Source organism: Gluconacetobacter tumulisoli, from assembly GCF_014174155.1.
GTDB lineage: Bacteria > Pseudomonadota > Alphaproteobacteria > Acetobacterales > Acetobacteraceae > Gluconacetobacter > Gluconacetobacter tumulisoli.
Genome location: NZ_JABEQM010000014.1, coordinates 1 through 57,671, shown reverse-complemented (window position 1 = coordinate 57,671; position 57,671 = coordinate 1). Strand labels below are relative to the sequence as shown.

Sequence of the window (57,671 nt, the reverse complement as noted above, 5' to 3'; positions counted from 1 at the left end):
ATAGACCGGGTCGAGGTCCAGCGGCGTCGGTGCGAAGATATGCGATGCGATGATGCTGACGGTCGCGTCGGCCAGCGCCTGGGTGCCGAACAGCACGTAGCCGTCCCCGCCCTGGAAGGCCGTTTCCTCGCGAATCCGCAGGCCCGCGCCGGCGAACACCGCGCGCGCATGCAGGGGCGACAGGTAGTCGAACCGGTCGGCGAGGCGGAAGGGATGCGCGCCGCGCCCGATGCTTTCGCCGTGGGTGTCGAACAGGATGACCTCGACATCGGTCAGGTCCCAGCGCCGCAGCAGGTCGCAGATCTTCAGCCGCAGCCGTTCGATCAGGTAGGTCGCGGCCAGCTGCCCGACGTAACGGCCCGAATCGGAGTAGCCGAACTGCAGGCTCAGCTTGCCGGTCCGGCGCAGATAGTCGCGCCAATGGGGGGAATGCAGCGCTTCCTCGACGATATGCGCGCCGTTTTCCAAGGCTTCCTGCGTCTCGAAGAGCGGCGATATCTCGATGTGATCCTCGATTCCGAAGGTCCGGGCCAGCCACAGGGCGGTCAGCAGGGTGTACCCGCTCTCGGTCTCGGCGATCAGGAAACGGACGGGGCTTTCGCGGTCGATATGCCGGACGATCTGCCGCACCGTCATCATCAGGCGCGCCGCCGTCGCCTGCTCCACCAGCAGCGAACCGAAATCGACCTCGACCGGTTCGACCCGGTCCAGCGCGTCATTGATCCGGGTCAGCAGGCCACGGCGCTGCGAGGGTATTTCGGGGCTGTCCTCGATGCCCAGCCGCTGCCGCGCGACATTGTGGATCTGCGTCGAATTCAGGCGGACATGCGTATGTGCCGCGGCCATGCCGTGCGCCATGAAACCCGCCCGTGCGACGGCCAGGGCCATCCGGTGTTCCGGGGCGGCGGTGTCGATGGCCTCCTGGAACGACGAGGCCAGGTCGCTGGCCCGCGCGATCGCTTCGTCCCGGCGGCCGATCAGCACGGCGGCGAAGGCGGCGACCTCCTCCGGATCGGGTCCGGCCGGACAGGCATCGATCTGGGCGGCGACGGCGTCCAGCGCGCGGGCGATGCGTTCATGCAGCCCGTCCGCGACCGGGCGCAGCGGCGCCACCTGGTCCTGCAGCCGCGCCAGCTGCAGGTGCTTCATGCGCAGGCGCAGGCGGATCGTATCCCACCAGCCGATATCCGTGCGCCCGTCGGTGTCGTAGCCGACCCAGCTGGTCAGGATCACCGGACGGGGGCTGAGCACGGACCATTCGCGCGGCCAGCGGGCCTGGGCCTCGTCCAGCAGGGTGCGGGCCAGTTGGTCCAGCGCGTTGCGTCCCCGCAGGATCGCCGCCGTGGCCAGGGCGAATTCCTCGTCCAGGGTCGGCGGCGCGGCGCGGCGATGCGTCGCCAGGACCGGGAGTTCGACATCCTGGCCCGCTTCGGCCGAGGCCATGGCGGCCAGCCGTTCGTAGACCGGGTTGGCGAGCGCGAAGGTCGGATGCGCGGTAAAGACGGCGGCGAAGCGGCTGCGTTCCACCGTCGTGCGGAAATGGCCGAAACCGGTGGGCGTGCCGTCGGAGGCGGGATCTTCCGCGATGGTGCGCGCGACGGCGCGCATGCGTTCCGCCACGATGGTGTCGTCGGTACCTTCGACATAGGCATGCAGGCGGGCCGCGCGCTCGCGAAACGCATCGTCGCGAAGGCACCGCACGACGTCTTCCAGGATTTCGATCGAAAGGGTGCCCGACGTGATCTGCCGGGCGATCCGGCGGGCCAGCGTAATGACCGGGTTGCCCGAGGAGGAATCATGCCCATCCGCAGCGGCCTGCCGTGCGAGGTCGAGCAGCATTTCCGCTGCGTCGCGGGAAGTTGTTTCGGTCATCGCGCGGGTCCCAATCGTCCAATCCGTACCTGCGCGGCAAGGTTCCATGTTCGCGTTCACATCGCAATGTCTGCCAGCCCGACATCACAGTGAATTTGGGCCGTTCGGCGGGTCATGCCACGGGACATGACGCCGGGGTACGAACCCTTGGGTCCGCGCGCGCGGGGTGGTATCGACAAGGGGATGAATACGATTCCCGAAGCGGACAGGCCCGCGTGGCTTGCATTGCGACGCTATCGCCGCGCGGCGACGGGTCTGCTGGCCGGGATGGGCGTCCTGACGGTCGCAGGCTATGGCGCGCCGGCCGCAGGGCTGGTGGCGGACGGCCCGTGGCTGGATATCCTGCGGTCGGGCGCCAAGGCCGGGGTGGTCGGCGGCCTGGCGGACTGGTTCGCGGTGACGGCCCTGTTCCGCCGGCCGATGGGCCTGCCGATTCCCCATACCGCGATCCTGCCGGCGCAGAAGGCGCGGTTGGGCGAGGCCCTGGGCCGCTTCGTGGCGACTCACGTCTTTACCGAGGCCGACGTCAACGCGGCCCTGGACCGGATCGACCTGCCCGGCATGCTGGCGGGGGTCCTGGCCGACCCGGCGACGGCCGATACCGTCAGCCGCGCGCTGGCCGGGGCCGCGCCGTCGGTCATGGACCGGCTGGAAGACGGGCGCGCCGGGTCGGCCGTGGGCCGGATCCTGCCGGTGATCCTGGGGGGCGAGGACGTGGCGCCAGTGGTCGCGCGCACCCTGCGCGCCCTGGTGGAAGGTGATCGCCACCAGGAGGTCCTGTCTTTCCTGCTGGCGCGCCTGAAGGATGGGCTGAAGGCCAAGGAAGCGGCCCTGCGCGCGATCATCGAGGATCGGGTGCGCGAACAGGGCGGCCGGATCCTGGGCTGGGCCATCGGCGGGTCGATCGCGACCAAGGTCCTGATTTCGGTGAACCACGAACTGGACCGCGTCGATCCCCAGAATTCGGAACTGCGCGAAGGCTTCACGACCTGGGTCCGGGCCGAGATCGACCGGATCGAGACCGATCCCGAACGGCGGCGCGAGATCACGAACGCGATCATGGGCGTGATGGCCCATGACAGCATCCGGGGCTGGAGCGGGGATGTCTGGCGCCGGATGCGCCGGATGATCGAGGCCGACATGGCCCAGCCCGACGGCTGGTCGGCGTCGATCGTGCGCGATGCGCTGCTACGCCTGGCCGAGCAGATGCGCGACGACCAGCTGCTGCGACAGCGGGTGACGTCGGGCGCCCGCGGCATGATCCTGCGCGGCCTGCCTTTCGTCTGCGACCGGCTGTCGCGCTTCATCGCCTCGGTCGTCGCGGGCTGGGATGCCGACATGCTGGCGTCGCGGCTGGAACTGCGGGTTGGCAAGGATCTGCAGTTCGTGCGGCTGAACGGCACGCTGGTCGGGTTCCTGGCCGGGGCAGTCCTGTCGCTGGTCCTGCGCCTGGCGTTCGGGTCGGGGGCGGGCTAGGCGCGTTGCGATGCGGGCAGGATTGTGCCGATTGCACTTGACGATGACGGCGCATCGTCTCATCTGGTGGCTAAATCAGTACTGATTTGGTCCGCTATGGTCGCGGGACCGGCCAGGGGATGGTACGGATGCTGAAACTGTCGAAGCTGACCGACTACGCCGTGGTGGCCCTGGTGCGCCTGGGGCAGCAGGATGACGTGATGACCTCGCCATCCCTGTCGCAGGCGACCGGCATCCCCGAACCCACGGTGGCCAAGGTGCTGAAGATCCTCGCGGCCCATGACCTGGTGGTATCGCTGCGTGGTGCGCGCGGAGGCTACCGGCTGGCCCGGCCATTGAACGATATATCGGTTGCGCGGGTCATCACCGCCGTGGATGGCCCGATCTCGCTGACGGCATGCGTCGATGGCGGGGGATGCGACACGCGGTCGCTGTGCGGCGTCTGCGGCCAGTGGGATGCGGTCAACGACGCGATCCGGGGCGCCTTGTCTTCGATCTCGCTCGCTGACATGCAAGGCCACGGCCAGCGGGGCCATGGGCCGTGCGAACAGGAACATGACGACCGCCGCGACCACCGTACGGGGGCCACGGGTGGCGGGGTCCACGAAACATCCGTCGCCGGCCCCGCCGCCGCGGTCTGAGGGAGCAGGAAGACATGCCAGCTATTGCCGAAACCCGCGACGCAGTCGAAAGCCTCGGCCAGTCCACCTATAAATGGGGTTTCGAGACCGATATCGAGATGGACCTCGCGCCCAAGGGGCTGAACGAGGACACGATTCGGCTGATTTCCCGCCGAAAGGAGGAGCCTGAATGGCTGCTGGGCTGGCGGCTGAAGGCGTTCCAGGCCTGGCAGGCGATGGCGGAACCGACGTGGGCGAAGGTCAGCCATCCCCCGATCGATTTCCAGGACGCGCATTATTATGCCGCGCCGAAGAAGAAGGCCGGTCCGAAATCGCTGGACGAGGTCGATCCGGAATTGCTGCGCACCTACGAAAAGCTGGGGATCCCCCTGCACGAGCAGGCGCTGCTTGCCGGCGTCGAACTGCCCGAGGGCCAGGAGGCGCGTGCGCCCATCGCCGTCGACGCGGTGTTCGACAGCGTGTCGGTCGTCACCACCTTCCGCGAGACGCTGGCCAAGGCGGGCGTGATCTTCTGCCCGATTTCCGAGGCGGTGCGCGACCATCCGGAACTGGTGCGCCGCTATCTGGGCAGCGTGGTGCCGGTTTCCGATAATTTCTATGCCGCGCTGAATTCCGCCGTCTTCACCGACGGATCGTTCGTCTACGTCCCCCGGGGCGTGCGCTGTCCGATGGAACTGTCGACCTATTTCCGCATCAATGCCCGCAATACCGGCCAGTTCGAGCGCACGCTGATCGTGGTCGAGGACGGGGCTTCGGTCTCGTACCTGGAAGGCTGCACGGCCCCGATGCGCGACGAGAACCAGCTGCATGCAGCGGTGGTCGAACTGGTGGCGATGGACGACGCGTCGATCAAATATTCGACAGTCCAGAACTGGTATCCGGGCGACGAGAACGGCCGGGGGGGCATCTATAATTTCGTGACCAAGCGCGGGGCGTGCCGCGGCGCGCGGTCCAAGATCTCATGGACGCAGGTGGAAACCGGGTCGGCGATCACCTGGAAATATCCGTCCTGCATCCTGCAGGGCGACGGCGCGGTCGGCGAATTCTATTCCGTCGCGGTGACCAACAACCACCAGCAGGCGGATACCGGCACCAAGATGATCCATCTGGGGCGCAATACCCGCTCGACGATCATCGCGAAGACCATCAGCGCGGGACAGTCGGACAGCACCTATCGCGGACTGGTACGGATGATGCCCAAGGCGTCGGGGGCGCGGAATTTCACCCAGTGCGACAGCCTGCTGATCGGCGATCGCTGCGGCGCGCACACGGTGCCCTATATCGAAAGCCGCAACATGACCGCGAAGGTGGAGCATGAGGCGACGACGTCCAAGATCTCGGAAGACCAGCTGTTCTATTGCCGCCAGCGTGGCCTGTCCGAAGAGGACGCGGTGGGACTGATCGTCAACGGGTTCTGCAAGGACGTGCTGAAGGAACTGCCGATGGAATTCGCGGTCGAGGCCCAGAAACTGCTGCAGATCAGCCTTGAAGGCAGCGTGGGCTGAACGGAGATGAGTGACGTGAGCAACGAGTTTGTAAGGATCGCCGGCCTCTGCGCCAAAATCTCGGATGGCGGGACGGACAAGGAGATCCTGCGCGGCGTCGATCTGGAGATCCCGGCAGGTGAGGTCCATGCGATCATGGGGCCGAACGGCTCGGGCAAGTCCACGCTGTCCTACGTCCTGGCCGGGCGCGAGGATTACGAGGTGACGGGCGGCACCGCGACCTTCAAGGGCCAGGACCTGCTGGCGCTGGAGCCCGAGGAGCGCGCGGCGCTGGGCCTGTTCCTGGCGTTCCAGGCGCCGGTCGAGCTGCCTGGCGTGAACAATGCGAATTTCCTCCGCACGGCCGTCAACGCGGTGCGCCGGGCGCGCGGGCAGGACGAGCTGGATGCGGTCGCGTTCCTCAAGGCCGTCCGGAAAGAGACGAAGCATCTGTCGATGTCCGACGACATGCTCAAGCGCAACGTCAATGTCGGTTTCTCGGGTGGCGAGAAGAAGCGCAACGAGGTCTTGCAGATGCGCATGCTGGCCCCGTCCTTCGCCATCCTGGACGAAACGGACAGCGGACTGGACATCGACGCCCTGCGCATCGTGGCCGAGGGCGTGAATTCCCTGCGCGCGCCCGATTTCTCGGCGCTGGTCATCACCCACCATCAGCGGCTGCTGGACTATATCGTGCCCGACCGGATCCACGTCATGGCGCGGGGACGGATCATCCATAGCGGTGGTCCCGAACTGGCCAAGCAACTGGAGGCGCAGGGATATGCCCGCTTCCTGGCGGAGGCCGCGTGAACGCGATCGTCCCCGCCGGCGTCAGCGCCGCCGCGTTCCTGGACCGCTACGCGTCCCGGGCCGGGACGAATCCGGTGCGCGACCGGGCGGCGGACATGCTGCGCCGGGCGGGGTTGCCGCGCAGCGGGGTCGAGGCGTGGAAATACACCTCGCTGCGCGCGCTGGGCGACGTTCCCTTCGCCGCCGCGCCGGGAACGCCCGACGACGCGGCGGTCCACGCGATCGTGACGGGGGCAGAGCAGGCGTTCGCCCTGGATGGGGCCATGCCGCGGGCGGTGTTCGTCAACGGGCGTTTCGATCCGTCGCGCTCGTCCCTGCCGGACGGGGTTTCGGTGGGCCGGTTCCAGGCGCTCGACGAAGAGTCCGATGATGAGCCTGCGGCCGACGTCGCCAGCGCCCTGAACGCCATCCTGGCCGAGGACGGGCTGCTGCTGCGTGTCGCGCCGGGTGTCGATGCCGGACGGCTGCTGCTGCTGTCCGTCGGGGCGGGGGCCGACGGGACGCCGATCTCGTTCCATCCGCGCCACCGCATCGAACTGGGGCAGGGGGCGGCGCTCTCGGTCCTCGACCTGTCGGTCGGGCAGGGCGCGTACCTGAACAACCCGGTCTTCGACATCGCGGTCGGCGACGGCGCGCGGCTGGGGCATGCAAAGATGCAGGCCGAGGCCGCCGGTGCGCAGCATCTGGCGGTCGTCCATGCCGAAATCGGGGCGGGTGGCCTGTATGACAGTTTCACCCTGACCCTGGGCGCCGCCCTGGCACGGCACGAGGTCCATGTCCGGCTGGCCGCCCCGGGGGCCGTCGTCCACGTCAACGGGGCCCAGCTTCTGGATGGTCGGCAGCATGCCGACCTGACCAGCGTCATCACGCATGCGGCGCCGGACTGCAATTCGCGGCAGACGGTGAAGAACGTGCTGTCGGGCCATGCGCGCGGCGTGTTCCAGGGCAAGATCCTGGTGGAGCGCGTGGCGCAGAAGACCGACGGCTACCAGATGAACCAGGCCCTGCTGCTGTCCGAAACGGCCGAGATCGATGCCAAGCCCGAGCTGGAAATCTATGCCGACGACGTACGGTGCAGCCACGGCGCGACGGTCGGGGCGCTGGACCCGGATCAATTGTTCTACCTGCGCAGCCGCGGCATCGTGGAGCACGAGGCCAGGGCCATCCTGGTCAAGGCGTTCCTTCATGATGCCGTCGACCTGATCGGCGACGAGATCCTGCGCGCGACGCTGGATCGCGCCGTCGAATCCTGGTGGAACCGGAAGGACGCATAAGATGGATCTGTCGCCTGCCGCCATGGCCGACCCGATCGACGCGCTGCGTCACCTGCGCGCCGATTTCCCGATCCTGAACGAGAAGGTGCACGGCAAGCCCCTGGTCTTCCTGGACAGCGCCGCGTCGGCGCAGAAGCCCGTCCAGGTGATCGACGCGATGTCGCGGACCATGCGCACCCAGTATGCCAACGTCCATCGTGGGCTGCACTGGATGAGCGAACGGACGACCGATGCGTGCGAGGGGGTGCGCGACCAGGTGGCGGGCCTGATCGGCGCCCCGTCGCGCGAGGAAATCGTCTTCACCCGCAACAGCACGGAGGCGATCAACCTGGTCGCCCATTCCTTCGGCAGCCTGATACGGCCCGGACAGGCGGTGGTGATCTCCGAAATGGAGCATCACGCCAATCTGGTGCCCTGGCAGATGCTGCGGGACCGCGCGGGCATCGAACTGCGCGTGGCGCCGATCACCGATGCGGGCGAACTGGAACTGGACGCGCTGGAGCGCCTGCTGTCCGACGGCAAGGTCGCGCTGGTGGCGGTCACGCACATGTCCAACGTGCTGGGCACGGTGACGCCGGCGCGGCAGATCGCGGACATGGCCCACGCCGCAGGTGCGCGCGTGCTGTTCGACGGCAGCCAGATGGTGGTGCACCGCCGGGTGGACGTGCGGGAAATCGGGGCCGATTTCTACGTCTTTACCGGGCATAAGCTGTACGGTCCGACCGGCATCGGCGTCCTGTGGGGACGGCGGGAACTGCTGGACGCCATGCCGCCTTTCCTGGGCGGCGGCGAAATGATTTCCACCGTCCGGTTCGAAGGGGCGACCTGGGCCACCGTGCCCCATAAATTCGAGGCCGGGACCCCCGCGATCGTCGAGACGATCGGCCTGGGTGCCGCGATCTCCTATATCGAATCGATCGGTTTCGACGCGATCGCCGCGCATGAGGCCGCGTTGACCGACCACGCCCTGCGGCGCCTGGCCGAGGTTCCGGGCCTGCGGGTGATTGGCGCGCCTGCCGATCGGGGCGGCGTGATCTCGTTCACCATGGACGATGTGCATCCGCACGATATCGCGACCCTGCTGGACCGGAACGGCATCGCCATCCGGGCCGGGCATCATTGTGCGGAACCGCTGATGCGGCGCCTGGGTGTCAATGCCACGGCGCGGGCCAGTTTCGGCCTGTATACGACGCGCGAGGAGGTCGACACCCTGGCCACCACGCTGGAGCAGATCCGCTCCTTGTTCGTGTGAGCGGGCGATGGAACGCGACACCCTGTATCAGAGGCAGGTCATCGACAGGGCGCGTACCCCCGCGCATGCCGGGTCGCTGGACGATGCGACGCATGTCGGCGAAGGCACCAACCCGATGTGTGGCGACCGGGTTCGCGTCGGCCTGTCGATGACCGGGGACAGGGTCACCGCCATTCGGCACGAGACGCGGGGATGCGCGATCTGCATCGCGTCGGCGGACATGATGGCCGGGCTGGCCGGGGGACGGAGCGCCTTGGAGCTCGATACGCTGGGCCGCCTGTTCGGCGAGATGCTGCGGACGGGCGAAGGCGCGGAACAGGTCGGGGAACTGGAAGTGTTCGCCCCCTTGCACCGGCATCGTTCGCGGATCAGATGTGCGACATTGCCGTGGACGGCGCTGACGGAGGCCCTGGTCGGGGCCGTGGATGGGACCCCGGATGGATCGAAGGACAGGCGAGGCGTTGATGCAAGCGCAACCCGAGGAGACGGCCGACATGGGTGAACCCGACACCAGGCAGGGGCCCGAGGGCTTTTCGTTCGATCCCCCCGCCGCTGCGGAGGCCGGATCGGTCTCCGGCGCGGGAGCAGTCGAGAGCTGGACGCCCGGCGACGATTCGGCCGAGGCCGCGCCGGCCGCCGGGACCGCTGCAGGAACAGGCCATGCGGCGGACGAAGACGCGGTGATCGCGGCGATCGCCAGCGTCTATGACCCGGAAATCCCGGTGAATATCTACGAGCTGGGCCTGATCTACGCGATCGACCTGCATCAGGACGGCGGCGTGCATATCGAAATGACGCTGACCGCCCCCAATTGCCCCAGCGCGCAGGAACTGCCTGTGCAGGTGCAGGAGGCGGTGCAGAAGGTTGACGGGGTTACCCGCGCCGAGGTCGAAATCGTGTGGGACCCGCCCTGGGATATGTCGCGCATGAGTGACGACGCCCGCCTGACGCTGAACATGTTTTGAGCCAGGAGACCGCCATCATGACCCATTCGCCCACAGAAGCGACGGCCCCGGGCCGCCCGATGCGCGCCCTTCCGCCGCTGATGTCCCTGTCGGAGCGTGCGGCCGACCGGCTGCGTACGCTGTATGAAACGGCGCATGCCGGCAAGTTGCTGCGCGTCGCGGTCTCGACCAAGGGATGCTCGGGCCATGGCTACGACATGAGCTTCGTCGACGCAGCCGGTCCGGGCGACGAAACCGTGACCGACAAGGGGGTCACCCTGCTGGTGGATCGCAAGGCGACCCTCTTCCTGATCGGCACGACGATGGATTACGAGGTCCGGCAACTGGAATCGGGCTTCACCTTCGTCAACCCGAACGAAAAAGGCCGCTGCGGCTGCGGCGAGAGCTTCCACGTCTAGTCCAGGCGCCCCCTTACGCATTCGAGGGCGCAAGGGGCACTTCACCGGCGGAGGACATAGCGGACCGTCAGGCTGTAGTCCCGGGTTTCGACCGGTTGCCCGTTCCGTATGGCGGGGAAGAAACGGGCGTGCGCGACATAGGACAGTGACGAGGCGTTGAAGACGGGATCAGTGCTTCTGACGATCCGGCATGCCGATGCCATCCCGTCCGCATGAATCGTGCAATCGATGGAAACCTGTCCCGACATGTAAAGCTTCAGCGCGACCTCTGGATAGAGCAGGCGCGGGGACGCCAGGCGATTCAGGCGCGGGCCGTGGGTCGCAGGAAGCCTGGATAGAGGGAGCGCGGATGGCGGGAATGGCCGCCCGGAATCGGTCGCCATCCATGGCTTGGCCGACAGCAGCAGGAATACACCGAAACAGGCCAGGATCGCACCGGGATGGCGCCACCGGGCGGGGCGGTCGGTCGTCGATTCCGGCAGGAGTGCCGGCATCGGCTGGGGTTCGGGAGGATCGTCGTCCAGATGTCCGGGGTGCGGCATGACGATTCCCTTCTGGGGCGAAGCGGGTATGGCCGTATCGACAGGGATGGAAGGCTACCGGATGGCGTCGATCCCGACAATGCATTGCCGAGGCGCAACGATCCCGAACCGGCTATGCGGGTCCGGTCCGGCTTAACGCCGCCGCGGCGCGCGGGGCGCCGTGAAGACGCAGACGGCCTCGATTTCGGTCGACCACAGGAACTGGTCGACGACGGTCACGCGGTCCAGGCGGTATCCTGCCGCACACAAATCCGCCGCATCCCGGCCGAGCGCCTGCGGATTGCAACTGACATAGATAATTCGTTCCGGCCGGCCGGAGACGATCTGTTCCATCTGTGCGCCGGCGCCGGCATAGGGTGGATCCAGAACAAGGACGCGGGCATCGGCGATCTGGCGCGCCATGACCGGCTGCCGGTTCAGGTCGCGCTGTTCCGCCGTCACGCGGGTGCCGGTGGTGGCGCGTTTCAGGGTCGCAACCGCATCGGGATGGCCTTCATACGCCAGGACCCGGGCATGCCGGGCAAGGGCGAAGGACAGGGTGCCGCATCCCGCATAAAGCTCGATCACCACATCCTTGCGGTTCAGGCGGCCGGGCAGTCCGTCCAGGACGGACGCGACGATCGCGGCCTCGCCGTCACGGGAGGGCTGGAGGAACGCGCCCGGCGGCGGAGCGACCGCAATGCCCGACAGGTCATGGCGGATCGTGGCGGTCTGTGTCGCGGTTTCCGGCGTATCCGTCGATCCGGTGCGGCGCCATGCGATGCGCGGAACGGCGTGCTGCCGTGCGAAGGCGGCCAGCTTGGCGCGGTCGGTGGCGTCCAGCGGCGCATCCGTTGCCAGCAGCAGGTCCGGCCCGGAATCCAGCAGGTTGATCAGGGCGTCGCCCTCGCGCCGGAAGGCGGCCAGCGACAGGACCAGCGGGCGCAGGGCGGCGATCAGTGCGAACAGCGCCGGATCCAGCACCGGGCAGTCCGACAGGTCGACCACATCCCCGCGTCGCGCATGCAGGCCGATGCGAATGCCGTCATGGGTGCGGCGCAGCGCGAGGTCGATGCGCCGGCGCGCGCCAGGCGTGCTCTGGACGGATTTGGGCTGGGGGATGGAATCGAAGCCCGCCTGTTCCAGGGCATGGACGACAAGGCCGGTCTTCCAGTCCAGCGCGGCCGGCAGGGATAGATGCTGGATCGCGCAACCGCCGCACGTGCCGAACAGGGAGCAGGGAGGGATGACCCGATCCGGGCTGGGGCGGACGATGTCCACCAGCCGCGCGGAACGCGCGTCCAGCGATTCCGCCACGATCCGCTCGCCCGGCAGGGCGCCGGGAACGAACAGGCGCACGCCCTCGCCGGTGCGCGCGATGCCATCCCCGTCTCTTCCGAGGAATTCGATATCCGATTCGAATTTCATGTCGCGTACGCCTGGCCCGTCAGACTATCCGGCGATGGGGTGGCGTCACCTCATTGCCCGACATCAGGACGGTTCGCCGGCCTCGTCCTCGGCGCTCGGCGCCACGACGAACATGCGCCGGGGCAGCAGCATGAAGGCCGGGATGTCGTCGCCGAACCCCGTGACCGACGCACCATTGTCCTCGGGTCCACGATCGCGGTGCCGTACCGGCCGCTCCTGCTCCTGCGGGCGGCGAGGCTCGGCCTTTCGCGGCAGCGGCGCTTCAACCTGGGCCGCGGCGACCGGAGCCGGTTCCGACGCCTGTGCGGCCGGCGCGGCCACGGGCGGCGTGTCCTTGTGGCGCGGGGCGGGCGGCTTGGCGGGGCCACGATGGTCGTTGCCCTTGCCCTTCTTGCCGCGTCCGCCACGCGGACGTTCTTCCTCGGACCACGGCATCTGGGCGATCCCTTCTACGTCCAGCCGGGGAATGGGATGCCCGGTCAGGGATTCGATGGCCGCGGCCAGCGTCCGGTCGAACGGGGTGGCCAGGCTGTAGGCATGGCCCGAACGTCCGGCGCGACCGGTCCGGCCGATGCGGTGGACATAATCTTCGGCATGGAAGGGCAGGTCGAAATTGAAGACGTGCGACAGGCCGCCGATATCGATCCCACGTGCCGCCACGTCCGAGCAGACCAGGATCTTCAGTTCGCCGGCCTTGAATTTCTCAAGCGTGGAGAAGCGGACCGACTGCGGCAGGTCGCCATGCAGCGCGCCGGCCGAAAATCCATGCTTGACCAGAGACTTATACAGAACGTCGACATCGCGCTTGCGGTTGCAGAACACGATGGCGTTCTGCACGGCATCGTCGCGCAGCATCCTGCGCAGGGCGCGCCGCTTCTCGGCTTCTTCGACGATCACCAGGCCGGCCTCGATGGTCGTGGCGACCGAGGAGGGGCGGCTGACGGTGATTTCCTTGGGGTTTTGCAGGAACATGTCGGCCAGGCGTCGGATTTCCGGCGCCATGGTGGCCGAGAAGAACAGCGTCTGCCGCAGCGGCGACAGCATGCTGACGATCTTCTCGATATCGGGGATGAACCCCATGTCGAGCATGCGGTCGGCTTCGTCGATCACCAGCAGCCTGGTCTGCGTCAGCAGCAGGCCGCCGCGTTCGAACAGGTCGATCAGGCGCCCGGGGGTGGCGATCAGGACGTCGACGCCCCGGTTCAGGACCTCTTTCTGCTCTGCCATGCTTTCGCCGCCGATCAGCAGCGCATGGTTCAGCTTCAGGTACTTGCCGTAATTGACGAAATTCTCGGCGACCTGCAGGGCCAGTTCCCGCGTCGGCTCCAGGATCAGCGACCGCGGCATGCGGGCGCGGGCGCGCGACCCGGACAGGATTTCCAGCATCGGCAGGGTGAAGGACGCCGTCTTGCCCGTACCGGTCTGCGCCACGCCCAGGACGTCGCGGCCCATCAGCACATAGGGAATGGCCTGCGCCTGGATCGGGGTAGGGTGGCGGTACCCCATCTCGTCGATGGCGCGCTGGATCGGTTCGGCCAGGCCCAGATCGGAAAAGAGGGGTTCCGGCACTGCGTCGGAAGGGGCGTCGGCAAACGTATGCAGATCCGCGACGGGCGGGTCCATGATGGCCGGAGCGATGGCGACAGGATGGGATTCGGCGTCTTCGGCGGCCGAAGCGGAGGCATTCGTCTTGGCGCTCAAAATTCTCTCGAACGTGTCAGTGGTGTGGTCCCGTTCGTTCCGCCACGATGCGGTACGTCAGGCATTTCGGCCTGTTTTCCTGCGACGAAGCAGGGCCTTGCGAAAATGAAGGCGAATCCCCCGGTTCCGCGTGTTCGTCCCTATCGATAATTGGAACGAAAATCAAGCGTGGAGCGTTTACGTCGGGTGTTCGTCCCATGTCCGGTCGCCTGGGCCTCTGGTGTCGTGCGATGTGGGGGTATCGTGGTCACTGTCGATCCGTTGAAGATTGAAGATTACGGGCTGATCGGCGATGGCCGCAGCTGCGCATTGGTTGGGCGGAATGGGTCGATCGACTGGCTGTGCTGGCCGCGCTTCGACAGCCCGGCCTGCTTCGCCGCCCTGCTGGGTGACGGGGAAAACGGCCACTGGCTGCTGGCCCCGGACGAGGAGAGGGGCGGCGCGCCGCTGGTGATCTCGCGGTCCTACCGGCAGAACGGGATGGTGCTGGAAACGGTGTTCGAAACCGCCAGCGGCGTGATCGCCATCCTGGATTTCATGGCGATGGGCACCGAAACCCCGACCCTGATCCGCATCGTGGAAGGACGGCGCGGGGCGGTGCCGGTGCTGAACTGGCTGGTCATGCGCTTCGATTACGGCCTGTCGGTGCCCTGGGTCACGCGCCTGCCGGATAATATGGGCATCAACGCCATCGCCGGCCCGTCGCGCTGCATCCTGCGCTGCCCCGTCGCCCTGCATGGCGAGGACCGGCACACCGTGTCGCGCTTCATCGTATCGGAAGGCGATACCGTGCCGTTCGTCATGGTGCATCTGGATTCGCACGACCCGGTGCCCGATCCGATCGACGCATTGCAGGCGCTGCGCCGGACCGAACAGTTCTGGGCGGACTGGATCGCGCGCTGCACCTATCACGGTGACCATGCGCCGGCGGTGCGGCGGTCGCTGCTGACGCTCAAGGCGCTGATCTACCAGCCGACCGGCGGTATCGTCGCGGCGCCCACGACCTCGTTGCCCGAGGAACTGGGCGGCAGCCGGAACTGGGATTATCGCTATTGCTGGCTGCGCGATGCGTCGTTGACGCTGATCGCGATCATGGCCGGCGGGTATTTCGAGGAAGCCGTGCAGTGGCGCAACTGGCTTCAGGCGGCGGTGGCGGGCAGCCCCGACCAGGTGCAGATCATGTACGGCATCGGCGGCGAACGGCTGCTGAATGAATGGGAGGCCGGGTGGCTGTCGGGCTATGCGGGCTCGCGGCCTGTGCGGATCGGCAACGCGGCGGCGGGACAGTTGCAGCTCGATGTCTATGGCGAGGCGATCGCCGCCCTGCATCTGGCGCGCCAGACGCGGCTGTGCGCCATTACCGACGGCTGGCGGCTGGAGGTCGGGTTGCTGCAGCATCTGGCGACCATCTGGAAGGAACCCGACGAAGGCATGTGGGAGGTCCGGGGCGGCCGGCGTCAGTTCACGGTGTCCAAGATTTCCTGCTGGGTGGCATTCGACCGGGCGATCCGCGATGTCGAGAAATACGGGCTGGAGGCCCCGCTCGACGAATGGAAGGCGATCCGTACGGAAATCCACGATACCGTCTGCCGTGACGGCTTCAACCGGGACAAGAACTGCTTCGTCCAGTATTTCGGTGCCACCGGCCTGGATGCCGGCCTGCTGCTGATCCCCGTCGTCGGCTTCCTGCCGCCCGAGGATCCCCGCGTCGTCGGCACCATCGCCGCGATCGAGCGCGAGTTGCTGGACGGAAACGGCTTCGTCCGGCGCTATATCCCCGACCCGGAGGTGGAGGGCGTGCTGGGTGACGAGGGCGCGTTCATCGCATGCTCGTTCTGGCTGGTGAACGCCTATGTGGCCCAGGGCCGGATGGAAGAGGCGCATGCTCTGTTCAAGCGGCTGCTGGCCCTGCGCAGTGACCTGGGCCTGCTGGCCGAGGAATATGATGCGAAGGCGGGGCGGCAGGTCGGCAATTTTCCGCAGGCCTTTTCTCACCTGTCGCTGGTCAATACCGCCGCGATCCTGTCCGCCGGTCGGATTACGCCGACCGGCGCGCCGCCGCTTCCCGTTCTGTAATCTCCGCCCCCGAAGGCCGGCCCGACCTTCAGGGGGCGGCCTGCATCACAGGCCGCGCGCCATCGCGGCCGACAGGATGGTCAGGATGCCGAGGCCGATATTGGTCAGGACCAGCGAACGGATGGTGTCGAAGGTCGCGGGCTGGGGGCGGATGGCGCGGCGGGCCTTCTGGTACGGGCCGAAATAGATCCGGGCGAACAGCCCGGCCATCGCCAGGCCCAGAAGCTGCATCGCATTCACCTGCCACGGCACCACGGCGAATCCGCCTTCGTGCAGGATCATCAGCCATCCGGTGACCAGTACCATCGGCATGGTGTGCCAGACGATGCGAAAGAAGCGTCCCAGCGTCTGCAGATGCACCGACGCCCGCTGCGTCGCGTCCAGCAGCCCCAGGCTGGGGCGCAGGACGAAGACCGCATACACCATGCCGCCGACCCAGGCGGCCATTGCGGTCAGATGAATCGCGAGCACGAGGCTCCAGAGAATGGAGAGGGACATGTCTGCTCCGCTGGGAATGAAGGGTGGCCCGCGTGACGTGCCGTGCGCGCCGATGATATGCTTGATCGCCAATTCCGGACCGGCATGCAAGGGATAGCCATTCGCGTCACGAGCGAAGCTTCGGCGGCGGGCCTCAGGTCCTGGCGGTGCTGGTGGATCGTACGAACAGAACGGCAAGCGGAGTCTGATCTTCCGATGAACCTGGCCAGCACATCCCTTCTTCTTCCAGACCCCGCGCAGATGGCGCAGATCGATGCCGTCGCCAGCCGCATCGTGCCGGTGCGCGACCTGATGGAACATGCCGGGCGTGCCGTTGCACGCGCCATGCTGCGGCATGTCACGCCATGCCGGGTCCTGGTGCTGTGCGGGCCGGGCAGCAACGGGGGGGACGGCTACGTGACCGCGCGCCGCCTGGCCGAGGCCGGCTGGCCCGTCGCCGTCGCCGCCCTGTCGCCTCCGCGCCCAGGCGGCGACGCGGCTCGGGCCGCGTCGCTGTGGCGGGGGCCGGTCGTCCCCTTCGCGGCGGCCGAGGCCGCGCGGGCCGACCTGGTGGTCGATGCCGTGTTCGGCGCGGGGCTGAGCCGCGATATCGATGACGCCGTGGCGCGGGTGCTGGGCGCGGCGCGGCGCATCGTTGCGGTGGACATGCCCAGCGGCATCGACGGGGCGACCGGTGCGGTGCGCGGCTATGCCCCCCGTGCCGAGATGACGGTCACGTTCGTCCGCGCCAAGCCCGGGCATCTGCTGCTGCCAGGCCGGGATATGCTGGGCCGCCTGTTGGTGGCCGATATCGGCATGCCGGACGCGGTATGGGACGCGGTGACGGTCCGAACCTGGCGGAACGAGCCGGGCCTGTGGCACGTGCCGACGGATGCGGCCGACAGCCATAAATATACGCGCGGCGTCGTCAGCATCTGCGGGGGGGCGTCGATGCCCGGGGCCGCCCGGCTGGCGGCGGCCGGCGCCCGGGCGGCCGGGGCCGGGCTGGTGCGGCTGGCGGCGGGGGATGCTGCCGACCTGTACCGGCTGGGTGATCCCGGGCTGGTGGTGGACGGGCAGGGGCTGGAAGAGCTGCTGGCCGACCATCGGCGCGCGGTATGGGTATGTGGGCCGGGCCTGGAGGTTGGCGAGGTCGGGCGTGCGCTGCCGCTGCTGCTGGGGGCGGGGCGGACGGTCCTGGCCGATGCCGGGGCGTTCCTGCTGGCGGCGGACCGGCCGGACCTGCTGCGCGGGGCGGCGGTGATCACCCCGCACGCCGGCGAATTCGCCCGGGTCTTCGGTGCGCCCGGCCCCGACCGGCTGGCCGCCGCGCGCGCGGCGGCGGTGCGGATCGGGGGGGTGGTCGTGCTGAAAGGGCCGGATACCGTGATCGCCGCCCACGACGGACGGGCCGCCATCAACCGCCACGCATCCACCGCCCTGGCCACCGCCGGATCGGGCGACACGCTGACGGGGGTGATCGCCACGATGCTGGCGGCGGGCATGGAGGCCTGGCAGGCGGCCTGCGCCGGCGTCTGGTTGCATGGCGAGGCCGGGATGAAGGCCGGCCCCTGGCCGGTGGCCGAACAGTTCGATCGTCACCTGGGGGCGGCGCGCGAACGGGCGGCGCTGCTGGCGGGGCAGGCCCCGGCGGTGGGGGAATAGCGCCCGGGAAGCGCCGCCGGTCGCGGCATTGTCGGCTTGCCGGATCGGACGGCGTGCGCTAAAGCCGCGCGCTTGAGGCCCGGGCATCGTGCGGGCGTGGTGGAATTGGCAGACACGCCAGATTTAGGTTCTGGTGGCGCAAGTCGTGGGGGTTCAAGTCCCTCCGCCCGCACCAGCCCCGGCAATCGCCTTTTGCGTGTGGACGTCGCCGGTCCGGTGGGTCATGCACGTTTTTTACAAGAGTTCTGACCGAGAGGATGGCCTGGCAGATGCAGGTTACTGAAACGCTTTCCGATGGCCTGAAGCGCGGGTTCACCGTCACCGTGCCCTCCGGCGACCTGGAGAGCAAGCGGACGGCCCGCCTGAAGGAACTGGGCCAATCGATGAGCCTGCCGGGCTTCCGTCCCGGCAAGGTGCCGATGAGCATCGTCAAGCAGCGCTACGGCGCCGCCGTGCAGGGCGAAGTGCTGGAGCAGGCGGTCAGCGACGCCACGCGCGCGCTGCTGGACGAGCGTGGCCTGCGCCCGGCGACCCAGCCGCGCGTCGACCTGGTGTCGGACGCCGAGTCCGCCGCGGGCGATCTGGAATTCAAGGTCGAGATGGAATTGCTGCCCGAGATCGCGCAGCCGGACCTGTCCACCCTGACCCTGACCCGCCTGAAGGCGACCCCGGATGCCGAGACGGTCGACAAGGCGCTGAAGGACATCGCCAGCCGCCAGCGCAGCTTCGAGGCCATCGAGGAAGTCCGTCCCGCCGCCCAGGGTGACGTGGTCGTGGTCGATTTCGTCGGCAAGGTCGACGGCGTGGCCTTCGACGGCGGCACCGCGCAGGACGTGACCGTCGAGATCGGTGGCGCGGGCTTCATCCCCGGCTTCGCCGAGCAGATCGAGGGCATGTCCCCGGGCGAGGAGAAGGTGATCACCGTGACTTTCCCGGCCGATTATTCGGCCGAGAACCTGGCCGGCAAGGAAGCCACCTTCGACATCACGGCGAAGGAGCTGAAGCGTCCGGTCGATGTCGCGATCGACGACGACCTGGCGAAGAAGATCGGCTTCGAGGGGCTGGAGCAGGTCCGCGAGCTGATCACCAAGCAGGTCGAGCAGGAATACGAGCAGCTGTCGCGGCTGCGCATCAAGCGCGAGCTGCTGGACGCGCTGGCCGAAAAGACCGATTTCGAGGCCCCGCAGGGCATGGTCGAGGCCGAGTTCGCCCAGATCTGGCAGCGCGTCGAGTCCGATCGCAAGGCCGGCCAGATGGACGACGAGGACAAGGAGAAGGACGAGGAAACCCTGCGTTCCGACTACCGCAAGATCGCGGAACGCCGGGTGAAGCTGGGCCTTCTGCTGGCCGAGATCGGCCGCGTCAACGCCATCAGCGTGACGCAGGACGAGATGCTGCAGGCCATCCGTGCCGAGGCGATGCGCTATCCGGGCCAGGAACAGGCGGTGTTCGAGTTCTTCCGCAAGAACCCGCAGGCCGCCGAGAGCCTGCGCGGCCCGATCTTCGAGAACAAGGTCGTCGACTACGTGATCGAACTCGCGACCGTCGAGGACAAGGACGTGACGCCCGAGGAACTGGCCGAGATTCCGCCCGCGGATCTCTGATCGCCCGAACCCTGTGGACGGCTCCGGCCCGCGATTCGCGGGGTTCCGGGGCCGGGGATCGGCCGCGCGGCCCCGGAATTATCGCCGTGAAATGATGGCGGTGGGGTGGTATCCGCGCGGTTTATCTCTATCTTGTTCAGGGTAACCGGGGAACGACCCGGCCACTGCCCCCCGTCCGATGCCGTCAAATCGGCGCCCAGGATGTTACGGGGACGGTGCGTCGGGTCTTCGCGTTTCAGGAACGGGAATTGAGACTATGAGGGATCGGGATCCCGTGGAGATCTTCAGCAACGCCCTAGTACCCATGGTGGTCGAGCAGACCTCCCGCGGGGAACGGGCCTTCGATATTTATTCCCGCCTGCTGCAGGAACGGATCATCTTCCTGACCGGGCCGGTCTACGACCAGGTTGCCTCCCTGGTGTCGGCGCAGCTTTTGTATCTCGAGAGCGTGAACCCCACCAAGGAGATCTCGTTCTACATCAACAGCCCGGGCGGCGTGGTGTCGGCCGGGCTCGCGATCTACGATACCATGCAGTATATCCGCAGCCCCGTCAGCACCGTGTGCATCGGGCAGGCGGCGTCGATGGGGTCGTTGCTGCTGGCGGGCGGTGAGAAGGGGCGTCGCTTCGCCCTGCCGAACGCGCGCGTGATGGTGCACCAGCCTTCGGGCGGCGCGCAGGGGCAGGCCAGCGACATCGAGATCCAGGCGCGCGAGATCCTGACGATCCGCCAGCGCCTGAACGAGATCTACGAGACCCATACCGGCCAGTCGCTCGAGGATATCGAGCGCCGACTGGAGCGCGACAGCTACATGTCGGCCGAGGAGGCGCAGGCCTTCGGCATCGTGGACGAGGTGGTGCGCAACCACGCGGCCCCGTCCCCGGCCAAGAGTTGAGGGAAAGCGGGCGCGCTTTTTTGTCTTGGCGGCGTCCGTCTGCTTGGGCAGGGTTGAAGCAGGCCCTGACCTGAGGCAGGATTTTCGATCCCGGTCCGGGCGCGATGCGCCCTGGAACGCCGGGGGTAGGAGCGGTTATGAATAACAAGTCCAGCGATTCCAAGAACACATTATATTGCTCGTTCTGCGGCAAGTCGCAGCATGAGGTCCGGAAGCTGATCGCTGGTCCGACTGTCTTCATCTGTGACGAATGCGTCGAGCTCTGCATGGATATCATCCGTGAGGAGCACAAGACCCACCTGGTGAAGTCGCGCGACGGTGTCCCGACCCCCAAGGAGATCTGCAAGGTCCTGGACGATTACGTGATCGGGCAGTTCTACGCCAAGAAGGTGCTGTCGGTCGCGGTCCACAACCATTACAAGCGCCTGGCCCACAGCCAGAAGAACAACGACGTCGAGATCGCGAAGTCGAACATCCTGCTGGTCGGGCCGACCGGTTCGGGCAAGACGCTGCTGGCGCAGACGCTGGCGCGCATCCTCGACGTGCCCTTCACGATGGCCGACGCGACGACGCTGACCGAGGCCGGCTATGTCGGCGAGGATGTGGAAAACATCATCCTCAAGCTGCTGCAGGCTGCGGACTACAATGTCGAGCGGGCACAGCGCGGCATCGTCTATATCGACGAGATCGACAAGATTTCCCGCAAGTCCGACAACCCCTCGATCACCCGCGACGTCAGCGGCGAGGGCGTGCAGCAGGCGCTGCTGAAGATCATGGAAGGGACGGTGGCGTCCGTGCCCCCGCAGGGTGGGCGCAAGCATCCGCAGCAGGAATTCCTGCAGGTGGACACCACCAACATGCTGTTCATCTGCGGTGGCGCGTTTGCAGGGCTGGACAAGATCATCGGCGCGCGCGGCAAGGGGTCGGGTATCGGATTCGGTGCGGACGTCCAGTCGCCGGACGAACGGCGGACCGGCGCGATCCTGCGGGACGTGGAGCCCGAGGACCTGCTGAAATTCGGGCTGATCCCGGAATTCATCGGACGCCTGCCCGTCGTCGCGACGCTGGAGGATCTGGATGAGGCGGCGCTGATCGAGATCCTGACCAAGCCCAAGAACGCCCTGGTGAAACAGTATGCACGCCTGTTCCAGATGGAAGGCGTGAAGCTGACCTTCACGGAAGACGCGCTGAAGCAGGTGGCGCAGCGCGCGATCGGCCGCCGGACCGGCGCGCGCGGCCTGCGCGCGATCATGGAGAGCATCCTGCTGTCCACCATGTTCGACCTGCCGGGTCTGGAGAACGTGGACGAGGTCGTGATCAACAAGGACGTCGCCGAGAGCAAGACCAGTCCCGTCTATGTCTATGGCAAGGAAACGCCGGCCGAGCAGTCGGCCTGAGCCTTTCCGGATCGGCCCGAAATCCCGGCGGCGGCGTGCCGCCCCGGGAGGGGCCGGTTTGTCCTGTCGTCTTCCATATCGCCCCGGGACCTTGCCGTTACGGTTCCGCATGACGACATGGTGTCTTGAGTGGTCGCAAATGTGACACGCCGGGCGGAGCAGGCCTTTTGTGGATGCCGGCCCGGGATCGTCCTTCAGGAGGTCAAACTACATGCCCGATTCCGAACGGCTTGATCGCGGTCCTGCCGGTGCACAGGACGCGGAGGGTACCGCCCCCCGTCCTGAAACCGTCGACGAGGGCAACGAGGTCGCGCTCTCCGGTGCCGACACGATGGCGGTACTGCCGCTGCGCGACATCGTCGTCTTTCCCCATATGATTGTCCCCCTGTTCGTCGGACGCGAGAAATCGGTCCGCGCGCTGGAGGCGGTAACCAAGCATGACAAGCAGATCCTGCTGGTCGCGCAGAAGAACGCCTCGCAGGACGATCCGTCGGCCGAGGACATCTATCGCTACGGCACCGTCTCGACGATCCTGCAATTGCTGAAGTTGCCCGACGGCACGGTGAAGGTGCTGGTCGAAGGTGGGCGCCGGGCGCGCATCACCGCGCTGCACGATATCGACGGCCATTTCGAGGCCGAGATCGAGCCGGTCGAGGAAGACCCGGCGTCCGGCAGCGAGGGTGAGGCCCTGGGCCGCACAGTGGTGTCGCAGTTCGAACAGTATATCAAGCTGAACAAGAAGATCGCGCCCGAGGTCCTGGTCTCGCTGAACCAGATCGAGGACCTGTCGAAGCTTGCTGACACGATCGCCAGCCATCTGAACCTGAAGATCGCCGAGAAGCAGGAAATCCTGGAAATTCCCGGCGTCAATGCCAGGCTGGAACGTGTGTTCGCGCATATGGAGGCCGAAATCGGCGTCCTGCAGGTCGAAAAGCGCATCCGCAACCGCGTCAAGCGGCAGATGGAGAAGACGCAGCGCGAGTACTATCTGAACGAGCAGCTGAAGGCGATCCAGAAGGAACTGGGCGAGGGCGAGGAAGGCAAGGACGAAGCCGCCGAAATGGAAGAGCGGATCGCCAAGACCCGCCTGCCCAAGGAAGCGCGTGACAAGGCGCTGGCCGAGCTGAAGAAGCTGCGGACCATGAGCCCGATGTCGGCCGAATCGACCGTGGTGCGCAATTATCTGGACTGGATCGTCAGCATTCCGTGGAAGAAGCGCTCGAAGGTGCGGCGCGACCTGCAGGAAGCCGAGAAGGTGCTGGATACCGACCATTACGGGCTGGAGAAGGTCAAGGAGCGGATCCTGGAATATCTGGCGGTCCAGAGCCGGGCGCAGAAGATCAAGGGGCCGATTCTCTGCCTCGTGGGACCGCCCGGCGTCGGCAAGACGTCGCTGGCGCGTTCGATCGCCAAGGCAACCGGACGGCATTACGTGCGGATGTCCCTGGGCGGCGTGCGGGACGAGGCCGAGATCCGTGGCCACCGGCGTACCTATATCGGTTCGATGCCCGGCAAGATCATCCAGGGCATGAAGAAGGCCAAGTCGTCCAACCCGCTGTTCCTGCTGGACGAGATCGACAAGCTGGGCGCCGACTGGCGCGGGGACCCGTCCTCGGCGCTGCTGGAGGTCCTGGATCCCGAGCAGAATTCCACTTTCGCCGACCATTACCTGGAGGTGGATTACGACCTGTCCGACGTCATGTTCGTCACCACGGCCAACAGCCTGAACATGCCGCAGCCCCTGCTGGACCGGATGGAGGTCATCCGTCTGTCGGGCTACACCGAGGACGAGAAGGTGGAGATCGCCAAGCGGCATCTTCTGGGCAAGCAGGGCGAGGCCCACAGCCTGCGCGCGGACGAATGGTCGGTCAGCGACGACGCGTTGCGCGAACTGGTCCGCAGCTACACCCGCGAGGCCGGTGTGCGGAACCTGGAGCGCGAGATCGCGACCCTGGCCCGCAAGGCGGTACGCGAGATCGTTGCCGGCAAGGCCAAGAAGGTCGCCATCACCTCCAGCAACCTGGAGAAATATGCCGGGGTGAAGCGGTTCCGCTATGGTGAGACCGAAGCCGAGGACATGGTCGGCGTCGTGACCGGCCTGGCCTGGACCGAGGTGGGCGGCGAGATCTTGACCATCGAAAGCGTGATGGTGCCCGGCAAGGGCGCGATCAAGCAGACGGGCAAGCTGGGCGACGTCATGCAGGAAAGCGTGGCGGCAGCCCTGTCCTATGTCCGGAGCCGGTCGGTGACGTTCGGCATCAAGCCGACCCTGTTCGAGAAGCGCGACCTGCATGTCCACGTGCCCGAGGGCGCGACGCCGAAGGACGGGCCGTCGGCGGGAATCGCGATGGCGACGTCGCTGGTCAGCGTCCTGACGGGAATTCCGGTCCGACGCGACGTGGCGATGACGGGCGAGATCACGCTGCGCGGCCGGGTCCTGGCCATCGGCGGCCTGAAGGAGAAGCTGTTGGCCGCGCACCGCGCGGGCATCAAGACGGTCTTCATCCCCAAGGACAACGAAAAGGACCTGGTGGACATACCGGAGGCGGTGAAGAAAAACCTGACGATCCTGCCGGTTGCCCATGTCGATGAAGTGATCGGGCAGGCGCTGGTCACGCGCCCCGAGCCGATTGAATGGACCGAAGCGCCCGAGCCTGTCGCCCCGGCATCGGCTGCGGGAATGGCTGCCTCATCCCTGCCGCATTGAATGTGTCAAAAACGCACCAGCCCCCCCGGTTTGTCGGAGTTTACCGCCGGATCGGGGGGGAAGGTCGGTTGACGCGACGGGAAACGGCTGCATAGTGCGGCGCAATGCGGCGCAGGCGATCATCTGGTCCCGGCGCGCGCGCAGCTAAAGAAAGGCGTAAAATGGAGAAGCCACTTAACAAGCAGGAACTCGTCGCCGCTGTGGCCGACGACGCCGATCTGCCGAAGGCGAAGGCGGGCGAAGTGGTCGATGCCGTGTTCAGCGCGATCGAGAAGGCCCTGTCCAAGAAGCAGGAGGTCCGTCTGGTCGGCTTCGGAACGTTCGTCACCGCGACGCGCAAGGCTGCCAAGGGCCGCAATCCCCGCACGGGTGAGGAAATCGACATTCCGGCGTCCACCTCCGTCCGTTTCAAGCCGGGCAAGAACCTGAAGGAAGCCGTGAGCTGATCACGCGCTGATTTCGAAAAGGGGGGCCATGCCGGCCTGGCGCCGCGTCATGGTCCTCCTGTCTTGCATACCCCGTCTTGCGGGCGATTAGCTCAGCGGTAGAGCGTCTCGTTTACACCGAGAGGGTCGGCGGTTCGATCCCGTCATCGCCCACCACGATATTCAGTCCCGATGGATCCGCTCCATGGGGGGCAGCGCCAAAAACTTCCGTCGCGTCGGTTGACGTGATCGGGGGGGATGGCTAAACACCGCCTCACGCCTTCGCGGGTGTAGCTCAGTTGGTTAGAGCGCCGGCCTGTCACGCCGGAGGTCGCGGGTTCGAGCCCCGTCACTCGCGCCACGGTCGTCTTGTCGACCGTATGTTCGGAAAATTACTTTCCGCCCCAATAATCAAATGAAAACCCCGGGCCGGCGAAAGTAATTCGCGGTTAACGCGCGTATCCGTGTAACGTTTCCCCGTCATCACGGTAATGTTCCTATCCCCATGGTGCATCGCACACTGTTCGCATCGGAAGGTTGGGTCTAACCTTCCTGCATGTCGAAGCCCTGTTTCGTCATGACGCCGAATGGCGTGCCACCAGGTCAGGGGAAGCATCATGCAGTCCGTCATCGCGGATTACTTTCCGATCCTTGTCTTCGCTGTGATCGCCGTCGTCATTGCCGGCGCGATGTTGGGAAGCTCCCTGCTGTTCGGGCACCAGAAGCCCTATGCGGAGAAGGTTTCGGCCTACGAATGTGGATTCGAGGCCTTCGATGACGCGCGGCGTCGTTTCGATGTGCGCTTCTATCTTGTCGCGATCCTGTTCATCATCTTCGACCTCGAGGTCGCCTTCCTGTTTCCCTGGGCGGTCAGCCTGTCGCGGATCGGCCTGTTCGGCTTCCTGTCCATGATGGGGTTCCTGGGCATCCTGACGGTCGGGTTCATCTACGAATGGTGCAAGGGCGCACTGGACTGGGATTGAGGACGTGCGCGGAGGAGAGACACGCATGAGCACCGCCAAAGCGACGGGCGAGGGGCAGGATGCCATTGCCTGGAACCGGGAAATGCTGCCGCCGGGACCGGAACAGGACGCCGTCATCAAGGGCATCACCGGTGAGATCACCGAAAAGGGTTTCGTCGTCGCCAATCTCGACAAGCTGGTGAACTGGGGACGGACGGGCAGCCTGTGGCCGATGTCCTTCGGCCTGGCCTGCTGCGCGGTGGAGATGATCCACGCCTACATGCCGCGCTATGATCTGGACCGCATGGGCATCATTCCCCGCGGGTCGCCGCGCCAGTCGGACGTGATGATCGTCGCCGGCACGCTGACCAACAAGATGGCGCCGGCCCTGCGCCGGGTCTACGACCAGATGGCCGAGCCGCGCTGGGTCATTTCGATGGGATCCTGCGCCAATGGCGGCGGCTATTACCATTATTCCTATTCCGTGGTGCGCGGATGCGACCGGATCGTTCCGGTGGATGTCTATGTCCCCGGGTGCCCGCCGACGGCCGAGGCCCTGATCTACGGCATCCTGCAATTGCAGAAGAAAATCCGCAGGACAGGGACGATTCTCCGTGGCTGATATCGGAAACGATCTGATGTCCGGGGCGACCCGGGCACGCGGGACCCTGGGATCCCTGGCGTTCGCGTTGTCCACCGCCGTGCCGGGCATCCGCTCTGCGGCGATCGAGGGAGGGGAACTGGTGGTGCGCACCACGCGTGACCAGTTGATCGCCCTGATGACTCTGTTGCGCGACGACCCGCGCTATGCCTGCGAGCAGATGATGGATCTGTGCGGGGTGGATTTCCCCGAACGGGCCGAGCGATTCGACGTCGTCTACAATTTGCTGTCGGTGTCGCTTAACCATCGGATTCGCGTGATCGTCACGACCGACGAAACGTCGCCGGTGCCGTCGGTCCATCATCTGTGGGCCGCTGCTACGTGGTGGGAGCGCGAATGCTACGATCTGTTCGGCGTCCTGTTCTCCGGCCAGCCGGATTTGCGCCGGATCCTGACCGATTACGGGTTCGAGGGGCATCCGCTGCGCAAGGACTTCCCGCTGACCGGCTATGTCGAGGTGCGATACGACGAGGACCGGCGCCAGGTTGTCTACGAGCCCGTCAGGCTGACGCAGGATTTCCGCAATTTCGATTTCGAATCGCCCTGGGAAGGCATCCTGACCCTTCCGGGCGACGAGAAGGCGCACGAATCCCGCCAGGGACTGAAGTTGCCGCGATGATCGGGACACCCAAGCTGAAGGGAGCCGGACGATGAGCGACATTGTCCTTCACAAGGATATCCCGGACTCCCTGCTGCCGGCCGATGCGGCCGCCAGGGCCGAGACCCGCACGGTCGAGATCGATTCCCATGCCCTGAATTTCGGCCCCCAGCATCCGTCCGCCCATGGCGTGCTGCGCCTGGTGCTGGAAATGGAAGGGGAGGTCGTCGCCCGCGCCATTCCGCATATCGGCCTGCTGCATCGCGGCACGGAAAAGCTGATCGAATACAAGACCTATCCGAAGGCGCTGCCGTATTTCGACCGCCTCGATTACGTCTCGCCGATGTGCGAGGAGCAGGCGTTCGCCCTCGCCACCGAGAAGCTGCTGGGGATCGATATCCCGGACCGCGCGAAATGGATTCGCGTGATGTTCGCGGAACTGACGCGGATTCTGAACCATATCCTCAACCTGACCTCGTTCGGGCTCGATTGCGGTGCCCTGACGCCGGCGCTGTGGGGATATGAGGAACGCGAGAAGCTGATCGAATTCTACGAGGCCGCGTCGGGCGCGCGGTTCCACGCCAATTATTTCCGCCCCGGCGGCGTCGCGCGCGACCTGCCTGCTGGCCTGGAGGAGAGGATCGGCGAATGGGCGCGGCAGTTTCCGAAATGGATCGACGATCTGGAAACCCTGCTGACCAATAACCGGATCTGGAAGCAGCGGACGGTCGGCATCGGCGTGTTCACGACCGAACAGGCATTGTCCTGGGGCTTCAGCGGGCCATGCCTGCGCGCCTCTGGCGTGCCGTGGGACCTGCGCCGCGCCCAACCGTATGACAATTACGACAAGGTCGAATTCAATATCCCCGTTACGCGACAGGGCGATTGCTATGACCGCTATCTGATTCGTGTCGCCGAAATGCGCGAGAGCGTGCGGATCGTCGAGCAATGCTTGGCCCAGATGCGGCCCGGCCCGATCAAGATCCAGGATCACAAGATCACCCCGCCACCGCGGCGCGAGATGAAGCGCTCGATGGAAGCGCTGATCCATCATTTCAAGCTGTTCACCGAGGGATATCACGTTCCCCCCGGCGCCACCTACACGGCGGTCGAAAGCCCGAAGGGCGAGTTCGGCGTCTATCTGGTGGCCGATGGCAGCAACCGTCCTTACCGGTGCAAGATCCGGCCGACTGGCTTCGCCCATCTGCAGGCGATCGACGAGATGTCGCGTCGCCACATGCTGGCGGACGCGGTCGCGATCATCGGGTCGCTCGACTTGGTGTTCGGCGAGATAGACAGGTGAAAGAGATGTCCGCTCATTCCCCAATAGACCAGATCGAGCAGCCCGCGTCCTTCGCCTTCGACGAGGAAAGCGAGGCGGAGATTGCGACCATCCTGGCCAAATATCCGGCCGAACGGAAGGCCAGCGGCACGCTGCCGCTGCTGTATGTCGCGCAGAAGCAGATGGGCCGCCTGACCGGCAGCGCCTGGGTGCCCCGCGTGGCGATGGACGAGATCGCCCGGCGGCTGGAAGTGGCGCCGATCCGGGTCTACGAGGTCGCGACCTTCTACCTGATGTTCAACACCAAACCCATCGGCCGCTACCATCTGCAGGTCTGCACGACGACGTCGTGCTGGCTGCGCGGGTCGGACGACGTGGTTGCGGCCTGCAAGAAGGCGACCGGCATCGGGGCCTTCGGCCAGTCGAGCGCGGACGGACTGTTCACGCTGACCGAGGTCGAATGCCTCGGCGCGTGTTCCAATGCGCCGATCCTGCAGGTTGATGACGATTTCTACGAGGATCTTGACGGGCCGCGCACGGTCGAACTGATCGAGGCGTTGCGCCGGGGCGAACGGCCGACGCCAGGTCCGACGATCGACCGCATGGGCTCGGCCCCGGCGGGTGGGCGCAAGACGCTGACGGACAGTCCGGCGGATCAGGGCTGAGGGGGAGAGACGGGAATGCTTCAGGACAAGGACCGGATCTTCACCAACCTCTACGGCCAGCAGGACTGGCGCCTGGCCGGCGCGCGCCAGCGGGGGGACTGGGCCGACACGGCGGCGATCCTGGCCCGGGGCCGGGATGCGATCATCAATGAAATGAAGGCGTCCGGCCTGCGCGGTCGGGGCGGGGCGGGCTTTCCGACCGGCGTGAAATGGTCGTTCATGCCCAAGAATTCGGACGGTCGTCCCCATTACCTGGTGATCAACGGCGACGAATCCGAGCCGGGTACCTGCAAGGACCGCGAGATCCTGCGGCACGAACCGCACAAGCTGGTCGAAAGCGCACTGATTGCCTCGTTCGCGATGGGGGCGCATGCGGCCTATATCTATATCCGCGGCGAGTTTTTCAACGAGGCCCGGCATCTGCAGATCGCGATCGACGAGGCCTACGCGGCCGGCCTGATCGGAAAGAATGCGGCCGGGTCGGGCTGGGATTTCGATTTCTATATCCACCGCGGCGCGGGTGCCTATATCTGCGGCGAGGAAACGGCGCTGCTGGAAAGCCTGGAAGGCAAGAAGGGGCAGCCCCGGATGAAGCCGCCTTTCCCGGCGGCGATGGGGCTGTATGGATGCCCAACCACGGTGAACAACGTGGAAAGCATTTCGGTCGCCTCCACCATCCTGCGGCGCGGCGCGACATGGTTTTCCTCGCTGGGTCGCCCGAACAATGCGGGCACCAAGCTGATGGCCATCTCGGGCCACGTCAACACGCCCTGCGTATTCGAAGAGGAACTGGGCGTTCCGCTGAAGGACATCATCGAAAAGCATGGCGGCGGCGTGCGCGGTGGTTGGGACAATCTGCTGGCCGTCATTCCCGGCGGCTGCTCGGTCCCCGTCCTGCCGAAGGCGATCTGCGAAACGGTCCTGATGGATTACGACAGCCTGCGCGCCGAACGGTCGGGCCTGGGCACGGCCTGCATGATCGTCATGGACAAATCGACCGATATCGTCCGCGCCATCGCCCGGTTCTCGCAATTCTTCAAGCATGAAAGCTGCGGCCAGTGCACGCCCTGCCGCGAGGGAACGGGCTGGATGATGCGCGTCATGCAGCGGATGGTCGAGGGACGGGCCGAACTCGAGGAAATCGACATGCTCGAACAGGTCACGCGCCAGGTCGAGGGCCACACGATCTGCGCACTGGGCGATGCGGCGGCATGGCCGATCCAGGGCCTGATCCGGCATTTCCGGCCGGTGATGGAGGATCGGATCCAGGCCTACAAGGCCGCGCACGGCGGCGGACGGATCACGCAGGTACCCCAGGGCGTTCCCGTGGGCATTCCCGTGGCGGCGGAGTAAGGGCGATGGTGAAGGTTACCGTCGACGGGATCCAGGTCGAGGTTCCCAACGGGTCCAGCGCGCTGCAGGCGTGCGAGGCCGCGGGCAAGGAGATCCCGCGCTTCTGTTTCCACGAACGGCTGTCCGTCGCGGGCAATTGCCGCATGTGCCTGGTGCAGGTGGTACGCGCGCCCAAACCCGTGGCGTCCTGCGGCTTCCCGGTGGCGGAGGGGATGGAAATCCTGACCGACACCGAAATCGTGCGCAAGGCGCGGCGCGCGGTGATGGAATTCCTGTTGATCAACCACCCGCTGGATTGCCCGATCTGCGACCAGGGCGGCGAGTGCGACCTGCAGGACCAGGCGTTCGGCTATGGCGCGGACCATTCGCGCTACCGCGAAGCCAAGCGTGCGGTGACGGACAAATATCTCGGTCCGCTGGTCAAAACGGTGATGACGCGCTGCATCCAATGCACGCGCTGCGTCCGCTTCGCGACCGAGATCGCGGGCGTGCCCGAACTGGGCGCCGTGTCGCGCGGCGAGAACATGGAAATCACCAATTATGTGGAAAAGGCCCTGACGTCCGAATTGTCGGGAAACCTCATCGACATCTGCCCGGTCGGCGCACTGACGTCCAAGCCCTATGCCTTCACCGCCCGCCCGTGGGAATTGAAGAAGACCGATTCCATCGACGTGTTCGACGCCGTCGGCACCAATACCAGCCTCCAGGTTCGTGGTAGCGCCGTGCTGCGCATCGTACCCCGCGTCAATGACGAGGTGAACGAGGAATGGCTGGCCGACAAGGGCCGCTTCGCGATGGACGGGCTGAAGCACCGGCGGCTGGACCGCCCGTGGGTCCGCGTCCATGGCAAGCTGCAACCCGTATCGTGGCAGGATGCGTTCGTCGCCATCGGCCGCCGGCTTGACGGCGTGCCGGGCGAACGGATCGGCGCGATCGCCGGCGACCTGTGCGACGCCGAGAGCATGCTGGCGCTGAAGGATCTGATGACCGCGCTGGGGTCATCCAACATCGATTGCCGCCAGGACGGCGCGCAGTACGACGTGTCCCGCCGGGAATTCTATACATTCGGCAGCGGTATTGCCGGAATCGAGGACGCGGATGCCCTGCTGATCGTAGGATCCGTCCCCCGGCAGGAGGCCCCGGTCCTGAACGCCCGGATCCGCAAGCGGTTCATCGCCGGAGGACGGGGCGGCTTCCCGATCGGGATGATCGGCGCACCGAACGCCGATCCGACCTACCGGGCTGAAATCCTGGGCGACGGGCCGGCCGTTCTGGCCGAACTGCGACAGGGCGGCCATCCGTTCGCCGACGTGCTGAAGGCGGCGAAACGGCCGATGATCATCGTCGGCCATGGCGCGCTGGTGCGCGAGGACGCGCGGGCGATCCTGGCGGCATGCTGGGCGCTGGCGACGGAAGTCGGGGCCGTCGGGCCGGAGTGGAACGGCTTCAACGTCCTGCACACCGCGGCCAGCCGCGTGGCAGGCCTGGATCTGGGCCTGCTGCCCGGCCCGGGCGGACGCAGCGTCGCGGGCATGATGAGCGGCGGCGTGGACGTGCTGTGGCTGCTGGGCGCCGACGAATTCCATACGGCGCAGATCGGTGCGCAGACCTTCGTCATCTATCAGGGGCATCACGGTGACGCCGCTGCCGCGCGGGCCGACGTGATCCTGCCCGGTGCCAGTTTCGCCGAGAAATCCGGCACTTACGTGAATACCGAAGGGCGAGTGCAGCGATCGTTCCGCGCGGTCATGCCGCCGGGCGACGCGCGTGAGGACTGGCGGATCCTGCGGGCGTTTTCCGAGGTCGTCGGCAAGACCCTTCCCTATGACACGCTGGAGGCCCTGCGCGACCGCCTGGCGGCGGCGAACCCGGTCTTCCGCGTCATCGGCGGCCGCGACGTGTCGGGCATATCCGATCTCGCGGGGCCGGCCGGCGATCCGGGCGCCGTGTCGCCGGCGCCGTTCCAGCCGGTGATCGACGATTATTACCAGACCAACCCCATCTGCCGGGCCAGCCCGACGATGGGCGAATGTTCGCGGATCTATGTCCATCCCCAGACGGTGGCGGCGGAGTAAGGCGACGTGGCGCATTTCTTTCTGCACACCCTGATCGGCCAGGTCATCCTGACGGTCCTCGAGGCCCTGGCGGTGCTGGTGCCCCTGCTGCTGGGGGTGGCGTACCTGACCCTGGCCGAGCGCAAGGTCATGGCCGCGATGCAGCTTCGCAAGGGGCCGAACGTGAACGGCCCGTTCGGGGTGCTCCAGGCCTTTGCCGACGCGATCAAGATGATCACCAAGGAAACGGTGATCCCAGCCGGGGCGAACCGCGTCCTGTTCCTGTTCGCGCCGTTCCTGACCTTCTCGCTGGCGATGGTCGCGTGGGCGGTCATCCCCACCAATAATGGCTGGGCGGTGGCGAACATCAACGTGGGCATCCTGTACCTGCTGGCGATCTCGTCGCTGGGCGTTTACGGCATCCTGATCGCGGGATGGGCGTCCAATTCCAAATATGCCTTCCTCGGCGGTCTGCGCTCGGCGGCGCAGATGGTGTCGTACGAGGTCTCGATCGGGCTGGTCATCGTCTCGGTCCTGCTGGCGGTCGGCAGCCTGAACCTGAACGACATCGTGCTGGCGCAGCGCCATGTCTGGTTCTGCCTGCCGATGTTCCCGATGTTCATCGTATTTTTCATCTCGGCCTTGGCGGAAACCAACCGTGCGCCGTTCGATCTGCCCGAGGGCGAGAGCGAACTGGTGGCCGGCTTCTTCGTCGAATATTCGGCGCTGGCCTTCGGCCTCTTCTTCCTTGGCGAATATGCCAACATGTTCCTGATGTCGGGCATGGTCAGCATCCTGTTCCTCGGCGGCTGGCTGCCGCCGGTGGGGATCGTGCCATTCACCTGGATCCCGGGGCCGCTGTGGCTGATCGCGAAAATCCTGTTCTGCCTGTTCGTCTTCATCTGGGTGCGCGCGACGTTCCCGCGCTACCGCTACGACCAGCTCATGCGCCTGGGATGGAAGGTGTTCCTTCCGTTCTCGCTGGTCTGGATGGTGCTGACGGCAGGTTTCCTGCTGGCCACCGGGCTGCTGCCCCAGGGAGGAGCAAGCTGATGGGACATCTCGACCGGACGGTCCGTTCCTTCCTTCTGGCCGAACTGGTGGCCGGGATGGGGGCGACGCTGCGGGCCTTCTTCAAGCCCAAGGCGACGATCAACTATCCTTATGAAAAGGGGCCTCTGTCGCCCCGCTTCCGCGGGGAGCACGCGTTGCGCCGCTACCCCAATGGCGAGGAACGCTGCATTGCCTGCAAGCTGTGCGAGGCGACGTGCCCGGCGGAAGCCATCACCATCGAATCCGAACCCCGCGACGACGGGTCGCGGCGCACCACGCGCTACGACATCGATATGACGAAGTGCATCTATTGCGGCCTGTGCGAGGAAGCCTGCCCGGTGGATGCGATCGTCGAGGGGCCGAATTACGAGTTCGCGACCGAAACGCGGGAGGAGCTCATGTACAACAAGGACAAGCTGCTCGCCAACGGCGATCGCTGGGAGAGCGTCCTGGCGCGGCGGCTGGAGCTCGATGCGCCCTATCGTTGAGAGATCCGGCCCCCGGCCGGCACGGTCCGCGAACGGACCGGCGGCGGCCCGGCGGCGGCAGGAGGAAAGATCCATGCGGCAGGCCCGCGCCAAACAGCCCGTGGCTAAACAGCCACGATCTGAACAGCCCCGATCTGAACAGCAAGGTCAGCGACAATGACCCAAATCGTCTTCTACGTCTTCGCGACGGTCCTGGTCCTGTCGGCCGGCATGGTGGTCAGCGCCCGCAACCCGGTCCATTCCGTCCTGTTCCTGATCCTGGCCTTCTTCAACGCCGCGGGATTGTTCCTGGTCGCGGGGGCCGAGTTCCTGGCGATGATCCTGGTCATCGTCTATGTCGGCGCGGTTGCGGTCCTGTTCCTGTTCGTCGTGATGATGCTGGACGTGCGCTTTACCCAGATGCGCGAGGGATTGCAGCGCTACGCCCCCTTCGGGGCGGCGGTCGGCGGCGTGCTGTTCGCGGAACTGGCGCTGGCGTTCGGGCATTGGCGGATCGCTGAGAACATCGCCGACGTGCCCCACCTGGTGCCGTCCCCGGGCCGGACCAACACGGCGGCGCTGGGGGACGTGCTGTATACCCACTACGTCTTTCCGTTCGAGGCCTGCGGCATCGTGCTGCTGGTGGCCATGATCGGCGCGATCGTCCTGACCCTGCGCGAACGTCCCATGGGACGGCGGCAGAATATCGACCGCCAGCATGAGCGCACGGCCGCGGCATCGGTCGAGATGATGGCCCTGCCGCTGGGACAGGGCGTCACGGAACTGGGCGGTTTCCGCCGCCCGGATAAATCCTATTACGTCGCCTCGGTCCCCGGATCGTACGGGGTGACGGCCGAGGCCGTGCCCCAGGCCGCCCCGGCTGGCGACGACAGGCATGGAGGGCTGGGTCAATGACCGGCGGACTGGGAAGCATCGGCATCGGCCCGTACCTGACGGTCAGCGCCATCCTGCTGGTACTGGGTGTCTTCGGGATTTTCCTGAACCGCAAGAACGTCATCATCATCCTGATGTCGATCGAGCTGATCCTGCTGTCGGCCAACCTGAATTTCGTGGCGTTCTCCTCGGCGCTCGGCGACCTGTCCGGGCAGGTCTTCACCTTGTTCGTCCTGACCATCGCGGCGGCCGAGTCCGCCATCGGGCTGGCGATCGTGACCGTCTATTTCCGCAATCGCGGTTCGATCGAGGTCGAAGACATTACGATGATGAAGGGTTGAGCGGATCATGGAAACGGCATCCTACCTTTTCGAGATCGCGGTCTTCGGCCCTCTGTTCGCCTCGGTCGTGGCGGGACTGTTCGGCCGGCTGATGGGTGACGGGCTGGCCCGGATCCTGACGACCGGCCTGATGATCGTGGCCGCCTTCTGCGGGATCGGCGCGCTGTGGACGGCGCTGCATTCCGGCGCGACGCCGGTGGTCGTGCAGCTGGCCGACTGGATCCGCGCGGGCGCCTTCCACGCGGCCTGGACGCTGCGCCTGGATACGCTGTCGCTGTCGATGGTGGCGATGGTGACCAGCGTGTCGGCGCTCGTGCATCTCTACAGCATCGGCTACATGGGGCACGAGGCGACGCCGACCTATCGGTTCTTCTCCTACCTCTCGCTCTTTACCTTTGCGATGCTGATGCTGGTCACGTCCAATGACCTGGTCCAGCTCTTCTTCGGGTGGGAAGGGGTCGGCCTCGCCAGCTACCTGCTGATCGGCTACTGGTACGACCGGCCCAGCGCGGTCAACGCGGCGATCAAGGCCTTCGTGGTCAACCGCGTTGCCGACCTGTTCTTCATGGTGGGGATCGCCCTGCTGTTCGTCGAATTCGGTTCGGTCACCTACGACAACATCTTTGCCCTGGTTCCCGCGCATGGGGACGACATCTACACGCTGTTCGGCACCCACCGGGTCTATGAGGTCATCTGCACGCTGCTGTTCATCGGTGCGATGGGCAAGTCGGCGCAGCTGTTCCTGCACACCTGGCTGCCGGACGCGATGGAAGGGCCGACCCCGGTGTCCGCGCTGATCCACGCAGCGACGATGGTAACCGCCGGCGTGTTCCTGATGGCGCGTATGTCGCCGCTGATCGAATTCGCACCGGCGACCAAGGCCTTCATCCTGTTCATCGGGGCGACGACCTGCTTCTTCGCCGCGACCGTCGGGCTGGTGCAGCCGGATATCAAGCGGACGATCGCCTATTCCACCTGTTCGCAGCTTGGCTACATGTTCGTCGCGGCGGGTGTCGGCGCCTACCAGGCATCGATGTTCCACCTGACGACGCATGCATTCTTCAAAGCGCTTCTGTTTCTTGGCGCGGGTTCGGTTATCCATGCCGTCCATGACGAACAGAACATGTTCCGCATGGGCGGATTGTGGAAGAAGATCCCGCTGACCTACGGCGCGATGTGGGCAGGCAGCCTGGCACTGGCCGGCATCTTTCCCTTCGCGGGCTACTGGTCGAAGGATGCGATCCTAGAGGCAGCCTGGATGGCGCATAGCGGCCTGGGCTTCTACGCCTGGACGCTGGGCTGCGTGACGGCCTTCCTGACGGCGCTGTACAGCTGGCGCCTGCTGTTCCTGGTCTTCCACGGCACGCCCCGCGACCCGCATCTGTACGAGGGCGCGCATGAAAGCCCGGTTTCGATGACCCTGCCCCTGGTGCTGCTGGGCATTGGCGCGGTGCTGGCCGGCATGCTTCTGGCGCCGTACTATGTCGGCTCGGGCCAGGTGGCCTTCTGGAACGGCGCCATCGTGAATGCGCCGGGCAACACGATCATCGAGACGTTGGAGCAGACGCCCGAACTGGTCGCGCTGGTGCCGACATTTGCCGGCGTGGCCGGCATCCTGGTCGCCTATCTCTGTTACATCGCCAGCCCTGCCATTCCGGCGACGCTGGCGACCAGCCTGCGGCCGTTGTACCTGTTCCTGCTGAACAAATGGTATTTCGACGAGCTCTATGACCTGATCTTCGTCCGACCCTATCGCGCGCTCGCGCGCCTGCTGTGGAAGGGCGCGGACGAGGGCGTGATCGAAGGCATCCCGCAGGGACTGGCCCGCATGACGGCCGGTACCGCCGGCCAGGCGGTCCGGACCCAGACCGGGTCGATCGCGGTCTATGCCTTCACGATGCTGATCGGCCTGGTGGTGCTCGTCTCCACCATGCTGATCTTCCACTGATCTCCGGGAAACAGGTCTGAACCGATGAACTGGACACTTGCCCTGCCGGAAATCGTCCTGACGATCTGCGGCCTCGCCATCCTCGTCTTCGGCGTGGTGCAGAAGGAACAATCGTTCTTCTCCTGCTCCATGCTGACGATCGGTGCGTTCCTGGTGACCGGTTTCCTGGTCCTGACGTCCGCGGACGGGGTCGGGTACAACCATATCTTCGTCAACGACGATTTCTCGCGCTTCATGAAGATCCTCAGCCTGGCGGGCGGAGGACTGGCGACCATGCTCACGGTCGGCTATGCCCGGGAGATGAAGGTCGAACGGTTCGAATTTCCCGTTCTGCTGCTGTTCTCGACGCTGGGCACCATGATGATGGCGTCGTCCGAGAATTTGATGACCCTGTTCATCGGCCTGGAACTGTCATCGCTGGCCATCTACATCCTGTGCGCCTTCGCGCGGGACGAGGTCACCGGGGCCGAGGCCGGACTGAAATATTTCGTGCTGGGATCGCTGGCGTCGGGCCTGCTGCTCTACGGGATCGCCCTGGTCTACGGTTTCGCCGGGACGCTTGAATATGGCGGGATCCAGACGGCGATGAGCGCGACCTCCGCCGTGCCGATGGGCCTGATGTTCGGGATCGTCTTCATGCTGGCGGGGCTGGCCTTCAAGCTGTCGGCGGTGCCATTCCATATGTGGACGCCCGATGTCTATCAGGGGGCGCCGACCTCGGTGACGGCGTTCATGGCCGGCGCGCCCAAGATCGCGGCGTTCGCCCTGCTGCTGCGCGTCATGGCCGGCCCGTTCGGGCATGTCTCGCCGCAATGGCAGATCCTGGTGGAAGGCATCTCCATCGTGTCCATGCTGTTCGGTTCGCTGGCGGCGATCCCGCAAACCGACATCAAGCGGCTGATGGCCTATTCGTCGATCGGCCATATGGGCTACGCGATGATGGGCCTGTCCGCCGGCACGGCCGAGGGCATGCGCGGCACGCTGGTCTATCTGACGACCTACCTGCTGATGAACGTGGGGACGTTCGCGGTGATCATCGCCATGCGTCGCAAGGGCCGTGGCGTGACCGCGATCGCCGACCTGTCGGGCCTGGCCAGGACAGATCCGGGGATGGCGATGGCGATGGCGATCTTCATGTTCAGCATGGCGGGCGCCCCGCCGCTGGCCGGATTTTTCGGCAAGTTGATGGTGTTCTACGCGGCGGTCAATGCCCACCTGTATGCTCTGGCGGCGATCGGCGTCGTCAGCAGCGTGATCGGGGCATTCTATTACGTGCGTATCGTGAAGGTGATGTTCTTCGACGAGGCCGCGCCGGCCTTCGACCGGCGGCCGCTGTCGCTGTCGTTCGTGTCGATGGGCATGGGGGTCGCGACGGTGGGCTTCCTGCTGGTGCTGGGGCCGGTTTCCACGGCGGCGCAGGCTGCGGCCCAGGCCCTGTTCAGGTGAACGAAGCCGACCCGGCCCGGCCCGCAACCCTACCCGGCGCGACGTCCTGGCGGCTGGAAATATACGACGAACTGGGCTCGACTTCCGATCTGTGTCTGGAACGCGCCCAGGCGGGCGCCGCGGCCCGCTTGGGCGTCATGGCAAGGCGGCAGGTCCGCGGACGTGGCAGCCGGGGACGGGACTGGCAGGATCCGGGGGGCAATCTGGCCTTTTCGGTACTGCTGCGGCCTGATGGCGCGGGGGGCTGGCCTGCTGGCCTGTGGCCCTTTATCGCGGGCCTGGCCTTTTACGATGCACTGGCGCCATGGATTTCCGATCCGGCATCCCTGCGGCTGAAATGGCCGAACGATCTGCTGCTGGACGGGCGCAAGGCCGCCGGGATCCTGATCGAATCGGGGGGGGAGGCCGACCGCTGGCTGGTCATCGGGTTTGGCGCCAATCTGCGCGCCGCGCCCCCCATTCCCGGACGTGATCTGGCCTGTGTCGCGGAGTACGGTCCCCCGCCCGTGCCCGAGATCGTGGCGCAGGGAATCTGCGACGGGCTGGACCGCTGGATGGCGGTTTGCGGACGCGGAGGCTTCGCCCCGGTGCGGCAGGCATGGCTGGAACACGCTCACCCTCCGGGGACAAGGCTTGTGGTACGCGGGGAAAGCGGGCAGGTAGAAGGTTCGTTCGAAGGCCTCGATGCGCAGGGATTGCTCCTGCTGCGGTGCGCCGATGGGACGAGACGGATTTCAGCCGGCGAGATCCTGCTGCTGGACCGGGGTGCGATGGCGCCCCCGGCCGGCGACGGGACCGCGGCGGCGACATAACGGCAGGATAAGGTCCGTCGGCGGGCAGGGGTGCTCGTCGAGAGGAAGGCCAGGACGAACCCGGCGGGTTCGGGCGGTTGGCCCTCCGGCTCCGATGCGCTTCGATTGCGCCCATGCGGACCGATACCGATGTGATTGACCCCGAAGGGGTGTGGATTCTGGCGGGCGTACCCCATGCCCGCGCTGAGTGAAGACAGACAACGCCAGGAACCGGCACAGCCAAGGTACTGGCAGGATTCAAGGTACAGAAGGATTGGTTATGAATGATGTGAGTGATGGTCTGGCCTTTCTGCCTTTGGGCGGAACGGGCGAGATCGGCATGAATCTCAACCTCTACAGGCTGGGATCCACCTGGCTGGCAGTGGATTGCGGTATCGGCTTCAGCGGCAACGACACGCCCGAGGCCGAGATCCTGATGCCCGACCCGGTCTTTATCGTCGAGCGCAAGAAGGACCTCGCGGGGCTGGTGATCACCCACGCGCATGAGGATCACCTGGGGGCGGTGGCCCATCTGTGGCCGCGTCTGGGCTGTCCGGTCTATGCGACGCCCTTCGCCGCCGCCGTCCTGCGGCGCAAGCTGAACGAGGCGCATCTGCAACAGCAGGTGAAGATCCATGTGATCGCGCCCGGGGCGCGCTTTGACGTCGGGCCGTTCGATATCGGTTTCGTACCCGTCACCCATTCGGTGCCCGAGGCCCAGGCGCTGGTGCTGCGCACGCCGCATGGCATCGTCGTCCATACCGGCGACTGGAAACTGGACCCCACCCCGATGGTCGGCCCGCCGACCGACGTCGCGGCGTTCGAGGCGCTGGGCAACGAGGGCGTCCTGGCGATGGTGTGCGACAGCACCAACGTGATGACCGAGGGCCCGTCAGCGTCCGAGGCCGACGTCCGTCGCGGCATGACCGACCTGATCGGATCGCTGACGGGGCGGATCGCCGTGACCTGCTTCGCCAGCAACGTGGCGCGGGTGGAAACGATCGCCAAGGCCGCCCAGGCGGCGGGGCGTTCGGTCGCCATCGTCGGCCGGTCGCTGCGCAACCTCGACCTCGCGGCGCGGGAATGCGGCTATCTGTCCGACGTCCCGCCCTTCCTGTCTGAACAGGAAGCCAATTCCGTGGCGGATGATTCGGTCGTGCTGATCATTACGGGCAGCCAGGGCGAACCGCGCTCCGCCCTGTCGCGCATCGCCAGCGATACCCATCCCAACATCTCGCTGGGCGAGGGCGATACCGTCATCTACAGCAGTCGGATGATCCCGGGGAACGAACAGGCGGTCATGCAGGTGCAGGACAACCTGACCCGGCGCGGCGTGCGGGTGCTGACGGACCGGGACCATCTGGTCCATGTGTCGGGCCATGCGACCGGCGGCGACGTGCGGCGCCTGTTCGACCTGGTGAAGCCGCGCTATGCGGTGCCGGTGCATGGCGAATGGCGTCATCTGACCGCCAACGCCGCCATCGCGCGCGAAAAGGGCGTGACGCCGATCCTGCTGGAGGATGGCGACATCCTGAACCTGTCGCCCGGCTCGGTCGAGGTCGTGGATACCGCGCCGACCGGTCGCCTGGTGCTCGACGGGGGACGCCTGCTGGCGATGAATGGCGGCGTGCTGGCCGCCCGTCGGCGCATGCTGTTCAACGGCATGGTCATCGGCAGCTTCGCCGTGGATGACGAAGGCTATCTGATCGGCGACCCCAAGGTCAGCGCGCCCGGCCTGTTGGATCCGGAAGACCCGGAAACCGCCCGCATGACCGAGGAATTCGGCGACGCGCTGGACGAGATTCCCGATGAACTGCGCCGGGACGACACCACGTTCCGCGAGGCCGCGAAGACCGCGTTGCGTCGTGCCCTGGGGCGTAAATTGCAGAAGCGGCCGCTGGTCGACGTGCACCTGCTGCGCGTCTGAGGGGGCCCGAAAGGATTACGGCAGAAAAGGTGGTTGCCTTTTCTGCCGTTCCCGGACGTTTTTTCCCTAAACCCGGCATATCCTGACAACCGGATTGGACGGGTGGGACTGTAGGAGTCCGTATCGGGCCTGTCACCTGCTTCACGGACTTGTTGAACGTGCCAGGACAGGGTTTGGGCTTCACAGTTCGTTGTGCATAACGGGACCTCCATGGATATGCCGACATGGCGACCATGCGGGTTCTGTCGTATTGGTCTTTTCCTGTTCCACGATCCGCCCGGCGAATGGCCGGTTTTTCGAGGTTGATAACGGCATGCGTCTGTCCCGTGGCTTCCTGCCTACTCTCAAGGAAAATCCTGCCGAGGCGCAGATCGTCTCCCACCGCCTGATGCTGCGGGCCGGCCTGGTGCGCCAGACCTCGGCGGGGATCTATGCTTGGCTGCCGGCTGGATGGCGGGTGCTGCAGAACATCGCCCGGATCGTGCGCGAGGAGCAGAATGCCATCGGCGCGCAGGAACTGCTGATGCCCACGATCCAGCCGGCGGAACTGTGGAAGCGGTCCGGTCGCTATGACGCCTATGGGCCGGAGATGCTGCGCATCCAGGACCGTCATGAGCGCGACCTGTTGTACGGACCGACCAACGAGGAGATGATCACCGACCTGTTCGGTCAGGTCATCAAATCGTACCGCGAACTGCCGCAGGTGCTGTACCACATCCAGTGGAAGTTCCGCGACGAGGTCCGTCCCCGTTTCGGCGTGATGCGCGGGCGCGAATTCTTCATGAAGGACGCCTACAGCTTCGACGTCGATTATGCTTCGGCGGTCGATACCTATCGGCGGATGATGCTGGCCTATCTGCGCACCTTCCAGCGGCTGGGCGTCAAGGCGATCCCGATGGTGGCCGATACCGGCCCGATCGGCGGCGAGCTGAGCCATGAGTTCCTGATCCTGGCGCCCACGGGCGAAAGCGGCGTGTTCTTCGACGGTGCGTTCGAGGACCAGGACTGGCTGTCCGAACCGGTGGACATCGCCGACCGCGAGTCGCTGGATGCGTTCTTCACGCGCATGACCTCGTTCTATGCGGCGACGGACGAGAAGCATGACGAATCCGCCTGGACCGACGTCCCGGCCGAGCGCCGACGCGAGGGCAGGGGCATCGAGGTCGGCCACATCTTCCATTTCGGCCGCAAATACACCGAATCGATGGATATCGCCGTCAGCGGTCCCGACGGTGCGCCGCTCTATCCGGAAATGGGGTCGTACGGCATCGGGGTCTCGCGCCTCGTGGCCGCGATCATCGAGGCCAGTCATGACGAGAACGGGATCATCTGGCCCGATAGCGTGGCGCCGTTCCGCGCGGCCATCCTGAACCTGAAGACCGGGGACGCGGCCTGCGACGCGATCTGCGAGACGGTGTATGCGGCCGCGCCGGACGCATTCCTCTATGACGACCGGGCCGAGCGCGCGGGCGTGAAATTCGCCGACGCCGATCTGATGGGTCATCCGTGGCAGATCATTGTCGGCCCCCGCGGCGCCAAGGAAGGCAAGGTGGAACTGAAGCGCCGTCAGGACGGCGCGCGGTTCGAGTTGACGGTGGACGAGGCGATCGCCCGCGTGACCGCAGCCTGACGATGTTCGGTCCGTTCGAACGGGCGGTCGCCGGCCGGTACCTGCGCGCGCGCAAGGGGGAACGGTTCGTCTCGGTGATCGCCATCTTCTCGCTGATCGGCATCGCGCTGGGGGTGGCGACGCTGATCATCGTCATGTCGGTGATGAACGGCTTCAAGGCCGATTTGATGGGCCGGATCCTGGGGCTGAACGGCGACCTGAGCGTCTTCGGCCTGACGCGGACCATCCAGAATTACGACGATCTGGCGGCCACGGTGCGCCAGGTCCCCGGCGTGGTGACCGCGACCCCGCTGATCGAGGAGCAGGTACTGCTGAATTCCGGCTCGTACAATGCCGGCGGCCTGGTCCGGGGCATGACGGCGCAGGGATTGCGCGACCTGCATGAAATCAGCGGTTCGCTGGTGGCGGGCTCGCTGGATGGCTACCAGGGCAATGACGCCATCGTCATCGGCGTGACCCTGGCCGAACGGGCCGGCCTGTCGGTGGGGTCGAAGCTGACCTTGGTATCGCCGAACGGGGCGGCGACCGCGTTCGGCACCGTGCCGCGCGTGCGGGCCTATCATGTGGTGGCGATCTTCGACGCCGGCATGAACGATTACAATGCCAGCTACGTCTTCCTGCCGCTGCCGGCCGCGCAGATCTATTTCGAGATGCCGGACCAGGTCACGCAGATCCAGGTCACGACCCGTGATGCGACCAACGTGCAGCCGATCCGCATGGAGATCGAACGCGCGCTGGGGGATTCCCGCCTGCGGGTGCTGGACTGGACGCAGAGCAACAACGCCTTCTTCGGCGCGGTGCAGGTGGAACAGAACGTGCTGTTCCTGATCCTGACCCTGATTATCCTGGTCGCGGCGTTCAATGTCATTTCGTCGCTGATCATGATGGTGAAGGACAAGACCGGCGACATCGCCGTGCTGCGCACCCTCGGCGCCAGCCGGGGGGCGATCATGCGGATCTTTCTGATGTGCGGGGCCTCGGTGGGCGTGACGGGCACCGCGGCGGGCACGGCGCTGGGTATCGCCTTCAGCCTGAACATCGAGCGCATCCGCCAGGTGCTGCAGTCGCTGACCGGCACCAACTTGTTCAATCCCGAGATCTACTACCTTGAGCATCTGCCGTCGAAGCTGATCTGGTCGCAGGTGTTCGAGGTCATCGCGATGGCGTTGGTCCTGTCGCTCCTGGCCACGCTCTACCCATCCTGGCGTGCGGCGCGGACCGACCCCGTGGAGGCCCTGCGCCATGAATAAGGCCGGGATGGACGTGATCCCCCTGGTCCTGGACGGTGTGGAACGCACCTTCCGCAGCGGGGACGAGACGCTGGAGGTGCTGCGGGGCGTGGATCTGGCACTGCGCGCCGGCGAGATCGTGGCCCTGGTCGCGCCGTCGGGCACCGGCAAATCCACCCTGCTGCATCTGGCCGGCCTGCTGGAAGCGCCGGATCGCGGCCGCGTCGTGGTCGGCGGCGAGGAGGCCGGGCGCCTGGGCGATGGCGAGCGGACGGCCATCCGGCGTCGGCAGATCGGATTCGTCTACCAGTTCCATCACCTGCTGCCCGAGTTCACGGCGCGGGAAAACGTGATGTTGCCGCAGATGATCGCGGGCGTACGCCGTGCCGATGCGCGGGTGCGCGCCGATGCGCTGCTGGGCTCGTTCGGGCTGGCGCATCGGCTGGGGCACCTGCCCGGCCGCCTGTCGGGTGGCGAGAAGCAGCGCGTGGCCATTGCCCGTGCTCTGGCCAATCGCCCCGGCATCCTGCTGGCGGACGAACCGACTGGCAACCTGGACGTCCATACCTCCGACGCGGTGTTCGATGAATTGCTGCGGATGGTGCGGGGCGAGGGCGTGGCGGCACTGATCGCCACCCACAATGCCGCGCTGGCCGCCCGCATGGACCGGGTCGTGACCCTGCACGAGGGACGGCTGGTGGAGATGTCGCCCGACTGACGATTGGCCTTGCCTCAGGGCGCTACCCTGAAACCCGCCAAAGGGCCTGGCCCTCTGGAACCCGGTCGTTTCATCCCTGAGCGGGGTCCAGGGCCCTCAGGCCCTGGTGGGTTCGGGCAAAGCCCGACCTGACTTGTCCGGACAGGGCGGAGAATCGGCGCGGGATGGATCGGGTCATGATACAATGACGACATGTCCCATGCCGATTTCGTCCATCTCCGCATCCATTCCGCCTACTCCCTGAGCCAGGGGGCGATCCGGGTTGCCGACATCGCGGCGCTGGCGCAGCAGATGCGGATGCCGGCCGCCGCGATCACCGATACCGGCAATCTGTTCGGGGCGCTGGAATTTTCGCAATATTGCTCGGGCAAGGGGGTGCAGCCGATCATCGGCTGCCAGGTCGGTCTGCCGCCCCGCTGCGACAAGCCGGGCCAGCCGGCCGAGCCGGTGGTGCTGCTGGCGCAGGACGATGTCGGGCTGCTGAACCTGCAATTCCTGTCCTCGTCGGGATTCCTGCAAGGGGATACGGCGGAGCCGACCGTGCCGCTGGACCTGCTATGCGAACGCGCCGAGGGACTGATCCTGTTGACCGGGGGGACGCGCGGCCCTCTGTTCCGCATGCTGGCCGAGGGGCAGGAGGACGAGGCCGCGCGCCTGCTGGACCGTATGCACGAATCCTTCGGGGACCGGCTGGTGGTGGAACTGCACCGCCACGGGCTGCCGGTCGAGCGCGCGGTGGAACCGGGGATGATCGCGCTGGCCGACCGGCGGGGCCTGCCGCTGGTCGCCACCAACGAATGTTTCTTCCCCCGGCCCGATATGTACGAGGCGCATGACGCCCTGCTGTGCATCGCGCAGGGCCGCACGATGGCCGAGCGCGACCGCTGGCGGGTGACGCCCGAACACTGGTTCAAGCCGCCCGAGGCAATGCGCGCGCTGTTCGCCGATCTGCCGGAGGCCTGCGACAATACGCTGGCCATCGCCCGGCGATGCGCCGTCCGGGTGGAAACACGCAAGCCCCTGCTGCCGGTCTGCCCCAAGGTGGAACCCGGTTCGACCGAGGAACAGACCCTGCGCGCCATGGCGATCGCGGGACTTGATCAGCGATTGCAGCGGCTGAACCCGGATGACGACACCCGGCGGCTCTATCAGGACCGCCTGACGTTCGAGCTGGATATCATCGCGAAGATGGGTTTCCCCGGTTATTTCATGATCGTTGCCGACTTCATCCAATGGGCGAAGGCGCATGATATCCCCGTGGGGCCGGGCCGCGGATCGGGGGCCGGATCGCTGGCGGCGTGGGCGCTGACGATTACCGATATCGACCCGATTCCCTTCAACCTGCTGTTCGAGCGGTTTCTGAACCCCGAACGCGTGTCGATGCCCGATTTCGATATCGACTTCTGCCAGGACCGCCGGGACGAGGTGATCCGCTATGTCCGGGGCGAATATGGCCCGGACCGGGTAGCGCAGATCATCACCTTCGGAAAATTGCAGGCCCGCGCCGCCGTGCGCGACGTCGGCCGCGTGCTGGGCCTGCCGTTCGGCATGGTCAACAAGGTCGCGGAGCTGATCCCCAACAACCCGGCCAAGCCGGTGACGCTGAAGCAGGCGATCGACGGCGAGCCGCGCCTGCAGGAAATGCGCGACACCGACGAGGCGTTGCGCCGGCTGATGGAAATCGGCCTGCAGCTGGAAGGTCTGTACCGCCACGCCAGCACCCATGCCGCCGGCGTGGTGATCGGCGACCGGAAGCTGGTGGAACTGGTCCCGCTCTATCGCGATCCCAAGAGCGACATGCTGGTCACCCAGTACAACATGAAGTTCGTCGAGCAGGCGGGCCTGGTGAAGTTCGACTTCCTGGGCCTGACGACGCTGACGATCCTGCAACGGGCGGTCCAGTTCCTGAAGGGGCTGGACGTGACGGTCGACCTGTCGATGCTGCCGCTGGATGATCCCCTGACGTACGAGATGCTGGCCCGCGGCGACACCGGCGGCGTGTTCCAGTTTGAAGGCGCGGGCATGCGCGACGTCCTGAAGCAGATGCGCCCGACGCGGCTGGAGGATCTGATCGCCGCGGTGGCGCTCTACCGCCCCGGCCCGATGGCCAACATTCCGGATTATTGCCGCCGCAAGCATGGCGAGGCCTGGGAGCCCCCGCACGAGGAAATCCGCGACATCCTGTCCGAGACCTACGGCATCATGGTCTACCAGGAACAGGTGATGCAGATCGCCCAGAAGATGGCGGGCTACAGCCTGGGCGGCGCCGACTTGCTGCGCCGTGCGATGGGCAAGAAGATCCGCGCGGAAATGGACACCCAGCGCGAGATCTTTACCGAGGGCGCGGTGGGGCGCGGCATCGATCGCGACAAGGCGGTCGAGGTGTTCGACCTGATGGCCAAGTTCGCCGATTACGGGTTCAACAAATCGCACGCCGCCGCCTATGCACTGGTGTCGTACCAGACGGCGTGGATGAAGGCGAACCACCCGGTGGCCTTCCTGGCGGCGTGCATGTCGCTGGCCCGTGAAAAGACCGACAAGCTGGCCGCCCTGCGGCAGGAGGCCGAGCGCCTGGGCATTGCCGTGCTGCCGCCTGATATCAATGCATCGGGGCCGGATTTCACCGTCGAACGGCGTCCGGACGGCACGCTGGGCATCCGCTACGCTCTGGCGGCGGTCAAGAAGGTCGGGTTCTCGGCGATGGAGGCGCTGGTCGCGGCGCGTGGCGGGCGGCCCTTCACCGACCTGGCCGACCTGGCGGCGCGCGTGGACCCGCGCCAGCTGAACAAGATGCAGATCGAGAACCTGGCCAAGGCCGGCGCATTCGACACCGTGGTGCCCAATCGCGCGCTGGTTGCGGCGGCGGCCGAGACCGTCCTGCGGCGGGCGAACGCCCAGGCGCAGGAGGCCGCCAGCGGGCAGATCGGCCTGTTCGGCGGCGGCGGCGATACCCCGGCGGCCGAGCCGCTGCGCCTGCCCTCCATACCCGACTGGCCGGAATTCGAGCGCCTGGGCATGGAGGCCGAGGCCATCGGCTTCCATCTGACGGCCCACCCGCTGGATTCCTATGGCCCGCTGATGCGCCGCCTGGGCGTCGTGCGCGCCACCGGGCTGGAGGCGGCGGCCCAGGCGGGGTTGACACGGGTGAAGATCGCGGGGTGCGTCGTGGACCGCAAGGAACGCCCGACCCGCACCGGCAGCAAGATGGCCTGGGTCCGCCTGTCGGATGCCAGCGGCGGCTGCGAGGTCACGTTCTTTTCCGAGGTCCTGTCCCGGTCGCGCGAGGTGCTGACCGCCGGCAATGCCGTGCTGGTGACGGCGGACCTGCGCCTGGACGGCGAGGCGCTACGCATCACGGCCAGCGATGTGGTCGGGCTGGAGCAGGCGGCGGCCGACGCTGCCGCCGAACTGCGCGTCTGGTTCGACCGCGAGGATGCCATCAGCCCGATCCACGCCATCCTGGCCGAGGAAAGAGGCGGGCGGGGGAAGATCATCCTGCTGCCGTCGGTGGCCGAGACGCGCGATGTCGAGGTGACCCTGAGCGGCGCCTACCGGGTGACGCCGCGCATCGCCCAGATGATCCGCGCCGTCGAGGGCGTCGGCAGGGTGGAGCAAAGATAGCGCCCGCCACCGGCGCGGGGCGGTTTTCGGCCCCCGGCGCTTGCATTGCGCGGGAAAAATCGTCATATCCACGCCCGTCGGTCGCAAGGCCGGCAATTCGCACGTGAAGCAGTGCCTCTGGTGTTCCGCACGGGACCGGCGCTTCACGGAGGACCAACCAGAAGACAAGGATTTGGCCGATCATGGCTATGCCCGATTTCACGATGCGCCAGCTGCTCGAGGCCGGCGTTCATTTCGGACACCACACCCGCCGCTGGAACCCGCGCATGGCGCCGTTCCTGTTCGGTGTCCGCAACCAGGTTCACATCATCGACCTGCAGCAGACGGTGCCGATGCTGGACCGCGCGCTGAAGGCGATCCGCGACACCGTCGCCGGTGGCGGGCGCGTGCTGTTCGTCGGCACCAAGCGTGCCGCCGCCGACCAGATCGCCGAGGCGGCGAAGCGGTCGGGCCAGTATTACGTCAACCACCGCTGGCTGGGCGGCATGCTGACCAACTGGAAGACCATCACGGGATCGATCAAGCGCCTGCGCCAGATCGACGACATGCTGGGCGGTGATACCCACGGGCTGACCAAGAAGGAAGTCCTGGATATCACCCGCAACCGCGAAAAGCTGGAGCGTTCGCTGGGCGGCATCAAGGAGATGGGCGGCCTGCCGGACATCCTGTTCGTGATCGACACGAACAAGGAGAAGCTGGCGGTCGAGGAAGCCAACAAGCTGGGCATTCCGGTCGTGGCCATCCTGGACAGCAATTCCGACCCGCGCGGCGTGACCTTCCCGATCCCGGGCAATGACGACGCGATCCGCGCCATCGCCCTGTATTGCGAACTGGTGTCGGGCGCGGTGCTGGACGGCATTTCGGCCGAGCTGGGCGCGTCGGGCCAGGATTTCGGCGGCGCCGAGGAACTGCCGATCGACACGGTGGCCGAGGCCGCCGCGGCCGAGCCCGCCCCCGCGGTCTGAGGACAAGGGATCCCGCATGCCCGTCCCGAGTGATCCGGACGGCATGCGGGGTTCGACACTGACAGATGCAAGGACGCGCCCTGCCGGCATGGCAGGGCGCGCACCTGCCTTGAGGAGTGATTGATATGGCGGAGATTACCGCAGCCCTGGTGAAGGAACTTCGCGAGAAGACCGGCGCCGGCATGATGGATTGCAAGAAGGCCCTGAACGAGGCCGCCGGCGAGATCGAGGGTGCGATCGACTGGCTGCGCAAGAAGGGCCTGGCCGCCGCGGCGAAGAAGTCCGGCCGCGTGACGGCCGAGGGGCTGATCGGCGTGGCCTCCGGCCCGCAGGCGGCGGCCATGGTCGAGGTGAACGCCGAGACCGACTTCGTCGCCCGTAACGAAAGCTTCCAGAATTTCGTTGAAGCCGTGGCCCGCGCCGCCCTGGTGGCCGGCGAGGACATCGAGCAGATCAAGGCCGTCGTGCTGGACAGCGGCCGCACGGTCGCCGATGAGATCACGCACCTGATCGCCACCATCGGCGAGAACATGTCGATCCGCCGCGCCCGCGTCCTGCGCGTGCCGTCGGGCGTCGTCGCCAGCTACATCCATTCGGCGGTTCGTCCGGGCCTGGGCAAGATCGGCGTCCTGGCCGCCATCGAGGCCCCGACCGAGGACGAGGCGCTGCTGACGCTGGGCCGGCAGGTCGGCATGCATGTCGCCGCGACCCGTCCGGCGGCGCTGGACATCGACAGCGTCGACCCCGCGCTGCTGGAGCGTGAGCGCGCCGTCCTGGTCGAGCAGGCCCGTGCCTCCGGCAAGCCCGAAGCGATCATCGAGAAGATGGTCGAAGGCCGCGTCCGCAAGTTCTATGAGGAAGTCGTTCTTCTGGAGCAGGTCTGGGTGCATGACGGCGAAAGCCGCGTCCGCAAGGTCGTCGACAAGGCCGGCGCCAAGCTGGCGGCGTTCGACCGCTTCCAGCTCGGCGAAGGTATCGAGAAGGAAGAAAACGACTTCGCGGCCGAGGTCGCCAAGGCCGCCGGCGTCTGATCGACGTCCCGGCTGCGGGTCTGAACGGGGCGGGGCCTTCCTGATGGAATGGGAGGCACCCGCCCTTGTGCTTTCCGCCGCCCCGTACGGCGAAAGCAGCGCGATCATCCATCTGCTGACCGAGGAACACGGGCTGTTCCACGGGCTGGCGCGCGGCGGCACGGCGCGGGCGAATCGCGCGCTGTGGCAACCGGGCAACCTGGTCTCGGCCGCCTGGCGCGGCCGCCTGGCGGACCAGCTGGGGGCGCTCTCGGCGGAACTGGTGCATGGGTCGGCGGCGCGGCTGCTGTCCGCCCCCCTGGCGCTTGCGATGCTGGCCTCGGCCTGCGCGGTGGCGGACGGCAGCCTGCCGGAACGCGAGCCGCATCCCCGGATTTTCCATCTTCTGACCCGGTTTCTCAGCCTGATCAGCCTCGACCCCGACATGGCATCCTGGGGGGGCATGGCAGCGCTGCTGCGGTGGGAGGCCTGCCTGTTGACCGACCTCGGCTACGGGATGGATCTGTCCGTCTGCGCGGTGACGGGACAGGCCGACGGGCTGGCCTGGGTATCGCCACGCACCGGCCGTGCGGTGTGTGACGCCGGTGCAGGAATTTGGAAGGCCCGGCTGCTGCGCCTGCCGCCGCCGTTTCTTGACGAATCGAACCCGGGAACGGTGCGCGACTGGCAGGACGGCCTGCGCCTGACCGGGCATTTTCTGGCACGTGACGCGTTCGGCCAGCGGCATCGTCCCCTGCCGCCGGCGCGGCTGCGCCTTGTCGACCTGGTGGACGCGATGCCGGGCTGCGAGGGGGCCAGCGGCGGCTGAACCGGCTGCGCGGCCCGTCTCCGGATTGTCCGTGGCGGCGATCCTTTCCGTGTCCGCCCGATGGACAAATCCGGTCTTTTCTCTATCTGTTCCCCCTACGGGAGGACCTTGCATGTCAGTGGATACCAGCGGCCATATCGAGGAAACCAGGCTCGCCGACGCCTTGAGCGAGCGGTATCTGGCCTATGCGATGTCCACCATCATGTCGCGGTCCCTGCCGGACGTGCGCGACGGGCTGAAGCCGGTGCACCGGCGGATGATCTACGCGATGCGGCAATTGCGGCTGGACCCCTCGGCGGGGTTCAAGAAATGCGCCCGCGTGGTCGGCGACGTCATCGGTAAGTACCATCCGCATGGCGATGCCTCGGTCTACGAGGCGCTGGTGCGCCTGGCGCAGGATTTTGCCGTCCGTTATCCGCTGGTCGAGGGCCAGGGCAATTTCGGGTCGATCGACGGCGATAACGCGGCGGCCATGCGGTATACCGAAGCCCGGATGACGGCCGTCGCCCAGGCCCTGCTGGAGGGAATCGACGACGATTCGGTCGATTTCCGCCCGACCTACGATGGCGAGGAGCAGGAACCGGTCGTCCTGCCGGCGGCCTTCCCGAACCTGCTGGCGAACGGGGCGGCGGGGATCGCCGTTGGTATGGCGACCAGTATTCCGCCCCACAATGTCGGCGAGATCTGCGCGGCGGCGATGCTGCTGATCCGCACGCCGCAGGCATCGGTCGCGGACCTGATGCAGGTGATGCCCGGACCGGATTTTCCGACCGGCGGCCTGATCGTCGAGGACCGCGCCACCCTGCTGCAGGCGTACGAGACCGGTCGCGGCAGCATGCGCATCCGCGCCCGCTGGGCGGTCGAGCAGGGCCGTTTCGGCACCTGGCAGGTCGTGATCACGGAAATCCCCTACCAGGTCCAGAAATCCCGGCTGATCGAACAGATCGCGGACCTGATGGAACAGAAGAAGCTGCCGCTTCTGGGCGATATCCGCGACGAGAGCACCACGGACATCCGCCTGGTGCTGGAGCCGAAATCGCGCGGGGTGGAGCCCGAAGTGCTGATGGAGACCCTGTTCCGCGCCACGGCGTTGGAGAGCCGGTTCGGCCTGAACATGAACGTGCTGGGCGCGGACCGGGTGCCCGGCGTCCGCAGCCTGCGCGAGGTGCTGCAGGCATGGCTGGACCATCGGCACGAGGTCCTGCAACGGCGCAGCCGTCATCGCCTGCAGTCGGTCGATCGCCGGCTGGAGATCCTGGACGGGTTCCTGGCGGTCTATCTGAACCTGGACGAGGTCATCCGCATCGTCCGCGAGGAGGACGATGCGAAGGCCAGCCTGATGGCCACGTTCTTCCTGACCGAATTGCAGGCCGACTCGATCCTGAACATGCGCCTGCGCAGCCTCCGTCGCCTGGAGGAGCTGGAGATCCGTAAGGAACACGCCGCCCTGACGGCCGAGCGGGAAGAACTGACGGCGCTGCTGGACAGTGACGCCCTGCGCTGGAAACGGATTTCCGACGAACTCAAGGCCATCCGCAAGGCATTCGGCGCAGGTACCCTGGGCAAGCGGCGCAGCGAACTGGCCGATCCGCCGCGCATGATCGACGTATCGGTCGTCGAGGCTGTGGACCGGGAGCCCCTGACCCTGATTCTGTCCGCGAAGGGCTGGGTCAAGACCGTGAAGGGGCACAGCGTCGATCCGGCGGCGCAGAAATTCAAGGAAGGCGACGGGTTCCGCCTGGCGGTGGAATGCCAGTCCACCGACCGGCTGTGCTTCTTCGCGACCGACGGGCGGGCCTTTACGCTCCGGGCCGCCGACCTGCCTCGGGGGCGCGGCGACGGGCAGCCGATCCGCCTGCTGGTCGAACTGTCGAATGACGAGGACATCGTTGCGATCTTCCCGGTGCAGGAGGGCGCGCGGCACCTGCTGGTATCCAGCGCCGGACGGGGTCTTCTGGTGCGGGACGAGGACATGGTGGCCGAAAAGCGGACCGGCAAGCAGGTTCTCAACCTCAAGGATGCCGAGAGCGCGCGGATGTGCCTGCCGGCCGACGGGGACCATGTGGTGGTCATCGGGCAGAACCGGCGGATGCTGGTGTTTCCCATCGACCAGTTGCCGGAAATGGCGCGCGGCCTGGGCGTCGCGATGCAGAAATACAAGGATGGCGGCCTGCAGGATGCCTGCGTCCTGTCGTCGGCGGACGGTGTCGCCTGGCCCGATCCCGCGCGGGTGCGGCCATTCGCGGATTTCCGGGAGTATCTGGGCAAGCGCGCGGATGCCGGCCGGCCCGCGCCGGCCTGGGCAACCCGCAAACCCCGGCCGAAGGCCTAGTCCGAACCGTTATTCCAGGTCGAAGCGTTATTCGGGGAAGGAAATCGGAAAGCGGGACATCCCGCTTCCGTCCTGCCGCGCGTCATGCCCATCCAGCGGCACCCAGGCGCCCCGGAACAGGATTTCCGCCGGGCGGAACCGGGCCTTGTAGGCCATCTTGGCGCTGTCCTTGATCCAGTAGCCCAGATACAGGTAAGGCAGGCCCATGCGTCGTGTATGGTCGATCAGGTGCATGATCGCATAGGAGCCGAGCGAGCGGGTCTCGAAGGTCGGGTCGAAGAAGCTGTAGACCGCCGACAGCCCGTCATCCAGCCGGTCGATCAGGCTGACGCAAATCAGCTGGTCCTCGGGCGTGCGGAATTCGATCATCAGCGTATCGATCGGCGTGTCTTCGATCATCGCGCGATAATCGTAGAAATTCATCGCCGCCATGTCGCCTTCCGCATGGCGTGCGAACTGGTAACGCTGGAACAGGCTGAATTGTTCGGTCGTCGCGTGGGCCGGGACCTCGAACCCTTCGATCATCATGTTGCGGCGCAGGGTGCGCCGCTGCGTCCGGTCGGGCGCGAAGCGCGTCACTGGCACGCGGATCGGAACGCATGCGCTGCAGGACGGGCAGACAGGGGCATAGGCGATGGTGTGGCTGCGCCGGAAACCTGCCCGCGACAGGCGGTTATGCAGCCGTTCGGCGTCCGGTCCGCCGATATCGGTGACGACCTTGCGTTCCATCCGGCCCGCGACATACGGACACGGCATCGGGGCGGTCGTGTAGAAAAGCTGCGGACGACGCGGCGATGTATAGGTCATACGCCTCCTCGACGGGATTCAGCGCCCCTGGGGCCGATGGCGATGTGGACCGGTCGCGGCGTCGCTATGGACCCCATCGTCATCGATGGTAACGGTACCTCGGAAAGTTTGCATTACAATCCGCCGCCCAGGCGAGGATTTGTGACGTCCGTGTGATGCCGTCAGCCGTTGCGCAGCAGGCGGGCGGCCTCGACGGCGAAATAGGTCAGCACGCCGCTGGCCCCGGCGCGGCGGAAGGCCAGCAGGCTTTCCATAATCGTACGCTCGCGATCCAGCCAGCCATTCTCCATCGCCGCCGTCAGCATCGCGTACTCGCCCGAGACCTGGTACGCGAAGGTGGGGACGGCGAAGCGTTCGTGGACGCGACGGATGATGTCCAGATAGGGCATGCCGGGCTTGACCATGACCATGTCGGCCCCTTCGGCCAAATCCTGTGCGACTTCGCGCAGGGCTTCGTCGCTGTTGGCCGGGTCCATCTGATAGGTCTTCTTGTCGCCCTTCAGCAATCCGCCGGACCCCAGCGCGTCGCGGAAGGGGCCGTAGAATGCGCTGGCGTATTTCGCGGCATAGGACATGATCCGCGTGTCGATCAGGCCCTGTTCGTCGAGGTCGCTGCGGATGGCCCCGATCCGGCCGTCCATCATGTCGGACGGCGCGATGATGTCGATGCCGGCGGCGGCCTGGTTGACCGCCTGGCGGGACAGGACTGCGACCGATTCGTCGTTGACGACATAGCCGTCGCGGATCAGCCCGTCATGGCCATGGTCGGTATAGGGGTCCAGCGCCACGTCGCCGATCAGGCCCATGTCGGGAAATTCGCGCTTCAGCAGGCGGGCCGCGCGGCACATCAGATTGTCGGGATTCATCGCCTCGGTGCCCGCCGCGTCGCGCAGTTCGGGCGGCGTGATCGGGAACAGCGCCAGGGCGGGGATGCCCAGCGCAGCCGCGGGTTCGACATGGGCGGCAAGGCGGTCCAGCGTCACACGGCGCACGCCGGGCATCGACGCGACCTCCGTCACCGCGTCGGCGCCTTCCATGACGAAGATCGGCCAGATCAGGTTGTCGACGCCCAGCGTCGTTTCCGCGACCAGGCGGCGGGTGAAATCGTCCTGGCGGTTGCGGCGCAGGCGGGTGGCGGGAAAGCGGCCGAGCGTCATGAAAGCGAACTCCGGAAATGACGCCCGGCAGTATGGACCCCCTCTGCCGGTCCCGCCAGATCGTGATGGGGGGACGCCTATGCGCCCCGGGCCAGGTTGCTGTTGCGCTTGCTGTATCCGAAATAGATCGCCATGCCGACGATCAGCCAGACCACCAGCCGCACCCAGGTCAGCCGGTCCAGCGACGCCATGACCGTCAGGCAGGACAGGATTCCCAGCACGGGGATCACCACGCCGCCGGGGACGCGGAAGCGGCGTTCCACGTCCGGGGCGCTGCGGCGCAGGAACATCACGCCGGCGCAGACGATGACGAAGGCCAGCAGGGTTCCGATCGACGTCATGTGCGCCAGCTGGTCGATGGGCAGGAAGGCGGACAGCGATCCGGTGACGACCATGAACAGCAGGTTTGAATACCACGGCGTGCGCCAGGTCGGATGGACCTGCGAAAACATCCGCGGCAGCAGCCCGTCGCGCGACATGGCGTAGAATACGCGGCTCTGTCCCATCAGCAGCACCAGCAGGACCGAGGTGAAGCCGCAGATGATGCCGATCTTCACCGCCAGCTTCAGCCAGCCGAACGGCGTCTGGTCGATGGCCGTGGCGACGGGGGCGGCGTCGCCCAGCATGTCCTTGTAGTTCACGAGGCCCGTCAGCACGAACGAGAATGAGACATAGGCCAGCGTGCAGATCAGCAGGCTGCCCAGGATGCCGATGGGCATGTCGCGCGCTGGGTTGCGCGCTTCCTGCGCCGCGGTCGAGACGGCGTCGAAGCCGACATAGGCGAAGAAGATGGTGCCCGCCGCCCGCATGATTCCCGACAGGCCGAAATGGCCGAATTCCCCGGTATTGGGCGGGATGAAGGGGACGTAGTTCGCCGTCTTGATATAAGGCAGGCCGAACGCGATCACGGCGACGATGATCGCCAGCTTGACCATGACGATGATGCTGTTGACCCGCGCGGATTCCGAGATGCCGCGGATCAGCAGGATCGACACCGCACAGATGATGAAGGCCGCCGGCAGGTTCATGATCCCCGCGACGTGGCTGCCGTCGGGAAGCGCCACCGTCTCGAACGGCGAGGCGAGAAGCCGGGGAGGCAGGGAAATGCCCCAGCTGGACAGGAGCGAGGTGACGTATCGCGACCAGCTGACCGATACCGCCGCCGCGCCCACCGCATATTCCAGGACGAGGTCCCAGCCGATGGTCCAGGCCACGATCTCGCCCAACCCGATATAGGCATAGGTATAGGCGCTGCCGGCGACGGGGATCATGCTGGCCAGTTCGCTGTAGCACAGCCCGGCGAACCCGCAGGCGATGGCCGCGACGATATAGGACAGGACGACGGCGGGCCCGGCATTCTCGGACGCCGCGATTCCGGTCAGCGAGAACAGGCCGGCCCCGATCGTGGCGCCGATTCCCAGGGCGATAAGGCTGCCCGGGCCGAGGACGCGCCGCAGCCCGTGCGAGTCGGTCGAGGTTTCGATTCGTTTACGGCGAAGCAGGGAAGGGGCGGGCGTGGTCATCGGCTGCTGCGCCATGCATAGCGTCTCCTGAAAGGGCAATTTTCGTGAACCGGGCGGGGGGCCAGGCATCGCTGTGTGGTCTCGCCGACCCGGAGACGCTAGAATGCGCGAAATCACAATGACGCATGTGCAAGGGCCATTGGAGATCTTCCGGTGATCTGGATGCGGCGTTGGACGAACTGGAGAATATAACGATGCCGGACCAGATGAGCCAGAGCGGGCTGCACGCCTTTTTCCGATCGACGCTTGCCGAGCGCGATCCCGATGTTGCGGCGATGATCGGCGGGGAGCTTGTGCGCCAGCGCGAGGGGATCGAGCTGATCGCGAGCGAGAACATGGT

Annotated in this window: 47 protein-coding genes, 3 tRNA genes and 1 pseudogene (1 of these 51 running past the window's edge); 43 read left to right on the top strand and 8 right to left on the bottom strand. The window is 66.4% G+C overall.

The window, feature by feature from the left end; translation table 11 throughout:
• On the bottom strand, positions 1-1,872 hold the 5' portion of the coding sequence (locus HLH28_RS15000) for a phosphoenolpyruvate carboxylase (RefSeq protein WP_182960649.1). The gene continues 936 nt to the left of window position 1, outside the view; 1,872 of the gene's 2,808 nt are visible here — the first part of the coding sequence; it begins with the start codon at positions 1,870-1,872; its stop codon lies off the left edge, out of view.
• 183 nt (positions 1,873-2,055) lie between these two features.
• On the opposite strand from HLH28_RS15000, the gene HLH28_RS14995 reads away from it, so the two are divergent.
• The 9 genes from HLH28_RS14995 (at position 2,056) to HLH28_RS14955 (ending at position 10,172) form a co-directional block, all read left to right on the top strand.
• Positions 2,056-3,348: a DUF445 domain-containing protein gene (locus HLH28_RS14995; protein ID WP_182960719.1), complete on the top strand. Its 1,293-nt coding sequence runs from the start codon at positions 2,056-2,058 to the stop codon at positions 3,346-3,348.
• A 128-nt stretch (positions 3,349-3,476) separates the two neighbouring features.
• On the top strand, positions 3,477-3,989 hold the full coding sequence (locus HLH28_RS14990; protein WP_182960647.1) for an SUF system Fe-S cluster assembly regulator: 513 nt from the start codon (positions 3,477-3,479) through the stop codon (positions 3,987-3,989).
• A gap of 14 nt (positions 3,990-4,003) precedes the next feature.
• Positions 4,004-5,494, top strand: a complete 1,491-nt coding sequence (sufB, locus tag HLH28_RS14985; protein ID WP_182960645.1) for a Fe-S cluster assembly protein SufB — start codon at positions 4,004-4,006, stop codon at positions 5,492-5,494.
• Between the two features lie 15 nt (positions 5,495-5,509).
• On the top strand, positions 5,510-6,283 hold the full coding sequence (sufC, locus tag HLH28_RS14980; RefSeq protein ID WP_456305445.1) for a Fe-S cluster assembly ATPase SufC: 774 nt from the start codon (positions 5,510-5,512) through the stop codon (positions 6,281-6,283).
• Positions 6,280-7,557: a Fe-S cluster assembly protein SufD gene (gene sufD, locus HLH28_RS14975; RefSeq protein ID WP_182960641.1), complete on the top strand. Its 1,278-nt coding sequence runs from the start codon at positions 6,280-6,282 to the stop codon at positions 7,555-7,557. The genes sufC and sufD overlap by 4 nt, the downstream gene beginning before the upstream one ends.
• Position 7,558: 1 nt before the next feature.
• Complete coding sequence (locus HLH28_RS14970; protein WP_182960639.1) at positions 7,559-8,809, top strand: cysteine desulfurase; 1,251 nt, start codon at positions 7,559-7,561, stop codon at positions 8,807-8,809.
• 7 nt (positions 8,810-8,816) lie between these two features.
• Positions 8,817-9,311, top strand: coding sequence for a Fe-S cluster assembly sulfur transfer protein SufU (gene sufU / locus HLH28_RS14965; RefSeq protein ID WP_182960637.1), 495 nt, complete (start codon positions 8,817-8,819; stop codon positions 9,309-9,311).
• A complete protein-coding gene (locus HLH28_RS14960) occupies positions 9,304-9,774 on the top strand; it encodes an SUF system Fe-S cluster assembly protein (RefSeq protein WP_182960635.1) in 471 nt (156 codons plus the stop codon). Before sufU ends, HLH28_RS14960 begins: the two co-directional genes overlap by 8 nt.
• Before the next feature lie 17 nt (positions 9,775-9,791).
• Positions 9,792-10,172: a HesB/IscA family protein gene (locus HLH28_RS14955; RefSeq protein ID WP_182960633.1), complete on the top strand. Its 381-nt coding sequence runs from the start codon at positions 9,792-9,794 to the stop codon at positions 10,170-10,172.
• Between the two features lie 41 nt (positions 10,173-10,213).
• Here HLH28_RS14955 and HLH28_RS14950 read toward each other — a convergent pair whose 3' ends face one another.
• The 3 genes from HLH28_RS14950 to HLH28_RS14940 form a co-directional block, all read right to left on the bottom strand.
• On the bottom strand, positions 10,214-10,714 hold the full coding sequence (locus tag HLH28_RS14950; RefSeq protein ID WP_182960631.1) for an energy transducer TonB: 501 nt from the start codon (positions 10,712-10,714) through the stop codon (positions 10,214-10,216).
• 132 nt (positions 10,715-10,846) lie between these two features.
• Entirely contained in the window at positions 10,847-12,121 is a 1,275-nt protein-coding gene (locus HLH28_RS14945) for a class I SAM-dependent RNA methyltransferase (RefSeq protein ID WP_182960629.1), read from the bottom strand.
• Positions 12,122-12,184: 63 nt separating this feature from the next.
• On the bottom strand, positions 12,185-13,822 hold the full coding sequence (locus HLH28_RS14940; RefSeq protein ID WP_408869856.1) for a DEAD/DEAH box helicase: 1,638 nt from the start codon (positions 13,820-13,822) through the stop codon (positions 12,185-12,187).
• Between the two features lie 243 nt (positions 13,823-14,065).
• Between HLH28_RS14940 and HLH28_RS14935 the strand changes: the two genes are divergently transcribed.
• The gene (locus tag HLH28_RS14935; RefSeq protein ID WP_182960627.1) at positions 14,066-15,898 is read left to right on the top strand and encodes a glycoside hydrolase family 15 protein; all 1,833 of its coding nucleotides are present in this window, start codon (positions 14,066-14,068) and stop codon (positions 15,896-15,898) included.
• A gap of 45 nt (positions 15,899-15,943) precedes the next feature.
• Here the strand turns inward: HLH28_RS14935 and HLH28_RS14930 are convergent, their stop codons facing one another.
• Positions 15,944-16,396 carry a CopD family protein gene (locus tag HLH28_RS14930; RefSeq protein WP_182960625.1) on the bottom strand — a complete coding sequence of 151 codons (453 nt, stop codon included), beginning with the start codon at positions 16,394-16,396 and terminating at the stop codon, positions 15,944-15,946.
• A 195-nt stretch (positions 16,397-16,591) separates the two neighbouring features.
• Here HLH28_RS14930 and HLH28_RS14925 point away from each other — a divergent pair, with 195 nt between their 5' ends.
• The 32 genes from HLH28_RS14925 to parC all read left to right on the top strand — a co-directional run bounded on the left by HLH28_RS14925 (position 16,592) and on the right by parC (position 53,844).
• A complete protein-coding gene (locus HLH28_RS14925; protein ID WP_182960622.1) occupies positions 16,592-18,040 on the top strand; it encodes an NAD(P)H-hydrate dehydratase in 1,449 nt (482 codons plus the stop codon).
• A gap of 90 nt (positions 18,041-18,130) precedes the next feature.
• Positions 18,131-18,215: transfer RNA gene (locus tag HLH28_RS14920), tRNA-Leu, on the top strand.
• Positions 18,216-18,309: 94 nt separating this feature from the next.
• On the top strand, positions 18,310-19,644 hold the full coding sequence (tig, locus tag HLH28_RS14915; protein ID WP_182960620.1) for a trigger factor: 1,335 nt from the start codon (positions 18,310-18,312) through the stop codon (positions 19,642-19,644).
• A gap of 256 nt (positions 19,645-19,900) precedes the next feature.
• Positions 19,901-20,539: an ATP-dependent Clp protease proteolytic subunit gene (locus HLH28_RS14910; protein WP_182960618.1), complete on the top strand. Its 639-nt coding sequence runs from the start codon at positions 19,901-19,903 to the stop codon at positions 20,537-20,539.
• A gap of 137 nt (positions 20,540-20,676) precedes the next feature.
• Complete coding sequence (gene clpX / locus HLH28_RS14905; protein ID WP_182960616.1) at positions 20,677-21,936, top strand: ATP-dependent Clp protease ATP-binding subunit ClpX; 1,260 nt, start codon at positions 20,677-20,679, stop codon at positions 21,934-21,936.
• A 211-nt stretch (positions 21,937-22,147) separates the two neighbouring features.
• Complete coding sequence (gene lon / locus HLH28_RS14900; protein ID WP_182960614.1) at positions 22,148-24,643, top strand: endopeptidase La; 2,496 nt, start codon at positions 22,148-22,150, stop codon at positions 24,641-24,643.
• Positions 24,644-24,804: 161 nt separating this feature from the next.
• Entirely contained in the window at positions 24,805-25,089 is a 285-nt protein-coding gene (locus tag HLH28_RS14895; protein WP_012227333.1) for an HU family DNA-binding protein, read from the top strand.
• Positions 25,090-25,170: 81 nt separating this feature from the next.
• Positions 25,171-25,245: transfer RNA gene (locus HLH28_RS14890), tRNA-Val, on the top strand.
• A 107-nt stretch (positions 25,246-25,352) separates the two neighbouring features.
• Positions 25,353-25,429, top strand: a tRNA-Asp gene (locus HLH28_RS14885).
• A 256-nt stretch (positions 25,430-25,685) separates the two neighbouring features.
• Positions 25,686-26,051, top strand: a complete 366-nt coding sequence (locus HLH28_RS14880) for an NADH-quinone oxidoreductase subunit A (protein WP_182943161.1) — start codon at positions 25,686-25,688, stop codon at positions 26,049-26,051.
• A gap of 25 nt (positions 26,052-26,076) precedes the next feature.
• Positions 26,077-26,652, top strand: coding sequence for a NuoB/complex I 20 kDa subunit family protein (locus tag HLH28_RS14875; RefSeq protein ID WP_182960612.1), 576 nt, complete (start codon positions 26,077-26,079; stop codon positions 26,650-26,652).
• Between the two features lie 16 nt (positions 26,653-26,668).
• Positions 26,669-27,310: an NADH-quinone oxidoreductase subunit C gene (locus HLH28_RS14870; RefSeq protein ID WP_182960715.1), complete on the top strand. Its 642-nt coding sequence runs from the start codon at positions 26,669-26,671 to the stop codon at positions 27,308-27,310.
• A 31-nt stretch (positions 27,311-27,341) separates the two neighbouring features.
• A complete protein-coding gene (locus HLH28_RS14865) occupies positions 27,342-28,592 on the top strand; it encodes an NADH-quinone oxidoreductase subunit D (protein ID WP_182960610.1) in 1,251 nt (416 codons plus the stop codon).
• Positions 28,593-28,597: 5 nt separating this feature from the next.
• Complete coding sequence (locus HLH28_RS14860) at positions 28,598-29,236, top strand: complex I 24 kDa subunit family protein (protein WP_182960608.1); 639 nt, start codon at positions 28,598-28,600, stop codon at positions 29,234-29,236.
• A 15-nt stretch (positions 29,237-29,251) separates the two neighbouring features.
• Positions 29,252-30,589, top strand: a complete 1,338-nt coding sequence (gene nuoF, locus HLH28_RS14855) for an NADH-quinone oxidoreductase subunit NuoF (RefSeq protein WP_182960606.1) — start codon at positions 29,252-29,254, stop codon at positions 30,587-30,589.
• Between the two features lie 5 nt (positions 30,590-30,594).
• A complete protein-coding gene (gene nuoG, locus HLH28_RS14850; protein ID WP_182960604.1) occupies positions 30,595-32,664 on the top strand; it encodes an NADH-quinone oxidoreductase subunit NuoG in 2,070 nt (689 codons plus the stop codon).
• Positions 32,665-32,670: 6 nt separating this feature from the next.
• Positions 32,671-33,696 carry an NADH-quinone oxidoreductase subunit NuoH gene (gene nuoH / locus HLH28_RS14845; RefSeq protein ID WP_182960602.1) on the top strand — a complete coding sequence of 342 codons (1,026 nt, stop codon included), beginning with the start codon at positions 32,671-32,673 and terminating at the stop codon, positions 33,694-33,696.
• Positions 33,696-34,184: an NADH-quinone oxidoreductase subunit NuoI gene (nuoI, locus tag HLH28_RS14840; RefSeq protein ID WP_182943148.1), complete on the top strand. Its 489-nt coding sequence runs from the start codon at positions 33,696-33,698 to the stop codon at positions 34,182-34,184. Before nuoH ends, nuoI begins: the two co-directional genes overlap by 1 nt.
• Positions 34,185-34,340: 156 nt before the next feature.
• Positions 34,341-35,078, top strand: coding sequence for an NADH-quinone oxidoreductase subunit J (locus HLH28_RS14835; protein WP_182960590.1), 738 nt, complete (start codon positions 34,341-34,343; stop codon positions 35,076-35,078).
• Entirely contained in the window at positions 35,075-35,398 is a 324-nt protein-coding gene (nuoK, locus tag HLH28_RS14830; protein ID WP_012227311.1) for an NADH-quinone oxidoreductase subunit NuoK, read from the top strand. Before HLH28_RS14835 ends, nuoK begins: the two co-directional genes overlap by 4 nt.
• A gap of 7 nt (positions 35,399-35,405) precedes the next feature.
• Entirely contained in the window at positions 35,406-37,346 is a 1,941-nt protein-coding gene (gene nuoL / locus HLH28_RS14825) for an NADH-quinone oxidoreductase subunit L (RefSeq protein ID WP_182960588.1), read from the top strand.
• A 24-nt stretch (positions 37,347-37,370) separates the two neighbouring features.
• Positions 37,371-38,792, top strand: coding sequence for an NADH-quinone oxidoreductase subunit NuoN (gene nuoN, locus HLH28_RS14820; protein WP_182960586.1), 1,422 nt, complete (start codon positions 37,371-37,373; stop codon positions 38,790-38,792).
• Positions 38,789-39,604 (top strand): biotin--[acetyl-CoA-carboxylase] ligase, encoded by an 816-nt coding sequence (locus tag HLH28_RS14815; protein ID WP_182960584.1) that lies wholly within the window; start codon positions 38,789-38,791, stop codon positions 39,602-39,604. Before nuoN ends, HLH28_RS14815 begins: the two co-directional genes overlap by 4 nt.
• Positions 39,605-39,863: 259 nt before the next feature.
• Complete coding sequence (locus tag HLH28_RS14810) at positions 39,864-41,510, top strand: ribonuclease J (protein ID WP_182960582.1); 1,647 nt, start codon at positions 39,864-39,866, stop codon at positions 41,508-41,510.
• A 313-nt stretch (positions 41,511-41,823) separates the two neighbouring features.
• Positions 41,824-43,140, top strand: coding sequence for a proline--tRNA ligase (proS, locus tag HLH28_RS14805; protein WP_182960580.1), 1,317 nt, complete (start codon positions 41,824-41,826; stop codon positions 43,138-43,140).
• A 2-nt stretch (positions 43,141-43,142) separates the two neighbouring features.
• Positions 43,143-44,390, top strand: a complete 1,248-nt coding sequence (locus tag HLH28_RS14800) for a lipoprotein-releasing ABC transporter permease subunit (protein WP_182960578.1) — start codon at positions 43,143-43,145, stop codon at positions 44,388-44,390.
• On the top strand, positions 44,383-45,087 hold the full coding sequence (locus HLH28_RS14795; RefSeq protein ID WP_182960576.1) for an ABC transporter ATP-binding protein: 705 nt from the start codon (positions 44,383-44,385) through the stop codon (positions 45,085-45,087). Before HLH28_RS14800 ends, HLH28_RS14795 begins: the two co-directional genes overlap by 8 nt.
• Before the next feature lie 192 nt (positions 45,088-45,279).
• Positions 45,280-48,708: a DNA polymerase III subunit alpha gene (gene dnaE, locus HLH28_RS14790; RefSeq protein ID WP_182960574.1), complete on the top strand. Its 3,429-nt coding sequence runs from the start codon at positions 45,280-45,282 to the stop codon at positions 48,706-48,708.
• Positions 48,709-48,890: 182 nt separating this feature from the next.
• Positions 48,891-49,673, top strand: a complete 783-nt coding sequence (gene rpsB / locus HLH28_RS14785; protein WP_182960572.1) for a 30S ribosomal protein S2 — start codon at positions 48,891-48,893, stop codon at positions 49,671-49,673.
• Between the two features lie 125 nt (positions 49,674-49,798).
• Positions 49,799-50,704, top strand: a complete 906-nt coding sequence (gene tsf, locus HLH28_RS14780) for a translation elongation factor Ts (RefSeq protein WP_182960570.1) — start codon at positions 49,799-49,801, stop codon at positions 50,702-50,704.
• A 43-nt stretch (positions 50,705-50,747) separates the two neighbouring features.
• A complete protein-coding gene (recO, locus tag HLH28_RS14775; protein WP_182960568.1) occupies positions 50,748-51,512 on the top strand; it encodes a DNA repair protein RecO in 765 nt (254 codons plus the stop codon).
• Between the two features lie 112 nt (positions 51,513-51,624).
• On the top strand, positions 51,625-53,844 hold the full coding sequence (gene parC, locus HLH28_RS14770) for a DNA topoisomerase IV subunit A (protein ID WP_182960566.1): 2,220 nt from the start codon (positions 51,625-51,627) through the stop codon (positions 53,842-53,844).
• 27 nt (positions 53,845-53,871) lie between these two features.
• Here the strand turns inward: parC and HLH28_RS14765 are convergent, their stop codons facing one another.
• The 3 genes from HLH28_RS14765 to HLH28_RS14755 all read right to left on the bottom strand — a co-directional run bounded on the left by HLH28_RS14765 (position 53,872) and on the right by HLH28_RS14755 (position 57,346).
• Positions 53,872-54,651: an arginyltransferase gene (locus HLH28_RS14765; RefSeq protein ID WP_182960563.1), complete on the bottom strand. Its 780-nt coding sequence runs from the start codon at positions 54,649-54,651 to the stop codon at positions 53,872-53,874.
• 161 nt (positions 54,652-54,812) lie between these two features.
• Positions 54,813-55,808 (bottom strand): porphobilinogen synthase, encoded by a 996-nt coding sequence (gene hemB / locus HLH28_RS14760; RefSeq protein WP_182960561.1) that lies wholly within the window; start codon positions 55,806-55,808, stop codon positions 54,813-54,815.
• A 77-nt stretch (positions 55,809-55,885) separates the two neighbouring features.
• Entirely contained in the window at positions 55,886-57,346 is a 1,461-nt protein-coding gene (locus tag HLH28_RS14755) for an amino acid permease (RefSeq protein ID WP_182960559.1), read from the bottom strand.
• A gap of 179 nt (positions 57,347-57,525) precedes the next feature.
• Here HLH28_RS14755 and glyA point away from each other — a divergent pair.
• A pseudogene (gene glyA / locus HLH28_RS18170) lies at positions 57,526-57,671 on the top strand (serine hydroxymethyltransferase); the annotation flags it as partial.

What these genes read in the sequence shown, in the direction of transcription:
- HLH28_RS14995 (WP_182960719.1), top strand. Translation starts at nt 2,056, where the DNA reads ATGAATACGATTCCCGAAGCGGACAGGCCCGCGTGGCTTGCATTGCGA.
- HLH28_RS14990 (WP_182960647.1), top strand. Translation starts at nt 3,477, where the DNA reads ATGCTGAAACTGTCGAAGCTGACCGACTACGCCGTGGTGGCCCTGGTG.
- sufB (WP_182960645.1), top strand. Translation starts at nt 4,004, where the DNA reads ATGCCAGCTATTGCCGAAACCCGCGACGCAGTCGAAAGCCTCGGCCAG.
- HLH28_RS14970 (WP_182960639.1), top strand. Translation starts at nt 7,559, where the DNA reads ATGGATCTGTCGCCTGCCGCCATGGCCGACCCGATCGACGCGCTGCGT.
- sufU (WP_182960637.1), top strand. Translation starts at nt 8,817, where the DNA reads ATGGAACGCGACACCCTGTATCAGAGGCAGGTCATCGACAGGGCGCGT.
- HLH28_RS14960 (WP_182960635.1), top strand. Translation starts at nt 9,304, where the DNA reads ATGGGTGAACCCGACACCAGGCAGGGGCCCGAGGGCTTTTCGTTCGAT.
- HLH28_RS14955 (WP_182960633.1), top strand. Translation starts at nt 9,792, where the DNA reads ATGACCCATTCGCCCACAGAAGCGACGGCCCCGGGCCGCCCGATGCGC.
- HLH28_RS14950 (WP_182960631.1), bottom strand. Translation starts at nt 10,714, where the DNA reads ATGCCGCACCCCGGACATCTGGACGACGATCCTCCCGAACCCCAGCCG.
- HLH28_RS14945 (WP_182960629.1), bottom strand. Translation starts at nt 12,121, where the DNA reads ATGAAATTCGAATCGGATATCGAATTCCTCGGAAGAGACGGGGATGGC.
- HLH28_RS14930 (WP_182960625.1), bottom strand. Translation starts at nt 16,396, where the DNA reads ATGTCCCTCTCCATTCTCTGGAGCCTCGTGCTCGCGATTCATCTGACC.
- HLH28_RS14925 (WP_182960622.1), top strand. Translation starts at nt 16,592, where the DNA reads ATGAACCTGGCCAGCACATCCCTTCTTCTTCCAGACCCCGCGCAGATG.
- tig (WP_182960620.1), top strand. Translation starts at nt 18,310, where the DNA reads ATGCAGGTTACTGAAACGCTTTCCGATGGCCTGAAGCGCGGGTTCACC.
- HLH28_RS14910 (WP_182960618.1), top strand. Translation starts at nt 19,901, where the DNA reads ATGAGGGATCGGGATCCCGTGGAGATCTTCAGCAACGCCCTAGTACCC.
- clpX (WP_182960616.1), top strand. Translation starts at nt 20,677, where the DNA reads ATGAATAACAAGTCCAGCGATTCCAAGAACACATTATATTGCTCGTTC.
- lon (WP_182960614.1), top strand. Translation starts at nt 22,148, where the DNA reads ATGCCCGATTCCGAACGGCTTGATCGCGGTCCTGCCGGTGCACAGGAC.
- HLH28_RS14895 (WP_012227333.1), top strand. Translation starts at nt 24,805, where the DNA reads ATGGAGAAGCCACTTAACAAGCAGGAACTCGTCGCCGCTGTGGCCGAC.
- HLH28_RS14880 (WP_182943161.1), top strand. Translation starts at nt 25,686, where the DNA reads ATGCAGTCCGTCATCGCGGATTACTTTCCGATCCTTGTCTTCGCTGTG.
- HLH28_RS14875 (WP_182960612.1), top strand. Translation starts at nt 26,077, where the DNA reads ATGAGCACCGCCAAAGCGACGGGCGAGGGGCAGGATGCCATTGCCTGG.
- HLH28_RS14870 (WP_182960715.1), top strand. Translation starts at nt 26,669, where the DNA reads ATGTCCGGGGCGACCCGGGCACGCGGGACCCTGGGATCCCTGGCGTTC.
- HLH28_RS14865 (WP_182960610.1), top strand. Translation starts at nt 27,342, where the DNA reads ATGAGCGACATTGTCCTTCACAAGGATATCCCGGACTCCCTGCTGCCG.
- HLH28_RS14860 (WP_182960608.1), top strand. Translation starts at nt 28,598, where the DNA reads ATGTCCGCTCATTCCCCAATAGACCAGATCGAGCAGCCCGCGTCCTTC.
- nuoF (WP_182960606.1), top strand. Translation starts at nt 29,252, where the DNA reads ATGCTTCAGGACAAGGACCGGATCTTCACCAACCTCTACGGCCAGCAG.
- nuoG (WP_182960604.1), top strand. Translation starts at nt 30,595, where the DNA reads ATGGTGAAGGTTACCGTCGACGGGATCCAGGTCGAGGTTCCCAACGGG.
- nuoI (WP_182943148.1), top strand. Translation starts at nt 33,696, where the DNA reads ATGGGACATCTCGACCGGACGGTCCGTTCCTTCCTTCTGGCCGAACTG.
- HLH28_RS14835 (WP_182960590.1), top strand. Translation starts at nt 34,341, where the DNA reads ATGACCCAAATCGTCTTCTACGTCTTCGCGACGGTCCTGGTCCTGTCG.
- nuoK (WP_012227311.1), top strand. Translation starts at nt 35,075, where the DNA reads ATGACCGGCGGACTGGGAAGCATCGGCATCGGCCCGTACCTGACGGTC.
- nuoL (WP_182960588.1), top strand. Translation starts at nt 35,406, where the DNA reads ATGGAAACGGCATCCTACCTTTTCGAGATCGCGGTCTTCGGCCCTCTG.
- nuoN (WP_182960586.1), top strand. Translation starts at nt 37,371, where the DNA reads ATGAACTGGACACTTGCCCTGCCGGAAATCGTCCTGACGATCTGCGGC.
- HLH28_RS14810 (WP_182960582.1), top strand. Translation starts at nt 39,864, where the DNA reads ATGAATGATGTGAGTGATGGTCTGGCCTTTCTGCCTTTGGGCGGAACG.
- proS (WP_182960580.1), top strand. Translation starts at nt 41,824, where the DNA reads ATGCGTCTGTCCCGTGGCTTCCTGCCTACTCTCAAGGAAAATCCTGCC.
- HLH28_RS14800 (WP_182960578.1), top strand. Translation starts at nt 43,143, where the DNA reads ATGTTCGGTCCGTTCGAACGGGCGGTCGCCGGCCGGTACCTGCGCGCG.
- HLH28_RS14795 (WP_182960576.1), top strand. Translation starts at nt 44,383, where the DNA reads ATGAATAAGGCCGGGATGGACGTGATCCCCCTGGTCCTGGACGGTGTG.
- dnaE (WP_182960574.1), top strand. Translation starts at nt 45,280, where the DNA reads ATGTCCCATGCCGATTTCGTCCATCTCCGCATCCATTCCGCCTACTCC.
- rpsB (WP_182960572.1), top strand. Translation starts at nt 48,891, where the DNA reads ATGGCTATGCCCGATTTCACGATGCGCCAGCTGCTCGAGGCCGGCGTT.
- tsf (WP_182960570.1), top strand. Translation starts at nt 49,799, where the DNA reads ATGGCGGAGATTACCGCAGCCCTGGTGAAGGAACTTCGCGAGAAGACC.
- recO (WP_182960568.1), top strand. Translation starts at nt 50,748, where the DNA reads ATGGAATGGGAGGCACCCGCCCTTGTGCTTTCCGCCGCCCCGTACGGC.
- parC (WP_182960566.1), top strand. Translation starts at nt 51,625, where the DNA reads ATGTCAGTGGATACCAGCGGCCATATCGAGGAAACCAGGCTCGCCGAC.
- HLH28_RS14765 (WP_182960563.1), bottom strand. Translation starts at nt 54,651, where the DNA reads ATGACCTATACATCGCCGCGTCGTCCGCAGCTTTTCTACACGACCGCC.
- hemB (WP_182960561.1), bottom strand. Translation starts at nt 55,808, where the DNA reads ATGACGCTCGGCCGCTTTCCCGCCACCCGCCTGCGCCGCAACCGCCAG.
- HLH28_RS14755 (WP_182960559.1), bottom strand. Translation starts at nt 57,346, where the DNA reads ATGGCGCAGCAGCCGATGACCACGCCCGCCCCTTCCCTGCTTCGCCGT.